The following is a 57,671-nucleotide window of genomic DNA, read 5'->3' as shown; positions in this document are numbered from 1 at the left end:
AAAAATCACACCATCGTCAGCAACGAATCGGCAGAAATCATCCGCATGTTTAACACCGCGTTTGATGCGCTGGGCGCAAAAGCCGGGGATTACTATCCACCAGCCCTGCAAAGCAAAATTGACGATCTGAACAGTTGGATTTATGACAACGTCAATAATGGCGTTTATAAAGCTGGTTTTGCTACCAGCCAGGAAGCGTATGACAGCGCAGTAGAAAAAGTCTTTGAATCACTGGCGCGACTGGAGCAGATTCTCGGTCAGCATCGCTATCTGACTGGCGACCAGCTAACAGAGGCTGACATTCGCCTGTGGACTACGCTGGTACGTTTTGATCCGGTGTATGTCACCCACTTCAAATGCGACAAACATCGGATCAGTGACTATCTGAATCTGTACGGTTTTCTGCGTGATATCTACCAGATGCCAGGCATTGCGGACACCGTCAATTTCGATCACATCCGCAATCACTATTTCCGCAGCCACAAGACCATTAACCCGACCGGTATTATTTCTATCGGTCCGTGGCAGGATCTCAACGAGCCTCACGGGCGTGACAGCCGTTTCGCCTAATTTACACAGGCCCCCTTTTGGGGGCCTAATTATTCACACCATAAATATTTACCAGCATTATATTCGCAGCTATTCTTATTTTGATTGCTTTAAAAACAAGTAATTGAACGCAGAACGAGGCGAAAATGGATTGGTATTTAAACGTATTAAAGAACTACTTTGGTTTTGGTGGTCGTGCACGGCGCAAAGAGTACTGGATGTTTATTTTAGTTAACATCATCTTTACGTTCGTGCTGAGCGTGTTAGACAGGATGTTTGGCTGGCAACGCGCCGGGGGAGAAGGCGTATTAACAACGATTTATGCCATTCTGGTTTTTATACCGTGGTGGGCTGTTCAGTTTCGGCGTTTGCATGACACCGACCGTTCAGCATGGTGGCTGTTAGTATTGCTGATCCCCATCATTGGCTGGTTGATAATCATTCTTTTCAACTGTCAAAACGGCACGCCGGGTAGCAACCGCTTCGGCGCTGACCCTAAACAGCTGTCCTGACGTCGCACACACAGATGCCTGGTGGCGCTGCGCTTATCAGGCCTACAACATACTCCGTCATGTAGGCCGGATAAGGTGCAATTGCACCGCCATCCGGCTTCATCATCTTTTTATTTCCCGGCAAACAGTTTCGGGATTTCCCGCAAACACCAGGACTTCGCTTCGCCCATACTGTCCCGACGCCAGGCCATGATGATATCTATTTCATTTGTCGATTCCGGGCTAACCACACGCAGCCGGCCAGCGGCAATATCCTCTTCGACTAACGGATACGGCATGGTCGCTACACCCAGCCCGGCTAACAGCGCTTGACGCTTATCTTCAATAGTACTGACCGTCAGACGCGGTTGTTTATCCAGAAGCTGAACTGTCAACACCGGGCGCTCACGGGCAGTGTCCGCCACCGCTATTCCCCGGTATTTCACACGGGTGACTTCAGACAACGGTTCCGGCTCCTGGTGGATCGGGTGATCCGGTGCCGCCACATAGACGTTCATCAGCGAGTATAGCTTGCGCGAGTTAATTTCTGATGATGAGCGGAAATGCATATCCGGCGCGATCACGATGTCCGCTCTGCCCTGCTCCAGACGCTCCCACGCCCCGGCCAACACTTCAGTGATGACGGAAAGCTGCGTGTTCGCCTTTCCGGCAAGGCGGTCGATAAGCGGGAAGAATGCCGCCGTTGGCACCAACGCTTCGGTGACAATCGTCAGATGCGTTTCCCAACCTCGGGCCAGCGCTTCAGCATCGGTCGTCAGCTTATCCGCAGCCTCCAGCAACACGCGCCCACGTTCAAGCAGCATACGCCCGACGTTGGTAAATTTTGTGCGGTGACCTGAGCGGTCAAACAGCACAACATCCAGCTCTTCTTCCAGTTTCTGCATGGTGTAGCTGAGGGCGGAAGGTACGCGTCCCAGTTCATCTGCCGCGGCGGCAAAGCTGCCGCGCCTGTCTATTGCGTCCATGACGCGTAACGCTTCAAGCGTTAAAGCCCGTTCTTTGGCCATTTCGTTCTCATTCAGGAAATTTGAACATACCGGGCAGAATATCTGGCTAACAATGCAGCGTCTAGCCATTTAACATAAAAGGAAGTAAAGAGAGGTCAAGAACTATGATTACTACCCGTACAGCCAAACAATGCGGGCAAGCAGACTACGGCTGGCTGCAGGCCCGTTATACCTTCTCCTTTGGACACTATTTTGATCCTAAACTGCTGGGTTATGCCTCGCTGCGTGTTCTGAACCAGGAAGTTCTGGCACCGGGGGCCTCTTTCCAGCCACGTACCTATCCAAAGGTTGATATCGTCAATCTGATCCTCGAAGGGGAAGCCGAGTATCGCGACAGCGAAGGTAACCATATTCAGGCCAAAGCCGGAGAGGTGTTACTGCTCGCTACGCAACCGGGGATCAGCTACAGCGAGCACAATATCAGCAAAGATAAGCCCCTGACCAGAATGCAGCTATGGCTGGACGCCTGCCCACAGCGGGAAAATACCTGCGTGCAAAAAGCGGCGCTGAATGCTGACAAGCATCAACTGCTTGCTTCACCTGACGGTGAACAGGGCAGCCTGCATCTTCGCCAGCAGGTCTGGGTACATCATGTTGAGCTGCAAAAAGGTGAATCACTGAGTTTTCAATTGCATGGGCCTCGCGCGTATTTGCAGTCGATCCATGGCACGTTCCATGCGGTCACTTCAGGTGCCGAAAAAGAAGCGCTTACCTGCGGTGATGGCGCATTTATTCGTGATGAAACTAACATAACGTTAGTTGCCGATACCCCATTGCGCGCTTTGCTGATAGATTTGCCCGTATAGTCATTAGAATCAAGGGAGTACGACTATTGAGCAAGAAGTCATCAAAAAAACGCCAGCCGCGAGTTGAGGCCAAAAAACAGGAAACCGTCGTCTTTGGCTACGAGGACCTGCTAACGGAACTGGAAGCAATCGTTGCTGATGCCGGGCTACGGCTGGAAGAAGAAGAAGCCGCTCTCTGACGGGTAATCGTCGTTCAGACAGCGGCCTGTCGGATGGCGACGCTAATACGTCTTATCCGGCCTACGGTTTTGTAACGATGCACACCCGTAGGCCGGAAAGCTGCGCGCCATCAGGCAGTCAGTCGCCAGATTAATGTGCCTTGCTGGCCATAATCTCAATGATCTGCTTGTCGGTTTCCTGCATTGAACGACACGCCAGCGCACACAAGTTAGAGATAGATTGCTCCACGTTATGCGCCACAATGCCTTCATTCCCCGTCACGGCAGTATCGTCCAGCGCCATGAGTACCGCCTTCCACGCCGCCGACGCGCTGGTAGAGACTTTCATTGCGCAGCTGTTTGATGCGCCATCGCAAATCATCCCACTCACATCGCCAATCATGCTGCTAATAGCCATAGCGATAGTGTTATAGCGACCATCCACAACCCACGCCATACCTGCCGCCGCGCCCATTGCCGCGGTCGTTGCCGCGCACAGTGCAGACAAACGCGGAAGCTGATGATGGATGTAGATCGCACTCAGGTGAGATAACATCAGCGCACGTGCCAGTTTCTCTTCATCGGCACCAAAGTGTTCAGCCACCACCATCACCGGAACGGTGGCAGTAATACCCTGATTGCCGGAACCGGAGTTGCTCATTGCTGGCAACGTCGCCCCACCCATTCGTGCATCCGATGCCGCACTGGTACGAATAAGAATGGCGGTTGAGAGATCGTTAGCCAGCAAACCACGTGCGCACTGTTTCTCAAGTGTGGTGCCGATATGCAAGCCCCAGCTACCGCTTAGTCCTTCCTGAGACAACGCGCCGTTCAGTTTTGCCGCATCAAGAATAAAGCGAATAGCGTCAAACGGCACAGCATTCACAAATGCCACAATCTCTTCCAGCGACGTGTGGGATAGCACTGCCAGCGGGGATTCCTGCTCATCAGCCTGAACCTGCTCAGGCTGAGTAAACACCACGCCTTTGTGGGTCTCGATATGCACAATGTTGGTATGCCCGCCGACAATCGTCACACACGCCCAACCTTCCTGACTGTAAACCTTCGCGCGAGAGAAGAGAATGTCCTCGCAAGGCTCCTGCAGCATCACCGCCACCTTCCCGGCGGTCAGCATCGCTTTGGCATCTGCAATGGCGTGCGCCGACGCATCTTTCAGTACTTCTAACCCTGCCTGGGCATTTCCCCCCAAAGCCCCCAGCGCAGCCGCTACGGGAAGACCGACCATCCCGGTACCCGGCACGGTAACACCCATGCCGTTCTTCATCAGGTTTGGTGAGACCCACGCATCAATGCGTTCCACCGCGCCGTCCAGCTCAGCAGAAGCGGCAGCCGCTGCCAGAGCCAGAGAGATAGGTTCCGTACAACCCAGCGCAGGTTTCACTTCTTCCTGCACAGCGCGAATAAAACTATCCCATAATGGATTCAATGTAGTCTCAAACATAACAACAACCCTTGCTCAGATAACTCAGGAAAATGCCAGGAACGGAGAAACGCACAACAACAGGCCGGTGACGATAATCAGGTACAGGGAGGCGCCTTTGTATTTGTGCAATGCAGGAACTTTGTAGACCAGCCAGGCCGGGATCAAACAACCCACCATGCCGAAGATTGGGCTACAAATAGAGGTGAAGCTCAGTACCGGCGCATTGAGCACAATTGCACTCCAGGCCAGTAAGATAGCGAAGACCATAATGCCGCGTTGAACCAGAGTTTCGTTGATCTTCTCGGCTGGCATTTTGCGACGCAGCACATTCATCACGATCCCCTGAGTGGCTTCACGAAAGCCCAGGTAAACACCGAAGAAGGCGGTCATCACGGCGAAAATGTTCAGGATAACGCTGACGATTTTTACCCAACCGGCACCATCACCACTGATAAACTGTGCGGCAATCGCCAGAGCGGAAATGTTCTGCTCATAGGCTTTAACCGCTTCATCGTGGCCCATCGCCAGCGTGAAGGAAACGGCGTAGAAAAAGACGGTGACAAACAGAATACCGAAGGCGATGTTCATAGCACGCAGGGCCTTATGGCGTGCCACCTCAATCGATTTCTCACGAGAGCGGTACGAAATAACCATCGGGCTTAGCGTCTGAATAAACAGAATTGAAGTCAGGGTAAACGGCAGCGTGATAATTGCGTTTTTGATCAGGAGCGCCATCGGCGGCAGTGAGCCCGCATTATACAAATGCCACATCCCCACCATTGATACACCAAGCGCGGCAACCACCAACAGCTTGGTCAACACCATGCCCGTGGAGATCTTAAACAACATTTTTTCGCCACGTGACGAGATGGCAACCAGGATACAAATCAGCACCAGGCCGTAGAATGGGCTGTCAGACAACAACCCGTCAGTGACGCCAAAAGTGTGCAGATAAGAGGCGCTATCGTTAGTGATAGCCGTGGAGTAAACGAACATCCAGATAACCAGCATCACAAAATATAACGCGCCTAACAGGATGCCCCAGTTTTTACCCAAATAGCCGCTGATTACGCTCGGGTAGTCTTTGCATTCCGGGGATTCCGCCAGCGTGTTGATAAACAGGCGCTGGAACAAATACATCGCAGGATAGCCGATAATCGAGGAGAGCAAGAAAACCCACAGCCCCATCAGCCCCACCTGGACGGGAAGGAAAACAATCCCCGCACCAATCGCCATCCCAATACTCATAATGACCCAGCCCGTGTCCGTGCTGTCGAACTTAATGGCTTCCTGCCATTCACTTTCGGTCATTCCCGCCCGACGCGCAGGCGCTGATGCGTCGAGTATTACGCTACTATTCGTTGCCGTTTCCATAATTTCCCGCTTAATGTGTAGGTAGAGGTTTTTTTATTTTATCGCACTGCTTCAAGGCGATACGCAGTACATGAGATGCAGGCAAGCTATTAGAATGGAGAAATCATACGCGCAGGGTTAGAGAAAAACTTCACAAACAAACCCCTGTAATTGCTGATAGTTAAGAAATATTTTCTCTTTAACCAATACAAGATGTTATTAATTTCTATTTTTGAAGCAGATCACAACAAAAAAGGCGTACTAAAGTACGCCTTTTTTTCCTGTCAGATTGAGTCACTCTTTGCCGGATGGCGGCGCTTGCGCCTTATCCGACCGAAAAAAGCGTGCAACCCCTAATCACGGCCATTAACCTCAGGTACAAACCACTTTAATTGCCAGGCCTCCACGAGAGGTTTCACGGTATTTGTCGTTCATGTCTTTACCCGTCTCGTACATAGTTTCGATCACTTTATCGAGCGAGACGCGTGGCTCGGACGTCCGTCGTAACGCCATTCGCGCGGCGTTGACGGCTTTCACTGCGTTGATCGCATTACGTTCAATGCACGGAATCTGCACCTGTCCGGCCACCGGATCGCAGGTAAGGCCAAGGTTATGCTCCATCGCGATCTCAGCCGCAATGCAGACCTGCGCAGGGCTGCCACCAAGCAATTCCGTCAGCCCGGCCGCGGCCATTGAGCAGGCCACACCAATTTCGCCCTGACAGCCGACTTCGGCGCCAGAGATCGAGGCGTTCATCTTATACAGTGCGCCTATCGCCCCGGCAGCCAGTAAATAACGGGCGATGGAGTTGGCATTCACCGGACGGCGGAACTTGTCGTAATAAGCCAGGACGGCAGGGATAATCCCGCATGCGCCATTGGTCGGTGCGGTAACAACCCGACACCCGGCGGCGTTTTCTTCGCTCACGGCCAGAGCGAACATGTTGATCCAGTCAATAACGTTCATCGGATCGCTGGACAAGTTATCGCTGGAGACCAGCAACCGACGCAGTGCCACGGCGCGACGCGGAACGTTGAGTGGACCAGGCAGAACACCTTCGGTGTTCATGCCGCGTTCAATACCCGCGTGCATGACTTCCCAGATCGCGGCAAAGCCAGCATCAATCTCTTCTTTGCTGCGCATCGCCAGCTCGTTTTGCATCATCAGACCGGAAACGGAAAGTCCGTTTCGCTCGCAGAGTTTCAGCAGTTCGCTGGCGGAATGAAAGTTGTAGGGCACATGTGTTTCAACATCATGTGCCTGACCAAATTGCTCCTCTTCAACGATAAAACCACCGCCGACGGAGTAATAGGTTTTACTTAACAGCATCTCCTGACCATTCCACGCGACGATGCGCATGCCATTCTCATGGCGCGGAAGTGTTTCGCTATGGAAAAGGATGCTTTCAGCAGGTGGGAAATCGACAACATGTGTGCCCTCGGCAACCGGTAAACGTCCGGTACGTGTCACTTCCTGAGTAAAACCAGCAATTGAATCAATATTGACGTTTTGCGGACTGTTACCGGCCAGCCCCATCATGATGGCGATATCGGTCGCGTGACCTTTTCCGGTCAGGGAGAGCGATCCATAGAGGTCGACCACAATGCGCGTGGTCTGGTGCAATTCTCCGCTACTGACCAGTTGGTCGATAAAGCTTTTACCGGCGTTCATTGGCCCCACGGTATGGGAGCTGGAAGGTCCAATGCCAATCTTAAAAATATCGAATGCGCTAATCATATCCACACCCTCGGATTGCCGTTCAGTGAAGACCAGGTTTCACACTCATTAAAGGATCGGGGCGATCTGCACGATCGCCCCGCAGGGGATTACACCGTGTCACCACGTACGGCGATGGCTTCAATCTCCAGCTTCACATCTTTCGGTAAGCGGGCGACCTGAACGCAACTGCGCGTGGGGTAGATAGCCTTATGCTCATCAAAGAACTGCTGGTACACCTGGTTAATCGTGGCGAAGTCATTCAGGTCGGCAACGAAAACGGTGGTTTTCACGATGTCGCTCACTTTCAAACCTGCGGACTCGACTATCGCTTTCACGTTTTCCAGACTCTGACGCGCCTGATCGACCACGTTTTCAGCCACTTCACCGGTCTGTGGGCACACCGGTATTTGGCCCGATGTGAACACCATGCTGCCCAGATCCACACCCTGTACGTAAGGACCAATGGCCCCTGGCGCACATTCCGTTGCAATAACTTTTCTCATAACTCCTCCGGCGTTATAGCGCCTGGGTGAAAGTACGTGAAATAACGTCCTGCTGCTGTTCGCGAGTCAGCGCGTTAAAGCGCACCGCATAACCAGACACGCGGATCGTCAGGTTCGGATAGTTTTCCGGGTGCTCTATGGCATCCATCAACATTTCGCGGTTCATGACGTTAACGTTCAGGTGCTGCCCACCTTCGACATGTGCTTCATGATGGAAGTAACCGTCCAGCAGACCGACCAGGTTGGTTTTACGTACGCTGTCCTCTTTGCCCAGCGCAGCCGGCACAATGGAGAAGGTGTACGAGATACCATCTTTGGCATAGGTAAATGGCAGTTTGGCCACCGAGGTCAACGAGGCAACAGCACCTTTGCGATCGCGGCCGTGCATCGGGTTCGCCCCAGGTGCAAACGGTGTACCTGCGCGACGTCCATCCGGCGTGTTACCGGTTTTCTGGCCATACACCACGTTAGAGGTGATGGTCAGAATGGACTGCGTCGGCACCGCGTTACGATAGGTTGGCAACACTTTAATTTTCTTCATAAAGCGTTCAACCAGGTCGCAGGCGATGCTGTCTACGCGCTCATCGTTGTTACCGTATTGCGGATAGTCGCCTTCAATTTCGAAATCGACAGCCAGACCGTTTTCATCACGAATCGGTTTCACTCGTGCGTACTTAATCGCTGACAGAGAATCCGCCGCTACGGAGAGGCCCGCCATACCGCACGCCATCGTGCGATAAACGTCACGATCGTGCAGCGCCATCAGCGAAGCTTCGTAGCTGTACTTGTCGTGCATGTAGTGGATGATGTTCAGTGCGCTGATGTACTGCACGGCCAGCCAGTCCATAAAGTGGTCCAGGCTCTCCATCACCGTGTCGTAATCCAACACATCATCCATCAGTGGCGTGGTTTTCGGTCCAACCTGGATTTTCAGTTTCTCATCCACACCGCCGTTGATTGCGTACAACAACGTTTTGGCGAGGTTGGCTCGCGCGCCAAAGAACTGCATTTGTTTGCCGATCACCATCGGGCTAACGCAACAGGCAATGGCATAGTCATCGCTATCAAAGTCTGCCCGCATCAGATCGTCGTTTTCGTACTGCAAAGACGATGTGACGATAGACACCTGGGCGGCATATTTTTTGAAGGCAATCGGTAGCTGCTCAGACCACAGCACCGTCAGGTTCGGCTCAGGTGCCGGTCCCATAGTGTGCAGCGTATGCAGGTAGCGGAACGAGTTTTTCGTCACCAGCGTGCGGCCATCCAGCCCCATACCGCCGATAACTTCGGTCGCCCAAATAGGGTCACCGGAGAACAGGGTGTCGAATTCCGGCGTACGCAGGAAGCGCACCATGCGGATCTTCATGATGAAGTGGTCGATCAGCTCCTGCGCCTGCTGCTCGGTTAAGGTGCCTGCTTTGAAGTCACGCTCAATGTAGATATCGAGGAAGGAGGCAGTACGGCCCAGCGACATCGCGCCGCCATTCTGAGATTTCACCGCAGCCAGGTAAGCAAAGTACACCCACTGTACCGCTTCCTGCGCATTACGCGCCGGACGGGAGATATCGCAGCCGTACTTCGCCGCCATTTCCTGCATTTGCAGCAGGGCGCGACGGTGCTCAGACAACTCTTCACGCAGACGAATCGTGGCTTCAAGATTCTGTCCCCACTCCAGGTTCGACTGAAGATCGGCAAATTGCAGTTCACGTTCACGTACCAGGTAGCGGATACCGTACAGCGCCACGCGGCGGTAGTCGCCGATAATGCGGCCACGACCATAGCCATCCGGCAGACCAGTCAGTACACCGGATTTACGGCAACGCAACATATCCGGAGAGTAGGCATCGAACACACCCTGGTTATGGGTTTTACGCAGTTCTGTAAACTGATATTCAAAATCAGCGTCCATCTCACGACCATAAGCATCAAAAGAGCTTTTGATCATGTTGATACCGCCAAACGGATGCAGAGCGCGCTTGAGCGGCTTGTCCGTTTGCAGACCGACAATCTTTTCCAGTTCTTGTTCAATATAACCCGCATCGTGTGCGGTAATTGTCGTTGCAATATTGGTATCGAAATCAACCGGCGCATGCGTTGAGTTTTCAATACGAATACCCGCCATCACCTTTTCCCACAGCGCAGTGGTTGCTGGTGTTGCTTCGGCGAGGAAAGATTCATCCCCTTCATAAGGCGTGTAGTTGTGCTGAATAAAATCACGGACATTAATTTCTTCTTTCCAGTCCGTACCTTTAAAGCCGTTCCAGGCTTCGGCATACAGCATATCGCTGGTATCGATATTTACCTTCATGAAAAATAATCTCTCTACAGAAAATTAATTATGCAAATTCTACTGGTGTATTAATTTTGCCTAAATGAATGGCATCACGAGCAATCATTTTCTCTTCATTCGTGGGAATAACCGCACAGACGACACGAGCGTCCTTATTGGAGATAATTCTTTCGCCGTGAGAATTTGGCAGACTATTCATATCGCTGTCGATATTCACACCTAAAACGGCAAGATGCTCAATCACCAGACGACGAATTAATACTGAATTCTCACCAATTCCACCGGTAAAAATAATCCCATCAAGACGATGCAACGATGCAGCATGTCCGGCAATATGACGTGCAATACGATGCACAAACGTTTTAATCGCCAGTTGTGCGCGTTCGTGTCCTTCGTGCCAGGCTTTTTCCAGCGTACGTAAGTCGGACGACAAACCGGAAATACCCAACAGACCAGATTCCTTATTCACTACGCGTTCAAGGTCGCTTAGCGTCTGGTTAGTTTCACTGGCGATCCACGCCATCGCACCGAAGTCCACATCACCGCTGCGAGTCCCCATCATCAAGCCTTCCAGCGGCGTCATCCCCATCGAGGTATCCACGCTCCGCCCATTACGAACCGCACAGATAGACGCCCCGTTCCCGAGGTGAGCCACAACCAGTCCAGAATCATCATGCGGTAGCTCAAGCAGTTCATGCGCACGTTGAGAAACATAGCGGTGCGACGTGCCATGGAAGCCATAACGACGAACACCCAGCTCCTCAAAATATTTCCACGGTAAACCGTACATATAAGCTTCAGGCGCCATTGTCTGGTGGAAGCTGGTATCAAATACCGCAACCTGCTGCACACCTGGGAAAAGATGCTGTGCAGATTCAATCCCACTCAGGTTCGCATAATTATGTAACGGTGCTAAAGGAGAGACCCGGCGAATATTCTCGATAACTTCATCAGTAATAATTGCCGATTCAGTAAAGATACTTCCGCCGTGGGCAATACGGTGGCCAATTAAGGCCACGCTGTCCATTAAATTACGGTTCTCCAGTTCAACGGCAATAGCCTTTAATGCATCTTCGTAGCTGTGGTGAGCCAGCTTAGCTGGCTCACCTCCATTAATTGCTATGAACGCATTTTCAGAGTTAATACCGTCTGCAATTCCCGCCATTAAAACTTCACAGTTTGCTGCATCCAGCACTGAGAATTTAATGGAAGATGAACCGCAGTTAATAACCAGTACTACCGGAAACTCATTCATTTCACTACTCCGCTCATCCTGAGCTTATGGATTAAAACAGTTTGTAAACGATGTTCAGGATGGTCAGCAAACCAATCACGGTAACAAACACGTTATCCAGACGGCCACGGTATTTCGCCAGTGATGGCGCTTTACGGATGGCATACATCGGCAGCAAGCAGAGCAGTGAGGCGATAATTGGCGCACCCATCGCTTCAATCAGGTCCAGGATGTTCGGGTTGGCGTAAGCCACAACCCAGGTGGAACCCATGATGAAGATCATGCTGATGGTGTTGAGTTTACCCGCGGAAACCTTGGTCTTATCACCTTTATAACCAAACTTCAGCACCAGACCGTTCAGACCTTCCAGCGTGCCCAGATAGTGGCCGAAGAAAGATTTGAAGATAGCGACCAGTGCGATGATAGACGCACCGTATTCCAGAACTGTCGCGAAGGTCGATTTCGTGCCAGACAGTGATGCAAAGTGGTTCGCCAGGTAAGACAGCACCGGAATATTTTGCGCTTTCGCGTCAGCCATGTTTGCCGGAGAGAGTGTGAACAGGCAGCTAAAGGCGAAGAACATCACCACAGCAACCATCAACATGCTGGCGCGAGAGATGATTTTAGAGCACTTCTGCTCGGTAAATTCGCGGCCAAAATCTTTCTCATACTCTTCACGTTTAGAGACGACGAAGGAAGAAACAATCGGCGAGAAGTTGAAAGAGAACACCATGATGGAAATACCCAGCCACACAGTGACCAGAATACCGTCATGACCAGTCAGCGCGATGTTGCTGAGATCAACCTGCTGGATAACCGCAGAGTTCCAGTAAGGAATCAGGGACAGGGAGATAAGCACCAGGCTGGCAATAAACGGCCATACCAGGTAGCTCATCACTTTAACCATCAGGTCCTTACCAAACCAGATGACGAATGCCATCAGCAGCAGCAGGAACAGGGCGACAAAGCCACGGTTCAGCGCAGGCATCTGCAACTGGTTTTCCCAGAAGGTCATAAAGGTGTTGGTAATGGTGACGCCGTAAATCCACAGCAGCGGACAAATCGCAAAGAAGTAGAGGAACGTGATAACCACGCCGCCCGTTTTACCAAAGTGCTCTTCAACCGTTTCTGTGATGTTGCCGGAAGGATTAGAACCGGAAAGACACAGGCGTGCCAGGGCACGGTGGCAATAGAAAGCGATGGGGTATGCTAACACCAGCATCAACAGAATGGGGATCAAGCCGCCAAAACCTGCGCGGATAGGGAAGAACAACACCCCGGCGCCGATGGCTGTACCAAATAAACCCAGTGTCCAGGTGGTGTCTGATTTACGCCAGGACGATTGTTTTGTCTGGCTGGATACAATGCTATCAGTAGTACTCATATCCTATCCTCAACGAAGTATATTAAGCGTCAACTAAACCAGTAATTTGGGATACACGAGAAAGATCGATATTACCGCCAGAAATAATGCTGACTGTTTTTCTGTTCTGGATATAGCTATCTAATTTCCCGCTTAATAATGCTGCGCAGGCCAGCGCACCGGCACCTTCAGTCACAACTTTATTTCGCTGAATTAATGCCACCATGCTGTTGCGAATTTCATCTTCGCTGACCAGGACAATGTCATCTACCAACTCACGAACGATTTCATACGTTAAAGTACCCGGGCGGGAAACGTCACAACCATCCGCCAGGGTGCCGGTCGTTCGGTGCGTGGTTATTTCTCCAGCGTGGAAAGATGCCGCCATGCCGTGAACGTTTTCAGACTGCACGCCAATAATTCTAATTGTTGGGTTGATAGATTTAATTGCTACGGCAATACCCGCAATCAGTCCGCCACCGCCAATGGGTACAATCACGTTATCGACATCGTATAAATCTTCTAAAATTTCCAGGCCAATCGTTCCCTGGCCGGCAATCACTTTTGGATCATCATAAGGAGGAATAAAGATACGGCCTTCAGTTTCGACAATTTCGCTGACCTTAGCGATAGTGTCGTTGAAGTTGTCACCGTGCAGCACAACTTCTGCGGAGTAATCGCAGGTTGCCGCCACTTTAGATTTCGGCGCGCCTTTTGGCATCACCACTTTGCCGTCGATACCGAGCATAGCGCAAGAGAGAGAAACGCCCTGCGCATGGTTACCCGCAGAACACGCCACCACACCTTTACGTCTTTCAGCTTCAGTTAATGAACTGAGCTTATTAAAAGCACCACGGATTTTAAATGAGCCCGTACGTTGCATATTTTCGAATTTGAGGAAAATTTCCCCTTTGCAACGTTCACTAAAATAGTTAGAGCGAGGCATTCCCGTTTTATAAATTTTCCCCGCCAGTCTTTTTTTCGCTTCGAGGATATCTTCAATTGCAACTGGGAGATCGTATGTAATGTGCATTAGAACCTCTTACCTGGGTATTAAAGTAAATAGATAGCCGTGACCAACGTCTGATATAGACCGATGGTGTTAATTTTCATTAAAACAAGTTCAATCTTTAATCAATCTTAATTAATTGCTTTCGCCTACAACAATTATATGACGAATATTCTTTGGCTAATTCAACCAAAATAGATGCTGCTTTTTTTATTCGATAATTTTTAGACCAAACGGCGGCATAACGTGCAACCGGTAAGGCTTCTTCTACCGGGATAGTAATAAACTGGTCTGAACCAAATGGAGCGGTCATATCACAGGGAATTACTGTTAAGAAATCAGCATTGAGAACAAGATTATAAATCGTGACGACGGAGTCTGTTTTAACGATGTTTTCACTGCTGATGCCATTATTTTGTAACGTGGTGAGAAGTTCGCTGTAGTAACCCATATTCGTTTGTGGCAACACCCACTGTTCGTTTTTCAACGCGCTCAGTGTGGTGATGCCGGTGCATGTTCGGGACTTACTGGCCACCAGAATAAACTCTGATTCGAACAGCGGCTCCACATGGAGGTCGTGCAGTTTCATCTCATCACTTAGCGTACCAATGGCGAAATCCAGACGACCATCGCGTACCGCAGGTAAGAAAGAAGAGAGCTGAGCCTCATACATGGAAACCTGCGCTTTCGGGAATACCTCTTTGAATTTTTTAATCATGCCGGACATGATGGTAAAGGCGATCAGTGAAGGGAAGCCAAACGACACATCAACGACCGCATTGCTGGTCATGCTATTCATCTCATCAACCATGTTTTTCATTTCGCGGGTAATGGATTCAGACCATGAGAGCATCACCTGACCTGCCTGGGTCAGCGTCACACCGGTATTTTTACGCACGACTAACTCAATGCCAAAATAAGCCTCAACATCGTTAATGATTTTGCTGACAGCGGGTTGAGTTAAACCTAATTCTTTTGCAGCCGAGCCGATAGAACCACTTCTAATGACTTCCTGAAAGACCACTAAATGCTGTGTTTTAGGGAGAGTAATAGTATTCATATCGACCTGTGCTAATTACTTTGTTGACGGCAGGAAGTGTACCAAATTAAGCAATCGAGGATATGTGCGACCACTCACAAATCCCCTTCCCTTACATTTTGTAGGATTATTATAAAATAATAAAAAACTTTGCAATCAATTAGTTACAAAAAAACGATCTCACTTTAACCTGACATTAATCAAAAAAAGATGGGGGGATAACGGAATTTTATGGCAATAACACACCTGCTTTTTTCGTTATTTCCAAAAAACATGAAAGGCTATATTTCAATCAATTACAGAGTAATTATCAGGCGAAATGACGCTTAAATTTAATAAGCAACTTATCAAATTTAATTATATTTTAATTGTAACCGTGAATAAATAACGCCATGCATCACATTTTTTTGCCTTATTTGTTTGTAAAGAAACATTACATCTATCAATGTTTAAACCAAACAATACATAAAATTATCATTCACAACATTTCATTAACACTGATTTTGTACGATTTATCAGCGAGTAATTTTGTGATGGCGATCGATTACGTTCATTTATTCTCGATAAAAACGTATCGCACAGCGATTTGTGCTACACATCACAAAACAGGAAATATCCACCAGTACCTTTTACCAGATAAAGAAAGTTATGCCCTTCAGTAAAGGGAAGGCCACTTCTCATTGCGAGCTACCGGGTTACATCATTAACGCCATACTCAAATGTGCAGTCACTTCATGAAGAGGGATTTGCACCCAGCAATGGTTTTCTTCATCGCAAAAAGTGACCTCATTGTCGCTACCGTCGATAAGCAAAATAAAACGTGCTCCCTGACGTTGCGCGTTCTTCTGCCGGGTTGATAAGCGTAGCGTGGAGCAATCATTGACAATGCTCAAATGCGGGAAATTACGCCTGAGTCGGCGACCAAGCAGTATTGCCTGATCCCGTGCCCGTTCCTGGCTGGGTATGATGACAACATCGACATGCTTACCGTAATCGCTGCCTTTTTTCGTAGTGGTGAGCAACTGCATAATCGGTTCCAGCATGAAAGCGAAACCACATGCCGAGACAGGATGCCCAATTAACCTACTGGCGCTATTGTCGTAACGCCCGCCCCGACACAGCAATTTATTATGATGCAACGAATCCGCATACCATTCGAAAAGCTGGTCGTTATAGTCATTTACGGGGAAGAGATTCTTATCGTGGGTAAAAGGGATATTCAATGCAGTCAGTGAGTTGCAAAGATGCGTAAAACTCTGGCGGGATTGTAATGACAGGCATGCTTCAAGTTGCGGCGCTTTTTCTGCCAACCGCAGCATCAAATTATCTTTATCACTCAATAAACGCTCAGGATGTTGCTCCAGGCAAGCTAGCTGCCTGGCATTAAGCAGTGATGCCATCGGCTGATAGTATTGCTGCAAATGACGGCGAAATTGAGTGAACTCCTCTACATTTCCTAATGTATTGATTTTGAGTTCGACAAACGGCAACAGTTGTAGCGATTTGAAAAAATCATATTGTAAGGAAATGAGTTCAATCTCAATGCCAATATCTGGATAGCCAAACGCTTCCACGCCCAATTGATGAAATTGGCTGATGTTCTGCTGGTTCTGACGACGGAACATTGCCCCCAGATACCATAATCGTGTGCCAATTTGTAAATTCTGATATTGCGATAAAAGCCGTAGGCATCCCATCGTTCCATCACCACGGAACAACGCCTGATGATTAAGCATTAGCTCATTACTTTCACCGGAAAAAGACCTCGTAGCGTTTTCTTCCAACCTTTCAAGAAGTGGCATACGGATCTCCTTGTAGCAATACTGCTGCAATAAGTACTCCGCTTTTTTTTCCAGCCACTCCCAGTCCGCGGCGGGGTTCTGGTAATGCTTACGTGGGCGCCCACTTTTCCGTGGCCGCAGATTTCGCTGGTATTTTTCTTCCAGTGACTGAGAGTAAGGCGTCGTTGCCAGTAGGCAGTTTTGCACCAGAGATGACTCAATACGCGTAATGACTGCTGGAGCAATCATCCCCAGGCAAAAGCGCTGATAGGCACCTGAACGCTGCGCTGCATTTTCTCCGAGGCGCAGGTACTCCTCATGGGGAGTAATCCGCACTTCGGGGGAATCCGCAAAACTATGATGAGGTGTTTCATCCACGCAATGGCATTCAACGTATTTTTTTGTCAGTAAGAAATAGGCGTTGGGTTCGACGGGGCAGCAATTGTATCGACTATCCCAAAGCGTACCATGGCGCTGGTGACGGTGGTTGAAGTAGTGGGTGTAACCTTTGGCAATATATTGCATAAAACGCCCGAGGCATTCTTTATCAGGAGCGGACAAAAACAAAAATATTTTTTTTGATGAAAGAGAATACGCATGCAATTTTATTGCATAAATACTCATTGCAGTATCGACGCATTGATAAAAATACTGGTAATCTTCTTCACCTTTAAAAATAGTTTCATCATTATGCCCGCACAATTGCACGAGGTGAGGAATTCCATCGATAAATAATCGGTTTTTTCGTGGCATAGGAATAATGTGTAAATAATATTTAAGTTGGCTAAATAGTGTTTTTTATTAGTGCATAAGCCACGGCTGTTAATATATAAGGATTTCTAAAGAATCTTACAGGAGCTATCAAAAGACAACAAGAAGCCCTTTTGATAGCCCATTTCGCTTATTTCTGGTTAAGCTCATCAAGTCGTAATGCAATATCTTGAATCGCTAGTAAATTTTGCTGGTTATTTTGTAAATCCCAAAGACGAATTTGTTGATCAGCATTAATGGTCAGAATAAAACGACAACCACTCTTAAGAGCATTTTGATGCTGTCGTTTAAGTTTGGTACCGCTACAATCAGTGAGGACACGTAAACCAGGCAAGTCTCGACGGAGCGCACAAGCCAGCACTTGCACCTGTATGCCCCCGTCCTCTAGCTCGCTGGTAATCACAACATCAGGATGGAATTGCCACTGAGGATTCAGGCCGTCATAAACAGTCTGCAGCAGAAGCAACAATCGTTCGATACCTATAGCAAACCCACAGGCGGGCAATTTTTTACCATTAAACAACTCAGCCAGACCATCATAACGACCACCACCGCAGACTGTCCCCTGAGAACCTAAATCATCGGTAATCCATTCAAATACAGTGCGTGAATAGTAATCCAACCCGCGCACCAGTCGTGGGTTAATGTGATAGGTTATACCGGCATTGTCGAGCAGAGTCCGCAGCGTATTAAAATGCCGCTGTGAATCATCTTCCAGAAAATCCAGTAAACGAGGTGCGTTCTCTATCATTTCTTGCATTTCAGGGTTTTTACTATCGAGGATACGCAGAGGGTTCACGTCCAGGCGCTTGATGCTATCTTCGTCCAACAAGTCTCTATGTTGAGTAAACCAACTCACCAGTTCCCTGCGATGTGCCCGCCGTTCTTCTGGCGTCCCTAGTGAGTTTATTTCCAGCCGCACGTTCTGTGATATGCCTAAATCTTCAAATAGATCGCGCACCATAAAGATCAGTTCAGCATCGACATCAGCACCGGACATTCCGAAGGCTTCGACGCCAAACTGCGTGAACTGGCGTAACCGCCCTTTTTGCGGACGCTCGTAACGAAACATCGGTCCCTGATACCACAAACGCTGCGACTTGTTGTAACACATGTTATTTTCCAAAACCGCGCGCATACATCCGCTGGTCCCTTCCGGGCGCAAGGTAATATGCTCACCGCTTTTATCGGTAAAGTCGTACATTTCTTTTGAGACGATATCAGTCGCTTCACCCACAGCACGTTCAAAAAGCGCAACGGGCTCCAGGAGCGGCAGGCGCATTTCCTGGTATCCATAACGAAACGCCATTTGATGAAACTTGCGCTCCAGCCACTGCCACATTGGTGTTTCGTCAGGCAGCACATCGCGCATACCTCGTATGGCCTGAATTTTGCTCATGACAACTCCTTACTTAATAAAGAAAAAGATTGTTCAGTCAAATTGTGCTGCGGGGCACCCTTGTTCAGGCGATGACGCCGGGCAACATAAAGAAGGTAAAGAGGGATGGTGATCATCTGTAAAATAATTCCCCATACCACGGTAGAGGCACTCTCTGTCATTAGCGCCAGTGCAATAAAGCTCAGCGCAACCAGACTGAGGCAGCAATAAGTCCAGAAACTGGCATCTCCTCCCCGGCGATTAACAACCATCATGACCGGCAGTGATACTGCAGCAAATGCATAGGGGAGTAAGCTGGCAGAGATGGCCAATGTAATCACGCTCTGGAACTGGTTCTGCAGATTTGGCGACAATGTGAATAGCAGGAGTGCAGTCATCAGCGCTGCAGTAAAAACCAACCCAAGCCAGGGAACACCATGGCGGTTAGTACGGGCAAAAAAAGCAGGGAGCAAATTATCTTCTGCCGCAGCCCTGGGCACTTCCGTTTGCAGGATTTGCCAACCAGGCATCGCACCGAGGCAAGCGATAACGACCATGGCTGAAATAATCGCCCCAGCCGTGCTGCCCCACATTGCTTTCGCGCTATCGGCAAAAGGAGAAGAGGAGTTCATCAGTACATCATGGGGGAGTAGACCCATCATGACATTGGTTGAACTGGCATAACATAACCCAGCGAGCCCCAACCCTAACAAGGTAGCCAGCGGTATTGTGCGACGAGGGTTTTTTACCTGGCTAAACGAGACAGATGCAGATTCAATCCCCAGAAAACCCCATAATGAGAGGGTTGCCGCGTTAATGATTGCCTGATGATCGCTGACGCCACTAAGATTCCAGGCTGCCTGATAACGAGCAACGTCAAAATGTCCCCAGCCCATGACACCAATGCTTAAGATCACCAGCACCATGCAACTGCCCGTAAACATTTGCATATAACCAACCCGCTTCGCCCCACGTAATCCCCAAAGAACAGAACACCAAAGCAGCACAATGCATGCCGTCGTGCCATAAAGTGGGTTGTGTAATACCGGGAAGAAGAAAGAGAGATATCCCACGCCGGCTAACAGCAGCGCGCAGTTGCCAATCCACGTTGACAACCAATAGAACAATGTCATTTGTAGGCCGATAAAGGGGCCAAAGCTGGCAGTAATACTGGCTATGATGCCGCCATTGCGCGGAAATAACTCACTCATTTTACAAAAAATGAGTGCCAGGGCAGCAATCGCTAAAAACGCGAGCCCCCATCCCCAGACAGAGATTGAACCAATTCTCGCGAGCGTGGCAGGCAGCATAAACACACCGCTACCCATCATATTTGATGCTGTCATCATGGTCAGCGCAAGCAGGCCCATTTGGTTTGTTTTCGCGCAACATTTATCCATGCCAGTCCTCATTTAATAGATCATGGTGAGATGAGCGGGACTTCTCCCGCGCATGTCCTGGGCCAAAGTTTGTCGTTACAACCCATCGGTAAAGCGGTAATCTCGTTGAAGGCTCTGTAAGTTCAGAGTCTGATAGACGCAACCGATAATGATTGGTCTCGGCATCGGTTGCGCCCCCCTGAGGGCAGTGATGATTATCACTGCCCTTTCTTCATGCGGCCTGCTGGTTCAGGTCGGCGATCACATCGTCAATCAGCTCATCAATCTTGCTGGAGTCAAGGTGGTGTGCAGTGGTAATCAGGTGTGCGATTTCACCGGATGTGGCCAGACAGTGCTTCTTCCAGACAGCTTCTGACGGGCAAGGGAAAACCACGGTAATAGAGTTTTTATTGCGCCAGGCATCAATACCAGCAGCCTGTAAGCGATCGACTGCGTACTGCGCCATATTCAGGCTATGTTCAATGCGGCGTTGCCAGTCACTCCAGGAATGGCTGCGAATAGCTTCCCACATCATTAGCGGTGTATGGCCGTTACGAGAACCAGAAATGGTTTTATCGTGTGCAGAGATGTAATCAATTTCGACAGAAATCCGGTCAACATTTTTCCTTTTCGCTACCACAATGCCGCAGGGAATAGGCGAACCAATCATTTTGTGGCCGGAAACACCAATAGAATCAATACCATCAGCGAAGTTAAAAGGTTGCGGATCGTTCACAAACGGCAAAATCATACCGCTCAACGCAGCATCAGCGTGTAAATAATAATCGTCACGTTTGATACCCAGCTGATCAATCCGTTGTTGGATCTCAGCAATATTATCAATAGCGCCACGAACGGTTGTGCCGATATTTGCAAAAATAATCGGATGTTCTTCGTTATCGCGTTGAATTTTACGAATCAAATCATCGTAGTCCATCTCACCATTCGGCTGTGATTCCACCAGACTTGATTTAATGCGCAACAACTTAACAATTTTTGCAACGGAATAATGAGTATCTTTCGAGTAATAAAGCGTACCTTCTGGAAACAGTTCACGCCCCAGATAGCAGCCAAACATATTACCTTCAGTTCCCCCATTGGTAACGTACCCCCAGCTTTCTTCAAATGGGATTTTGAAAATTCTGGCAAAATACTCCATTACTTCTTTTTCAAAATCAAACGAGTTCAGCAAATAATTACAATACTCCCCCCAGTCACCACAATTATTTATGGAGAAACGCATAAACCGTTCCAGTATCGTGTAATCGAAGTCGGCTGACTCCGGATAACCTATATTAAAATACTGATTTTTTACGCAATATGACCAAAAAGCATCGAGCTTATTCTGATCGACAATAGATAATGTCATTTTAAACTCCCGTGAATAAAACCAATACAGTTGGATACGTTTAGATACGCTTATCTAAATAAAGAATATCCTGACCTTTCTTACTACGTCCGGCGGCAACAAAAGAGAATAATGGAATGGTTACCATCATCATCAAGATTCCCCAGAATATGGAGTCGCTGCCAGAACCAAGCAAAGCAAAAATGCAGTAAATCATGCCAATAACAACCAACGTGCAGTAAAACATAAACGATCTTCCACGATTGGCTTTCTTTGAAACAAGGATAATTGGAAGCGAAATCAGGGCATACATATATGGCAGAAGTGAAGCAAACACCGACATTAAGATTACGGCCTGGAATTGTTTCGCCAGATTCGGAGATGCCGTCAACAGCAAGACAATACTCATTAATACACCGGTAAAAATGAGGCTTTTCATCGGGACATCTTGCTTGTTGGTTTCTTCAAAGAATTTCGGGAAAAGTCCTTGTTGAGCACCTGCGCGCGGGCCTTCTGACTGAAGTATCAGCCAACCGGAAATTGAACCAAAGCAGGCGATGATGCTCAATGCAGAAGCAATGTTCCCTGCCGTATTACCGAACATATAACGTGCGGCATCAGCAAAAGGTGCTGCTGAATCTACCAGAACGTTATGTGGTACCAACCCCATAATAACGGTGCAGCTGCCGACATAACATACGGAAGCGATTAATAACCCCATAACGGTAGCCCGAGGAACCGTACGTTCAGGATCTTCGACCTGACCGGTAGAAACGACTGCAGATTCAATGCCAAGGAAGCCCCATAGCGCAATCGACGCAGCAGAAATTATTGCTGAGGAATCACTATGACCCGTTCCATTATAAACTTCAGTATAGAGCGACGGGTTAAACCAGAACCACCCAATAAATCCTACGCCTAAAATTACAATTAACCCGCAGGTTGCGGTAAAGGATTGTGCCCGCCCCGCAACTTTGGCACCAAAACTAGCAAGGAAAACAAATGCCCACAGAATAATAATTGCGGCAATACAACCGTAAGTTGGATTTTTAAGTTCTGGGAAAAAGAAACTGAGATAGCCGACACCTGCGACCAATAATGCAACGTTTCCTACCCATGCGCTGATCCAATAGCACATTGTTGTCTGAAACCCAATGAATGGGCCAAAGGCATCACTGGCATAAGCAACGATACCGCCGGTACGAGGTGTAATTAGACTGGTTTTAGCGAAAACTAACGCAAGTGCAATAACACCGATGATGGTAAATACCCATCCCCATATTGAGATGGAGCCTATTCCTGCGAGATTAGTTGGCAACATAAATACGCCAGACCCCATCATATTTGATGCGGTCACTAACGTTAGGGCAATGACTCCCATTTTATGAGCAGAGCCTGAGCTTACTGTTCCCATAATGGTTTCCTATTAATTTAAAATTTTGCAATAAGTGGAAATTCGTACTGAATTCGTGGGCCATTGTTATGAATAGAAATGTCCATTATTGTGACAACAATCAAAAATAATAATGAATCAATTTTTTTTGAGCGGTGCTTTTGCTCACTATTTAACCATTTCATTAGTAATTGACTCTGTCCCCTTTTATTCGACCTAAATAAAGTAAAGCCGGCACTAAAATAATCAGGGGAAAAAATCCCGGCGAACATTCATTAATGATGTACTTTTTTTTCGATTGTGTTGTTTTAATGTTAATAATCATGAGTAATTTAAAAGAGCCCTGTTTATGACGCCAAAAACGGGCATTCTGATAGGGATAAAGTAGAAGAGTGTGATTCAAAAGAGGGAACGTAATTTATGTTACAACGGATAAAACGATTACGTTCTGTGGGTTACACCTCATAAAGCAAAAACCCCGCCGAAGCGGGGTTTTATAAAGAGTGAAGCTGACCGATAAGCCGGGTTCTGTCGTGGACAGTCATTCATCTAGGCCAGCAATCGCTCACTGGCTCAAGCAGCCTACCCGGGTTCAGTACGGGCCGTACCTTGTGAACCCCTATTTGGCCTTGCTCCGGGTGGAGTTTACCGTGCCACGGACTGTTACCAGCCGCGCGGTGCGCTCTTACCGCACCCTTTCACCCTTACCTGATCCCACTTGCGTGGGCCATCGGCGGTTTGCTCTCTGTTGCACTGGTCGTGGGTTTCCCCCCCAGGCGTTACCTGGCACCCTGCCCTATGGAGCCCGGACTTTCCTCCCCTCCGCCCGTCTCCCCCGAAGAGGACGACGACGAAGCGGCGACTGTCTGGTCAGCTTCGGCGCGCAGTATAGAGGGTTCGTGCGCCTTTGTCACCCCGCACTACGCATTCCGATTGCCAGCGTGGCAGCAATATTCCTTGAAGCGCGGTAAATATTATCCGATGCCCCGCGAAAAGCGTCCTCCAGCGTGCCGATACGGGTTAATACGCTAAACACGGCATCAATGCCATATTGATGTACCACGTCCACATCGCGTGTCAGGCTACCGGCAATACCAATTACTGGTTTATGGTACTTCTTCGCCACATTTGCCACACCAATCGGCACTTTGCCATGCACACTCTGGCTGTCGATGCGTCCCTCACCGGTGACCACCAGCGTACAATCGTGAATATGTTCTTCCAGATTGAGCGCCTGAGTCACAATCTCGATACCGCTGCGCAGCTCCGCGCCTAAAAAAGCCATTAATGCGGCCCCCATACCACCAGCCGCTCCTGCGCCTGGCACGTCTTTCACATCCACCCTGAGCGATTTTTTAATGATATCGGCATAGTGGGAGAGATTACGGTCCAGCTCAACAATGTGTTCCTCAGTCGCCCCTTTCTGGGGCCCAAAGATGCGGGATGCGCCAGTATCGCCCGTCAGAGGATTCGTCACATCGCAGGCGACACGGATTGAACAGGTTTTTAAGCGCGGATCCAGCCCCGAAACATCGATGGTACTGAGACAAGTCAGACTGCCGCCGCCGTAACCGATTTCAGTACCGTTGGCATCACAGAGTTTTGCCCCCAGAGCCTGCACCATACCCGCACCACCGTCATTGGTCGCACTGCCGCCAATGCCGATAATGATGCTATGCGCACCGCTATCCAGCGCCTGCAATATCAGCTCCCCGGTGCCACGCGACGTGGTGACTAACGGGTTGCGCTTTTCTGGAGGAACCAACGCCAGACCACTGGCTGCAGCCATTTCAATAAACGCGGTTTTACCATCACCGGACATGCCCCAGCAGGCATTCACTTTTTCATCCAGCGGTCCCGTCACCAGGGCTGAACGTTCAGTCCCCTGCGTCGCGGCTATCATCGCTTTCACGGTCCCTTCACCACCATCGGCAACCGGAACAGAAACATATTGCGCATCAGGAAAAACTTCCCGAAATCCTTTTTCTATTGCCTGAGCTACCTCGGTGGCAGAAAGGCTTTCTTTATAAGAGTCTGGGGCAATTACGATTTTCATAGTTATGTAGCCTGACTGTGCCGCGCAAGGCAAGAAATACAGGGCGCGCATCCGCGCCCTTCTTGTTAGCGAGTGACTTCCACTTTCGCCAGTTTTTCGTAGTAGCACGCAAGAGCACTGTGATCAGCGGTTCCCAGTCCATCTGCGCGCAGCGCTTGCATCATCTCCATAACCGCAGCAGTCAGCGGTAGCTGTGCACCTACGCCATGAGAAGTGTCCAGTGCGTTCGCCAGATCCTTAATATGCAGATCAATACGGAAACCCGGCTTAAAGTTACGGTCCATCACCATCGGCGCTTTCGCATCCAGTACGGTGCTTCCCGCCAGCCCACCCCGGATCGCCTGATATACCAGATCCGGGTTCACTCCGGCTTTGGTCGCCAGCGTCAGTGCTTCAGACATCGCGGCAATGTTCAGCGCCACAATGACCTGGTTCGCCAGCTTGGTGACGTTACCCGCGCCGATTTCGCCGGTATGCACCACAGAGCCCGCCATCGCCTTCAGCAGATCGTAGTACTTGTCGAAAATCGCTTTATCACCGCCAACCATTACCGACAGCGTGCCATCAATCGCTTTTGGCTCGCCGCCGCTTACCGGCGCATCCAGCATATCCACACCTTTCGCCTTCAGCGCGTCGCTGATTTCACGGCTGGCTAACGGCGCGATGGAGCTCATGTCGATCAGCACAGTCCCTGGCTTCGCCCCTTCAATAATGCCGCCTTCCCCCAGCGCCACTTCTTTCACGTGCGGAGAGTTCGGCAGCATAGTGATGATCACGTCACACTGCTCGGCAATGGCTTTCGCCGTAGTCGCCGTTTCTGCGCCTGCGGCTATCACTTCCGCAATCGCTTCCGGATTACGGTCAGCAACCACCAGCGAGTAACCTGCCTTGAGGAGGTTTTTACTCATTGGTTTACCCATAATACCGAGGCCAATAAAACCAACTTTCATTGTCATATATCTATCTCTCTCTACTGTCGATGGTGGTTATTTCTTAAAAGAATCAGCCAGTTTCTGCGTGGCTGAACGGAACACGCCAAGGTCGCTGCCAACGGCAACAAACGTCGCGCCCCACTCCAGATAGCGACGGGCATCTGCCTCGACCGGAGCCAGAATACCGCTTGGCTTACCATGTGCTTTCGCGCGGGCAAAGATGTGTTGAATCGCCTTTTGCACCTCAGGGTGAGAAGCATTCCCCAGGTGACCTAACGCTGCGGCCAAATCGCTTGGGCCGACGAAGATACCGTCAACACCTTCGGTTGCAGCAATCGCATCCACGTTATCAACGCCCTGCTGGCTTTCGATTTGCACGATGATGGTGATGTTTTTGTTGGACTGCGCGAAGTAGTCCGGCACGGTGCCAAACATATTGGCACGGTGGGAAACGGACACGCCGCGAATACCTTCCGGCGGATAACGTGTAGACGCCACGGCGTTCACCGCCTCTTTTTCGGTTTCAACAAACGGGATCAGGAAGTTATAAAACCCGATATCCAGCAGACGCTTGATGATCACCGGCTCATTGGTCGGCACACGCACGACCGGTGCACTGATGCTACCTTTCAGTGCCATCAACTGTGGGATAAACGTCGAGATATCGTTCGGTGCATGCTCACCATCCAGCACCAGCCAGTCAAAACCTGCCAAACCTAATACCTCGGTACTGATTGGATTGGCCAGTGCAGACCAGCAGCCAATCTGCACCTGATGTGCCGCGAGGGCCGCTTTAAATTTGTTCGGGAATATCGTGTTATTCATCGCCTATACCTTTATTTATTTCTGCAATTCCATACGTTTAATGTCACCGACAATAAACAGGTAGCAAACCATCGCCATCAGCGCCGAGCATCCTACAAACATCAGCGCAGCATTAAATGAGTGCAGTTCGCTCACCAGATAACCAATCACCAGCGGGGTTACGATGGAAGCGACGTTGCCAAATACGTTAAAGACACCACCACACAGACCGACTATTTCTTTCGGTGCAGTATCTGAAATCACCGGCCAGCCCAGCGCGCCGAAGCCTTTTCCGAAGAACGCCAGTGCCATCAACGCCACCACCAGAGTGGTGTTATCGGTGTAGTTACACAGAATGATGGTCGACGCGAGCAGCATCCCAAGCACAATTGGCAGCTTACGCGCCAGAGTAATACTGGAGCCGCGTTTAATCAGATAATCGGAGAACACCCCGCCCAACACGCCACCGACAAATCCACACAGCGCAGGAATAGAAGCCACCAGACCTACCTTCAGGATCGACATGCCTTTTTCTTGCACTAGGTAGATCGGGAACCAGGTCAGAAAGAACCAGGTGATGGTATTGATAAAATACTGTCCGAAGAACACACCCAGCATCATGCGATTAGTCAGCAACTGCTTGATATAATGCAGCTTAGGGCCACCAGATGCCGCATCGCCCGGCTTCTTGTGATCCATATCCACAACCGCGCCGTTGTCAGAGATAAACTTCAGTTCTTCTTGCGACATACGCGGATGCTCGGTCGGGTTATGGATCAGTTTCACCCACAGCCCGGTCAGTACAAAGCCGATTACCCCCATCACGGTAAAGACATGTTCCCAGCCCCAGGCAAAAGTTAACCACCCCAACAGTGGGGAAAATAATGCCAGGGAGAAGTACTGCGCGGAGTTAAAAATTGCCGATGCCGTGCCGCGCTCTTTTGTGGGGAACCAGGCGGCCACAATACGTGCGTTAGCCGGGAAAGACGGCGCTTCAGAGAAGCCCAGCATGAAACGCATGATGAACATTGAAATACCCGCCCAGGCCAGCGGGAACATATCTACAAAACCCTGCAGAAAGGTAAACAGCGACCAGAAAAACAGGCTGTATGTGTAGACTTTCTTCGAGCCAAACTTGTCGAGCAGCCATCCGCCGGGAATTTGCATTAGCAAATAAGCCCAGCCAAAAGCCGAAAAAATGTAACCCATTGATATGGCGCTAAGCTGTAGCTCTTTCGCTACTTCTGTGCCGGCAATAGACAACGTCGCACGGTCAGCATAGTTAACGGCTGTAACAATAAAGATTACCAGCAATATTAAATAACGAGTGTGCGTGCCTTTCTTTTTCTCTACAACCGTATCCAGTATCATACTATTTACCTCGGGTTACCTCTGGCACATATCTTTTATTAGTTGGCAGGCATTTTTAATAATTAATTACCGCCAATAAAAATACGCAATAATTTATCAGGCGCTATGAAACCGTGATTTAGTATAATCAGCGTGACAAGGTTAATCATTGTGCAAACGCTCATTAAAGAAAGGTCGTTAGAATATTTTCTTAGGCATATGCACATAAGCATGGGCGCTAATGCACACATTTACGCATTGCCACCTCTGGCGGCGTGGTGTACCTGAATTTAAGTGATCACGGTCACATTCTCAGATTTAATCTCCTGACATTCTTATTTCACAATACCAAGTCTTTATTGCTTTTAATTAGCTTCAATATAACAACACCCGTACAATTATTATCACCACCTGGCTGGAGAATACTGGACAATGGCCGACATCGAAATTAGACAAGAATCGCCAACGGCGTTTTATATTAAAGTACATGACACAGATAATGTGGCGATTATTGTCAATGACAATGGTCTGAAAGCCGGGACACGTTTTCCGGATGGACTGGCGCTGATAGAGCATATCCCCCAGGGCCATAAAGTGGCACTAACAGATATTCCTGCTCATGGCGAAATCGTCCGCTATGGTGAAGTAATAGGTTTCGCCGTTCGCGATATCCCACGCGGCAGCTGGATCGATGAATCTATGGTTGAACTGCCAAAAGCCCCGCCGCTGGAAACATTACCGCTGGCAACCAAAGTCCCGGAACCACTGCCACCGCTGGAAGGTTATACCTTCGAAGGGTACCGCAATGCTGACGGCAGCGTCGGCACCAAGAACCTGCTTGGTATCTCCACCAGTGTGCACTGTGTGGCAGGCGTGGTGGATTATGTAGTGAAAATCATAGAACGTGACCTGCTGCCAAAATACCCAAACGTCGACGGCGTGGTGGGACTCAATCATCTGTATGGCTGTGGCGTGGCGATCAACGCGCCAGCAGCCATCGTGCCGATTCGTACAATCCACAATATTGCACTGAACCCGAACTTCGGCGGTGAAGTAATGGTCATCGGCCTTGGCTGTGAAAAACTCCAGCCTGAGCGCCTGCTGGAAGGTACTCACGATGTAAAAAGTATTCCGGTAGACAGCGCCAGCATCGTCAGCCTGCAGGATGAAAAACACGTTGGTTTTAAATCCATGGTAGAAGATATTTTGCAGGTAGCCGAGCGCCATCTGGCAAAGCTCAATCAGCGCCAGCGCGAAACCTGTCCGGCTTCTGAGCTGGTGGTCGGCATGCAATGCGGCGGCAGCGATGCATTTTCTGGCGTAACGGCCAACCCGGCGGTGGGTTATGCCTCCGACCTGTTAGTACGCTGCGGCGCGACCGTGATGTTCTCTGAAGTGACCGAAGTGCGCGATGCCATCCACCTTCTGACCCCTCGCGCAATTAACGAAGAGGTGGGCAAGCGCCTGCTCGAAGAGATGGCCTGGTACGACAACTATCTCGATATGGGGAAAACTGACCGCAGCGCTAACCCCTCTCCCGGTAACAAAAAAGGCGGCCTGGCAAACGTCGTAGAAAAAGCGCTGGGCTCCATTGCTAAATCAGGAAAAAGCGCCATTGTCGAGGTGCTGTCGCCGGGCCAGCGCCCAACCAAACGCGGTCTGATATACGCGGCTACCCCCGCCAGCGATTTTGTCTGTGGAACTCAGCAGGTTGCTTCCGGGATCACCGTGCAGGTATTTACCACCGGTCGCGGCACGCCGTACGGTCTGATGGCCGTTCCGGTGATAAAAATGGCAACACGCACTGAACTGGCTAATCGTTGGTTTGATCTGATGGACATCAACGCAGGCACCATCGCGACCGGAGAAGAAACCATCGAAGAGGTAGGTTTGAAGCTATTCGAGTTTATTCTCGACGTGGCCAGCGGGCGTAAGAAAACCTTCTCGGATCAATGGGGATTACATAACCAGCTGGCGGTATTTAACCCGGCACCAGTGACCTGATTATCGAAACGAAAGCCAACGAAAAAACGGGGATTTATCCCCGTTTTTTATGTCTATGTAACAACAAATAAAGTGATAACGTTCGCATTTTAAGAGGTTTTTTTAAACATCTGTTTTTTTCGATTCAAACCCACAAAATGAAACTAACAACATGAAATTAAACGAAATAATGTCGCCATTGTTTTATGTTATATTTTCGTTTTGATAAAAGAGAAACCTACCGAAAGACGACCCTGTTTTAATGCGATAATCCCCTATTTTTTACCGCTTTGACTTTCTCCGATGTAAAACAGATTATTCATAGGCTCCTGTAATTTACCTCATAAGCATTCTGACCTGAATAAAGAGGGAAGTTATGTATACCCTGAATAAAAATAATGTCGCATTGGCCTGTCTTATTTCCTGTTTACTGGCAACTCCTGTCGTCGCGAGTGCTGAAGGCCAATCGGACGCAAAGCCTGTTAAATTACGTTACACGTTATGGGACCGTAATCAACTCCCTGGCGAACAACAGCTCGTTAATGAATTCGAAAAAAACAACCCTGGCATCAAAGTCGAAATTGAATTAACACCTTATGACCAATATTTTATCAAGCTAAGTTCAGCAGTCGGTGGAAATGTAGCACCGGATGTATTCTGGATGAATATGCCTAATTTCCAGCAATATGTTAAAAATGGCATGCTGGAACCACTGAGCAATTATCTGAAAGAGAAATCAGCGCCGAAACTGGATGATTTTGTTAAAAGCTCAGTCGATGCCTATCAATACCAGTCGCAGCAATATGCCATCCCAAGGGATATTGATGCAATTGCCGTCTGGTACAACAAAAAAATGTTCGATCAGGCTGGCGTGAGCTATCCCGATAAAAACTGGACATGGGACGATTTAAAACAAAAATCAGTGCAGTTGCGTAAAGGGTTGGATAAACAGTCTTATCCACTGGCAATGGAATTCAGCAGCGGGCAGGACAGTTACTTTAATCTGCTATTACAGGCTGGCGATAAGATTGTCCTGCCTGAGGGCAAAACGGATGTTGCCAATGACAAAGCCATCGCCGTCTATCGAGATGTTCAAGGCATGCTGAACGCGGGACTAATCCAACCGCCAGGCGAGATGGAAGCCTCGGATGTCTTCCAGTCCAACCGAGTGGCCATGGTCTATGCAGGCTCATGGTGGGCATTACCCTTCTCTCAAAATGAGCTGATTAAGGATCACATCGGCGTGGTACCAATGCCTAAAATGGCAGAGCAGGCAGGTGTATCCCATAGCCTGGCATTTGCCATGTCAGCAAAAAGTCAGCATAAAGATGCGGCGTGGAAGTTCATTGAGTTCATGAGTTCTGAGCATGCGCAGCAGACGCTGGCTACGGGAAAAGTCGTGATCCCCGCTAACCAAAAAGTAGCCAAAGAGTGGGCTGAAGGCTTTAAGGGTATTGATGTATCAGCCTATATCGATTCATTGGCTTTCTCACATAAATATCCAACCGCAGGCTCCAATACCGCCAAGTGGAATAGCATCCTGAATGATGGCTTGAAAAAAGTCTGGACGGGTACTGACCCAGAAAAAGTCATGCCTGGTGTTGCAAAACGCGTTGAACGAGAGATGCAGAAATAATCCTGAGGGAGCCATGCTCCCTCTCGCTTTCGCCCACGCAATATATTTTGGTTGCACAGTGAGCATCCCGGAGTCTGTATGAGCTATTCAGATGAAGCTGCATCCCCACAATTACCAGCCAGGGAAGTGCACAAAAAACCCCTGACCAAGCTGGAAAAAGAAGAACGCTTCTGGGGATGGATAATGATTATGCCGTTACTGGCGGGGTTAATTGTTTTTTACTTTACTCCATTCTTCCAGAACGTTTTTTATAGTTTCACCGATCTGGGCGAGTTTCAGATCTGGACGACGATCAGCTTAGATAACTATATTAATTTATTCAGCGATGATGAGTTTCGTTCAGCAATATATAACACCCTGGCCTATGTTTTTATTTGCGTACCGATAATCACCGTTTTGTCATTACTGCTCGCAATTGGCCTGAATCAGGCGATTCGCGGTCAGTGGTTGTTTCGCACACTGTTATTTCTACCCGCTGTCACTATGCCTGCGGCCATTGCTATGGTCTGGCAGTGGTTGATGAATCGAAACTTCGGCTTAATTAATCAGATCCTGGCTTTTTTCGATCTTCCGGCCATCGGTTGGTTATCCGATCCCGATGTCGTCCGCCTGAGCGCCTCGTTGGTTATCATCTGGTCGGCTATTGCGCTGAAGATGATCATTCTGCTCGCTGGATTGCAGGGGATCCCCAAACAAATTTATGAAGCGATGTCGCTGGATGGCATCAGCAAATTGCGTGGATTCTGGTCTATTACCTTACCGCTAATGATCCCAACGCTGTTTTTCGTACTGGTGATCTCTTTTATCGAAACGCTGCAAATTTTCGATGTGGTTTATCTGCTGTTTGGCAGTTCATCCATGGTGGACGATCAGACGATGACCATCGCCTATCTCTTCTATAAATACGCCTTTATCTACCATGAAAAAGGGTATGCCTCAGCAATCGCCGTGGTGATTTTCGTTATCACGATGGTCCTGACGCTGCTGCAAATATGGATTGGTAAACGACTTAAAGCACAGTGAGGCACCACGATGTTCATGACAAAACGTGAAAAATGGCTAATTTACGGCCTGATGATCCTCGCGACGCTGGTAACGGTGGTTCCGTTTATCTGGATGATCATCACCTCTTTTAAAACCCAGGCAGAAAGCATCGCCTTTCCGCCGATCCTGCTACCCGCCAGCCCAGGGTTTCAGGCTTACGGTAAAATCTTGCATGAAATGCCTTTTGGCAGCTTTTACTTTAACTCGATCGTCTCCACGCTGGTCATCGTCATTTTGCAGACGCTGATTGCGGCAATGGCAGCGTACGGTTTCTCCCGACTGCGTTTCAAAGGACGAGATGTCCTGTTTATGCTGTGTATTTCAATTCTGATGGTGCCCGGTCAGATCTTTTTAATCCCACAGTTTTTAACCGTTGAAAAAATCGGTTTGCTGAACTCAATTCCTGGACTGGTGCTACCGGGCTTATTCAGCATATATAGCGCCTTTTTATTACGTCAGTTTTTTCTGTCAGTACCTAAAGAACTGGAAGAGGCAGCCATTATGGATGGGTATAACCATTTGACTATTTTCTTCAAAATTATGCTGCCATTAATTAAACCGGGACTGATTGCCTGCGTCATTATTAACGGACTGTGGAGCTGGAATAATTTAATGTGGCCGCTGATCGTCAACACCTCCATGGATAAAATGACATTACCAGTAGGATTAGCCTCACTTTCTGGCCGCTCAGGCGTGGAATATCCGATGTTAATGGCGGGCGCATTGCTGGCGATTATCCCGATGTTGTTACTTTATATCTTCTTCCAGCGCTATTTTATTCGCGGCATCGCTGGTGCCGGAATTAAAGGATAAGGGGCAGTGTTATGTCAGGTATTCAATTACAGGCAGTAAGCAAAGTCTATCCCAATGGCTTTCAGGCGATCCATGGCGTTGATCTTGAAATCCACGACGGCGAATTCATGGTGTTTGTCGGGCCATCAGGCTGCGCCAAATCAACGCTGTTACGCATGATTGCAGGTCTGGAAGATATCACTCATGGCCATATCGCAATCGGAGAGAAGTGCGTCAACGACCTGCTACCAAAGGAGCGAGGCGTTGCCATGGTCTTCCAGAATTATGCCCTCTATCCCCACATGACGATTTATAAAAATATGGCATTCAGTCTGTTAGGGAAAATGAGCAAAGAAGAGATTGATATCCGCGTCCGGGAAGCTGCACACAAGCTGGAAATCGAAACATTGCTCGACAAAAAGCCCGGTCAGCTTTCAGGCGGTCAATGCCAGCGCGTAGCCGTTGGCAGGGCCATCGTGCGTAAGCCAGACGTTTTTTTGTTTGATGAGCCGCTGTCCAACCTGGATGCAAAACTGCGTGTTTCAATGCGCGTGCGGCTGACAGAACTGCATCGACAACTACGTCACGAAGGCGTGAGCGCAACCATGGTGTACGTCACGCACGATCAGATTGAAGCAATGACGATGGGAGACAGGATTTGCGTTCTAAATGGCGGTCGTATTATGCAGGTGGATACCCCAGGGAATATTTACCATCACCCCAGGAATAAATTTGTTGCTGGTTTTATTGGTAATCCGGCAATGAATATTATGCTGCTTGATATTGCCCCCAGCACTCGTGGCCTGCGCCTGGCTGATAATTTAATCCTGCCATTAAATACGCGCTTGAGTAACCTACTGGAGCAATATCCGCACTCCAGCGTCTGGTTTGGCATCCGCTCAGAGGCCATTCAGCTAGCCTCGCGGCATGATGCCTCTGCGTTCGATGCGCACATTACCAACGTAGAAAGGATGGGCAACGAAGACCTTCTGCATTTTGATATTGGTGAGCAACATATGATCTTACGTATTAACTCCTCACCCGACTGGACCCCACTTCCCGGTGAATCTATCAAAGTGAAATTTAATCTGGAAGCCGCCTTTTTGTTTGATAAAAAACATGAAGAAAATTTGGCCTGACCGTTATTCAGGCTAAGTAAAAAATGAGAGGTTTATATGTGTGCGAATAAAGTGACCGTATTAGTGGTAGGGGCTGGTGCGCGCGGAGAAATATATTCTCGCTATGCGCTTGAACATCCAGACAGAATGCAGGTGGTAGGCGTTGCCGAGCCCAGAGAGGCATACCGTCAGCAGTTTGTCGCACAGCATAAGATTGACCCAAATAACGTATTTTGCGACTGGCAAGAAGCTGCGGCCCAACCCAAAATGGCCGATGTGGTACTTATTTGCACGCAGGATAATATGCACAAAGATCCTGCCGTGGCGTTTGCCAATCTCGGCTATCACATTCTGCTGGAAAAACCGCTCGCCCCTACGCCAGAAGATTGCCGGATCATTATTGATGCGGTCAAACGCAACAACGTATTACTGGCCGTCGCGCACGTCCTGCGTTACACCCGCTATACGCAAAAACTGAAATCACTGCTTGATGATGGCGTAATTGGCGATATTGTCAGCATGCAGCATCTCGAACCCGTAGGTTACTGGCATCAGGCGCACTCGTTTGTACGTGGTAACTGGCGCAATGAAGCAGAATCGTCATTTATGTTGTTACAGAAATCCTGTCATGATTTGGACTGGATCCGCTACATCATGAGCGACAACTGCCAGGACGTAGGATCATTTGGTAGCCTGAGTCACTTTGTGAAAGAGAATCAGCCTGCTGGTGCCGCCGACCGCTGCCTTGATTGTCAGGTTGAATCAACCTGTCCCTGGTCTGCCTGCAAAATTTATCTGGGTGAAAACCACAAGTGCACTCCACACTTCCGTCGGGTGCTGACTGCAGATCCTAGCGAAGAGAATGTTCGCCAGGCGCTGCGCGATGGGCCTTATGGTCGTTGCGTTTATCGTTGTGATAATGATGTGGTGGATCATCAGGTTGTTAACTTACGTTTTGCCCACCAACAGACAGTGACCTTTACCATGACCGCGTTTACCAAAATGGAAGATCGAAAAACGCGCCTGTTTGGCACCAGAGGTTATCTGGAAGGTGATGGCGAGCAAATCCGGGTGTTTGATTTCCTGACAGACAAAGAAACAGTGCATCAGATCGAGGAGATCGCCGCTGGCACACAAACCCAGATGGGGGGGCATGGTGGTGGCGATTACTACCTGATGGATCGCTTTATCCACGCAGTGATGGCCAACGATCAAAATATGATCCTTTCTGGCCCGGATGAATCACTGGAAAGTCACTTAATGGTCTTTGCCGCAGAGCGCGCTCGCAAGGAAAACTGTCTGGTTACGCTGTGAAGCCGGAGGAGATGAGGCATGTTTTACGGTGTTGATATTGGTGGAACCAAAACTGAAATTGTCGCTTTTGATAAGGAAATGCAGGTTTGCTGGCGTAAGCGCGTCGCCACGCCAGTGCAGGATTATGAACTCTTTCTTTCGACCTTTACTTCACTTATTGATACCGCCGACTGGGCGACTGGAACGCAAGGAAAAATTGGCATCGGCATGCCCGGTCTTATGGACAGACATACCGGAAAATTACTGTCATCTAACGTGCCTTGCCTCACAGGACGCCAGGTGATGAACGATCTGGCCCACCGCCTCAATCGTTCGGTTGAACTGGACAATGACTGCTGCTGTTTTGCACTCTCGGAAGCCCATACCCAGCAGGCTCGCCAGTTCTCCCGAATTTTTGGTGCCATTATTGGCACCGGCATGGGTGGAGGGTTAGTCATTGACGGTCAGTTGTATCGGGGTCGCAACCGAATGGCCAGTGAGTTCGGCCATTTACCGCTTCCGGCAACGTTTATGCGTCGTTATCACTTGCCGGAGCTGAAGTGCGGCTGTGGCTTACAAGGGTGTCTGGAACGCTATCAATCCGGCCCTGGTTTACTGTGGCTCCACAAACACTTCAGTGGAGAACAACTCAAAATGGAGACCCTGCTGGAGCATTATCGTCATGGCAATGCCAGCGCCGTTACTACCATAGAAGCATGGATTGATATGTTGGGTTGTACGCTGGCGCAATTGCAGTTGATTCTGGATGTCGATGCTTTTGTTCTCGGCGGTGGAGTTTCCAACATCGAGGAAATTTATACGTTGCTGCCGCAGGCCATGTCACGTTATTTGTTCCCGGGATTAGAGCCTGCCCGCGTATTTCCGGCCATCCATGGTGCATCCAGCGGGGTTCGCGGTGCCGCATTGCTGCTGGTTGAACAGGGTACGCTGACCCACTAAAATACTGCTGGCGAGGTAACCTCGCCAGCAGTTTCAGTTATTCATCCGCAATCACCACATCCACCCCAAGCTGGATTAACGTCCGGTGATAATTATCTGGGATACCGCTGTCGGTAATCACCCGGTCAATCCCGCTGATTTCGCTAATCATACAGAAACTTTTGCGGCCAAACTTGCTGGAGTCAGCGACTACCGTGACCTCCTGCGCAACCTCACACATTACCTGATTCAGATGTGCTTCTCCCGGATGTGGCGTGGTAATCCCCGCTTCCAGGCAGAATCCATCAACGCCCAAAAAAAGCTTATCAAACCGGTATTGTCTAAGCTGGTGTTCTGCTGAAGGGCCATACAATGAATAGACGCTTTGCCTGACGTTCCCTCCCAGGATCATGACGTCTACGCGCTCAAAATTCGCCAGCTCCCACGCAATGTTGAGCGCATTGGTCATCACCACCAGATCGCGGCGATTCTTTAACATTGGAGGAATGAGCGTGGTGGTCGAACCGGAATCGAGGATTAACGTGTCACCATCTTTCACAAAGCTGGCTGCTTTTTCGGCAATACGCGTTTTCACATCGCGATTCAGCCGGTCCTTATCCTGCAAAGGCCGGTCAAGGGCGAAGTGCTGATTGAGAACCGCCCCGCCGTAGGAGCGCATGACGCATCCTTTCTGCTCCAGATAACGTAAGTCGTTGCGGATCGTGACCGATGACACACCAAAATGGACGCTCAGTGGCTCGACACGAACGCTACCCTGATCGCACAGCAGATCAATTATTTGCTCGCGACGTCTTAAGTTATCCAGCATTTCTATTGCTCCATCAAATATTCATGTTGTTTTGTTTTAGCGCTTTAGCACTTTCGTTTTCTTTTGAATATATTACATCAGAAGCAATAAGGTGAATTTGTGCGCACAGACTCAGCGTTTAATTTAACCAAAACTGACTATTTTCTTTCGCTTTAGCAAACCGAAACGAAGAAAACCGAAAAAATGAAAAGACTCAAAACGGGTAAGATGCGAGAAAGAGACGGGAAGCATGCAAAAAAACGAAAGCGAGCAACTAAAAAAGCTCGCTTATGGTTTGTTTTTGTTTAATTGAATGGGATCACATTTTTGAATTTTAGAGCGGGACTACTCAACAATGATCACTTCAACACCGCTGCGGCGTAGTTCCTGCAAGCTCTCCTCTGGGATACCTTCATCAACAATGATGGTATGGATCCTCTGGGTATCAATGATCTTATGCAGGCTGGAGCGGTTAAACTTCGTCGAGTCGGTAACAACAATAATACGTTCAGCCACTTCACACATCCGACGGTTGAGACGCGCCTCATCTTCGTTGTGCGTGCTAACACCACGCTCTAAATCAATAGCATCAACGCCAAGAAACAGCATGTCGAAGTGATAATTTTGTAGCGACTGCTCAGCCTGATCGCCATAAAACGATTGTGACTGACGACGCAAATGACCGCCGGTCATCAGCAGCTCAACCCCTTCGGCTTCCAGTAGCGCATTGGCGACATTCATACCGTTGGTCATAGCAATGACATTAGTATGCTGGCGCATCAGGCGGGCAATTTCATAGGTCGTGGTACCGGAGTCAAGGATCACGCGGTGTCCCGGTTGAATCAGCTCTGCGGCGGCTCTGGCAATACTGCGTTTTACTGCCGTATTAAGTGAACTCTTATCTTCAACAGAAGGCTCCACAACAGGCGCATTGCTTTCGCAAATCAGCGCTCCGCCATAGGCACGTACCGCAATCCCCTGCTTTTCCAGAAAAGCGAGGTCGTTGCGAATAGTGACCGTGGAGACGCCAAAAAATAAGGAGAGATCGTTAACCTGAACGCTTCCCTGCTGCCGTAACCGCTGGATGATCTGCTCACGTCTTTCGCTGGTGCCAATAACGCGCTTGTCTGCAGAGGACTCGGTGTTACTCATAAGAAATCCTTTAGTTGAACCTTTCGTTTTATTTCGTTTTATCTATTAACGCCTTTCTTTTACGCGAATGCAAGCCCCGCAAGCAGGGAAGAGCCGGACGAACTTACGCTGAAACCTTTCATTGTGTTTCTTTTGTGAAACAGATCGGAAAACCATTATCTTTCGTTTTATTTTTATAACACCATGATGCAGTATTAAATGAAACAAAACGAAAGATTGATGTCGCAGTAATCTGACCTGGAGAGGAAAGTGAAACATCTAACTAAAATGGTCGAGCAGCATAAACGGGGGAAGGCAAACGGGATTTATGCCGTTTGTTCCGCGCATCCAATCGTACTGGAAGCCGCAATACGCTACGCCCATGCAAACCATACACCGCTGTTGATCGAAGCAACCTCTAATCAGGTTGATCAGTTTGGCGGCTATACAGGTATGACGCCAGCCGATTTTCGCAGTTTTGTCTGCCGATTAGCCGACTCGCTTGATTTTTCTCAGGATATGCTGATTCTCGGCGGAGACCATCTCGGGCCAAACCGTTGGCAAAATCTGCCTGCGGAACAGGCAATGGCCAATGCTGACGATCTGATCAAGAGCTATGTCGCCGCAGGATTTAAAAAAATCCACCTCGATTGCAGCATGTCTTGTGCCAACGACCCGGTTCCACTGACGGATGAAATCGTCGCTGAGCGCGCCGCACGCCTGGCCAAAGTCGCCGAAGAAACCTGTATGGCACATTTTGGCGAGTCTGACCTGGTCTATGTGATTGGCACAGAAGTTCCGGTTCCTGGTGGCGCACACGAAGCGTTAACCGAACTGGCGGTAACAACGCCAGATGCCGCACGTGCAACGCTGCAGGCCCACTATCACGCCTTTGAAAAGCGCGGGCTGGAAGGTATATGGGCACGTATTATCGCCCTGGTCGTGCAACCTGGCGTTGAATTCGACCACACGCACATCATTGATTATCAACCGCAGAAAGCCGTGGCACTCAGTAAAATGGTGGAAGACTACGACACACTGGTTTTTGAAGCGCATTCTACGGATTACCAAACGCCACAGTCCTTGCGCCAACTGGTAATAGACCACTTCGCTATTCTGAAAGTAGGACCCGCGCTTACCTTCGCCCTGCGCGAAGCGCTGTTTTCGTTAGCTGCCATTGAAGAAGAATTGCTGCCTGCAAAAGCCAGCTCGGGCCTGCGACATGTGCTGGAAAGCGTAATGCTTGATAGACCAGAGTACTGGCAGAGCCATTATCACGGTGATGGCAACGCACGCCGTCTGGCCCGTGGATACAGCTACTCTGATCGGGTTCGTTACTACTGGCCGGACAGCCAGATTGATGAAGCATTTGAACGTCTGGTACGTAACCTGGCGGACGACCCCATTCCACTACCGCTGATTAGCCAGTATTTACCCTTGCAGTACGTAAAAGTGCGCGAGGGAGATCTCTGCGCCACGCCGCGAGAACTCATCATTAACCATATTCAGGACATACTGCAGCAATATCACTGCGCCTGCCTGGGTGCTCCAGATCGTAACGCATAACAAAAAAGAGAAAAATACCATGCCAAACATTGTATTAAGTCGCATTGATGAACGTCTGATCCACGGTCAGGTTGGTGTGCAATGGGTCGGGTTTGCGGGGGCAAACCTGGTGCTGGTCGCTAATGATGAGGTGGCTGAAGATCCAGTGCAGCAAAACCTGATGGAAATGGTACTGGCAGAAGGGATCGCCGTACGCTTCTGGTCACTACAAAAAGTGATCGACAATATTCACCGTGCCGCTGATCGCCAGAAAATTCTGCTGGTCTGCAAATCGCCTGCGGATTTTTTCCGTCTGGTCGAAGGCGGTGTTCCTGTTAACCGTATCAACGTTGGCAATATGCACTACGCCAACGGCAAGCAACAAATCGCCAAAACGGTTTCTGTAGACGCTGCTGATATTACGGCGTTCAACGGGCTCAAAGCCGCTGGAGTGGAATGCTTCGTTCAGGGCGTTCCAACAGAACCCACCCAGGACCTCTATAAACTTCTCTGAGGGATTCACAATGGAAATCAGTCTGTTGCAGGCTTTTGCGTTGGGTATTCTCGCCTTTATTGCAGGCCTGGATATGTTCAACGGGTTAACGCACATGCACCGCCCGGTTGTTCTCGGGCCGCTGGTCGGCCTGATTCTGGGCGATCTGCATACCGGTATTTTAACAGGTGGTACTCTGGAACTGGTGTGGATGGGTCTTGCCCCACTAGCGGGAGCTCAACCGCCAAACGTGATTATCGGCACTATCGTGGGAACCACGTTTGCCATAACGACCGGAGTGAAACCTGAAGTTGCCGTAGGTGTGGCGGTACCGTTCGCCGTAGCAGTACAGATGGGGATTACTTTCCTGTTCTCTGTGATGTCCGGGGTGATGGCTCGCTGCGATCGCATGGCAGCGAATGCCGATACCGCCGGGATTGAGCGGGTCAACTATCTGGCGTTGCTCGCGTTGGGGACCTTCTACTTTTTATGCGCGTTCCTGCCGATTTACTTTGGCGCGGAACATGCCAAAACCGCGATAGATGTTCTGCCAACGCGTCTGATTGACGGACTGGGTGTGGCAGGCGGCATCATGCCAGCTATCGGCTTCGCCGTACTGCTGAAAATCATGATGAAAAACGTCTATATCCCCTACTTCATCCTGGGTTTTGTAGCCGCAGCCTGGCTCAAACTCCCTGTGCTGGCGATCGCCGCCGCAGCACTGGCAATGGCGCTGATCGATTTTCTGCGTAAATCACCTGAACCTACAGCTCCCGCAGCACAAAAAGAGGAATTCGAAGATGGCATCTAATCAAACGGCTCTGCCGAACGTTTCCGAAACCGAAGAAACGCTGCTGTCCGGCACCAATGAAAACGTCTACGAAGACCAGAATATCGGTGCCGAGCTGACGAAAAAAGATATCAACCGTGTTGCCTGGCGTTCAATGCTGTTGCAGGCCTCTTTTAACTACGAACGTATGCAGGCATCAGGATGGCTGTACGGCCTGTTACCTGCTCTGAAAAAGATCCATACCAATAAGCGCGATTTGGCGCGTTCGATGAAAGGCCATATGGGCTTCTTCAACACACACCCGTTCCTGGTCACGTTTGTTATCGGGATTATCCTGGCGATGGAACGTTCCAAGCAGGATGTGAACAGTATTCAAAGCACCAAGATTGCCGTGGGTGCGCCGCTTGGCGGCATCGGCGATGCCATGTTCTGGTTAACGTTACTGCCTATTTGCGGCGGTATCGGGGCCAGTCTGGCGCTGCAAGGCTCTATTCTTGGCGCAGTTGTCTTTATTGTTATGTTCAACGTGGTTCATCTTGGTCTGCGCTTTGGGCTGGCACACTATGCTTATCGAATGGGCGTTGCTGCCATTCCGCTGATTAAAGCTAACACCAAAAAGGTTGGACATGCGGCATCCATCGTTGGGATGACGGTGATCGGTGCGCTGGTAGCGACCTATGTTCGCCTGAGCACTACGCTGGAAATCACTGCTGGCGATGCGGTAGTGAAACTGCAAACAGATGTGATAGACAAGCTGATGCCTGCTTTTTTACCGCTGGTCTACACATTAACCATGTTCTGGCTGGTCCGCCGTGGCTGGAGTCCTCTGCGCCTTATCGCCATTACCGTGGTGCTCGGCGTCGTAGGTAAGTTCTGTCATTTCCTGTAAATATAAGGGGTTGTAGATGTTAGGTATTATTTTGACGGGTCATGGCGGGTTTGCCAGCGGAATGGAAAAAGCGATGAAACAGATTCTGGGTGAGCAGACTCAGTTCATTGCCATCGACTTTCCGGAAACCTCAACCACTGCCTTGCTCACCTCACAACTTGAACAGGCGGTGGATGAACTGGATGCGCAGCAAGACATCGTGTTTCTGACTGATTTGTTGGGCGGGACACCATTTCGCGTCGCTTCCACACTAGCCATGCAAAGGCAAGGTACTGAAGTGATCACCGGTACCAATCTACAACTGCTACTGGAGATGGTGCTGGAGCGCGACGACCTGAGCAGCGAAGCGTTTCGTTTGCAGGCGCTGGAGTGCGGGCACCGGGGTTTAACCAGCCTGGTGGACGAGCTGGGACGCTGCCGTGAGGAAAAGCCCGTTGAGGAAGGGATATGACACTGCTACTGCGCGCCAGACGTCTACTGACCGAACAGGGCTGGCTGGACGATCATCAATTGCATATTGAAGACGGTATCATTGCGGCAATAGAGCCAATTCCTTCCGGCGTTATGGTCCGCGATGCTGAACTGCTCTGTCCGGCATACATTGATACCCACGTACACGGGGGCGCGGGTGCCGATGTGATGGATGAAGCACCGGATACGCTCGACAAACTGGCGATGCACAAAGCGCGTGAAGGGGTAGCCAACTGGCTACCCACTACCGTCACCGCTCCACTACCGGATATTCACAAGGCGCTTGAGCGTATCGCCCATCGCTACCACTCCGGAGGGCCCGGCGCACAGGTGCTGGGCAGTTATCTTGAAGGCCCGTACTTTACGCCGCAGAACAAAGGGGCGCACCCGCCTGAGCTTTTCAGGGAACTGGAACTCAGTGAACTGGATGAACTGATTGCGATTTCCCAGCAAACATTGCGCGTCGTTGCGCTGGCACCAGAAAAAACCGGTGCATTGCAGGCCATCGAACATCTGAAGCAGCGCAACGTACGGGTGATGCTGGGCCACAGCACAGCTACCTGGGAACAAACCCGCACGGCCTTTGACGCCGGCGCTGACGGACTGGTTCACTGCTATAACGGTATGACCGGCTTACATCATCGGGAGCCAGGAATGGTTGGCGCAGGGTTAACCGACCCTTGCGCCTGGCTGGAACTTATCGCTGACGGACACCATGTCCACCCGGCGGCCATGAAGCTCTGCTGCTGTTGCGCCAAAGACAGACTGGTGCTGATCACCGATGCCATGCAGGCTGCAGGAATGCCAGACGGACGCTATACGCTCTGCGGTGAGGAGGTGGAAATGCACAGTGGTATTGTGCGTACCGCCTCCGGTGGCCTGGCTGGTAGCACGCTCTCGGTTGACGCAGCCGTACGTAATATGGTCGAGCTCACCGGGATAACGGCAGAAGAGGCAATTCATATGGCCTCTCTCCACCCCGCTCGTCTGTTGGGTATCGATCGCCAACTGGGATCGTTAGCAGTGGGAAAACGTGCAGACGCGATCGCGCTCAATAGCGGGCTACATTTACAACAGATCTGGATTCAGGGTCAGGCTCTCCCCCTTTGACCTTTCATTTTGTCTCGTGTTGGCCTGCGGTCTTCGATCGCAAGGCCTTTCTTTTCCTTTCGCTTGAGTAAATACCTAACCATCCTACAACAAGCCTACTTCTTATAGATCAATAAGATAGTCACACCTTTCGTTCTCACGATCACAAATTTCGTTTTATTTCACTTTGGGACATTGCTCTTTCGATTTCTTTCCTATAGATTTTAATCAATCGACAAGATGAACAAGTGAAACGAAACGAAAGATAGCGACATTCTCGCCAGCGTCTTATGTGGAATTTACAAGACTAAGGACTTAAGTTATGCCAGAAACCTATACCCCTGTTACCGCGGTAACGGGCACCTGGACCGAAGAAGAGATCCGTCAACAACCTGCCAGTTGGATCCGTTCCCTTACGAATATCGACAACATTCGATCTGCCATTGACAGCTTTCTCGCACCATTACTGCGCAAAAACGATCTGCGGATCATACTGACCGGGGCTGGAACATCAGCATTCATTGGCGACATCATCGCCCCTTGGCTGGCAAGCTATACCGGTAAAAACATCAGCGCTGTGCCGACCACCGATCTGGTCACCAATCCGATGGATTACCTGAATCCCGCACATCCGCTGCTGCTCATTTCTTTCGCTCGCTCAGGTAACAGCCCTGAAAGCGTTGCAGCAGTGGAACTGGCTAATCAGTTTGTGCCTGAGTGTTATCACCTGCCGATCACCTGCAACGAAGCAGGTAGCCTCTATCAAAACGCAGTTGCAAGCGACAATGCCTTTGCTCTGTTAATGCCCGCAGAGACACATGACCGTGGCTTCGCCATGACCAGCAGCATTACCACCATGATGGCCAGCTGCCTGGCAGTATTTGCCCCGGAGAAAATCAACAGCCAGACCTTCCGTGACGTGGCCGAACGGTGCCAGGCGATTCTGACTTCGCTGGGCGATTTCAGCGACGGTGTATTTGGCAATGAACCCTGGAAACGGATCGTTTACCTCGGTAGCGGTGGATTACAGGGAGCAGCGCGGGAATCAGCACTGAAAGTCCTGGAGCTGACTGCAGGCAAACTGGCCGCATTCTATGACTCCCCGACAGGCTTTCGTCACGGTCCAAAGTCGCTGGTTGATAACGAAACGCTGGTAGTGGTCTTTGTTTCCAGCCATCCGTATACACGTCAATACGATCTCGATCTGCTGGCAGAGTTACGCCGCGATCGGCAGGCATTGCGGGTTGTCGCGATTGCCGCACAAACTCATGAGGTGATTGAAGCAGGCCCACATATTCTGCTGCCACCAGCACGCTCTTTCATCGATATGGAATTGGCGTTCTGCTTCCTAATCTACGCCCAGGTTTTTGCTTTGACGCAATCCATCAATATCGGCAATACACCGGATACGCCTTCAGCCAGCGGCACTGTGAACCGCGTTGTACAGGGCGTTGTTATTCATCCCTGGAACGCCTAAAAGGATCGTTTTATGAGCATTATTTCCACGAAATACCTCCTGCTGGATGCCCAAAAAAAGGGCTATGCCGTACCCGCCTTTAACATTCATAACGCCGAGACGATCCAGGCGATCCTTGAAGTGTGCTATGAAATGCAATCGCCGGTGATCCTGGCTGGAACGCCGGGTACCTTTAAGCATATCGCACTGGAAGAGATCTACGCGCTGTGCAGCGCTTATTCCACCAGCTACGGTATACCGCTGGCGCTGCACCTCGATCACCATGAGTCGCTGGACGACATTCGTCGTAAAGTGAATGCAGGAGTGCGCAGCGCAATGATTGACGGCAGCCACTTTCCGTTTGAAGAAAACGTGAAGCTGGTGAAATCCGTTGTGAATTTTTGCCATGCCAAAGATTGCAGCGTGGAAGCTGAGCTGGGTCGCCTCGGTGGCGTAGAAGATGATATGAGTGTGGATGCAGAAAGCGCCTTCCTCACCGATCCACAAGAAGCTAAACGGTTTGTTGAGCTTACTGGCGTAGATAGCCTTGCTGTTGCCATCGGCACAGCACACGGTTTGTACACCAAGACACCCAAAATCGATTTCCAGCGGCTGGGTGAAATTCGTGAGGTAGTCGACGTTCCGCTGGTGCTGCATGGCGCAAGTGATGTCCCTGACGAATACGTCCGCCGCACGATCGAGCTTGGCGTTTGCAAAGTTAACGTCGCGACCGAACTGAAAATCGCTTTTGCCGATGCGGTCAAAGCGTGGTTTGCGGAGAATCCGCAGGGCAACGATCCTCGCTATTACATGCGGGTCGGTATGGATGCGATGAAAGAAGTGGTGCGTAGCAAAATCACTGTATGCGGGTCAGCAAACCGCTTATTAGTCAGTGAAACTGCCGCTCAGTCTTAAGCACTGTGTTAGCTAATGGCCATACCCTTGTCGGTTTGGCCATCAACAATCTGGCTTACTCTCCCTGCTGGTCCAGCGCATACTTATACAGCGCATTCTTCTTCACGCCGTGGATTTCTGCGGCCAGCGCGGCGGCCTTTTTCAGCGGCAATTCTGCCTGCAATAAGGCTAGCGTACGCAGCGCATCAGCCGGAAGGTCGTCTTCTTGCGCTTTATGCCCTTCGACAATCAGCACCATTTCACCTTTACGGCGATTTTCGTCTTCTTTGACCCACGCCAGCAACTCACCCACCGGCGCACCATGAATGGTTTCCCAGGTTTTGGTCAGTTCACGCGCCAGCACGACATAACGGGATTCGCCCCAGACCGCTACCATATCTTCCAGGCTGTCCAGCAAGCGGTGAGTGGATTCATAAAAAATAAGCGTACGTGGTTCAGCCTCAATGGCTTTCATCGCATCACGACGCCCTTTAGATTTGGCTGGCAGGAACCCCTCATAGCAGAAACGATCTGATGGCAGACCTGCAGCACTCAACGCGGCAATCGCCGCACAAGGGCCAGGCAGAGGTACCACGCGGATCCCCGCTTCGCGACAGGTGCGCACCAGATGGTAGCCGGGATCGTTAATCAACGGTGTTCCGGCATCGGAAACCAGCGCAATGTTTTGCCCTTCTTTGAGCTTTGCCACCAGCGTTTCGGCCTTTTGCTGCTCGTTGTGGTCATGCAGGGCGAACAATCGCGCGTTAATCGCGAAGTGTTGTAACAATAGCCCTGTATGACGAGTATCTTCAGCGGCAATCAAATCAACGGCTTGTAAAACTTCGAGCGCTCGTTGGGTAATATCAGCCAAATTTCCGATAGGAGTAGGTACAATAAAGAGTTGGCCTTGAGAATTATCCGCCGATTCGTGTTGTTTCATTGTGTCGTCCGTATTGCCGATTTAATATTGAGCATTGCGTAAAAAATATCACTGGATACAGTATGGTACCCTCAACATTTTCTCGTTTGAAAGCTGCACGCGCGCTGCCTGTCATTCTGGCAGCATTGATTTTCGCAGGCTGTGGCACCCAGGCGCCAGACCAGAGTGCTGCCCATATGCAGGGCACAGCACAGGCTGATTCCGGCTTTTATCTGCAGCAAATGCAGCAAAGCTCAGATGATAGCAAGACCAACTGGCAATTACTCGCCATTCGTGCACTGCTGAAAGAAGGCAAGAGCCAGCAGGCGGTCGAGTTGTTCAACCAGTTGCCGCAGCAACTGAACGATACCCAGCGTCCTGAACAGTCACTACTGGCCGTCGAAATCAAACTTGCGCAGAAAGATATCGCTGGCGCACAGGCGCTACTGGGTCAGTTAAAACCAGCCGATTTCTCGCAAAACCAGCAAGCACGTTACTGGCAGGCGCAAATTGATGCCAGCCAGGGACGGCCTTCCCTCTCTCTGCTACGTGCGTTAATTGCCCAGGAACCTCTGCTCGCCGCAAAAGACAAGCAGAAGAATATCGATGCCACCTGGCAGGCCCTGTCGTCAATGACGCCAGAACAAGCGCAGACGCTGGTCATCAACGCTGATGAAAACGTTCTACAAGGCTGGCTGGATCTCCAGCGCGTCTGGTTCGATAACCGTAACGATCCAAACATGATGAAAGCGGGTATTGCCGACTGGCAAAAACGTTACCCACAAAATCCTGGGGCGAAACTGTTGCCTACGCAGCTCGTCAACGTTCAGAGCTTTAAGCCCGCCTCCACCAGCAAGATAGCACTGCTATTGCCTCTGAATGGCCAGGCCGCTGTTTTTGGGCGAACCATTCAGCAGGGCTTTGAAGCGGCAAAAAATATGGGTACTCAACCGGTCGCTGCACCTGTTGCCGCCGTACCTGCAGCTAACACTGATGCAGGTGTAACAACGGCACAACCACAGACGACTGACGGCGTCGCCAGTCCCGCTCAGGCTTCTGTCAGCGATCTGACCAACGATACGCCAGTACAGCCAGCGGCCGCAGTGCCTCAGACTGCGCCAGTTCAACCGGCAACGACAGCCAGCGCGCCGGCGAATCCGTCCGCAGAGCTGAAAATTTACGACACGTCATCACAGCCGCTGAATCAGATCCTGGCTCAGGTGCAGCAGGATGGCGCCAGCATTGTTGTCGGCCCGCTGTTGAAGAACAATGTCGAAGAGCTGATGAAAAGCAATACACCGCTCAACGTACTGGCGCTAAACCAGCCAGAGTCGGTGAAGAATCTGGCGAATGTGTGCTACTTCGCACTATCACCAGAAGATGAAGCGCGCGATGCCGCACGTCATATTCACGCCCAGGGCAAACAGGCTCCGCTGCTGCTGATCCCACGCAGCAGTCTGGGCGATCGTGTCGCCAATGCCTTTGCTCAGGAATGGCAAAAACTGGGTGGCGGCACGGTGCTGCAGCAGAAGTTCGGGTCGACCGCTGAGCTTAAAATGGGCGTCAACGGTGGTTCGGGGATTTCTCTGACGGGTAGCCCGGTGGCGTCCTCTGTGCCTGCGCAACCTGGCGTGACGATTGGCGGTCTGACGATACCGGCAGCGCCTACCGATGCCCAAATCACTGGCGGCAGCGGTCGTGTTGATGCTGTGTATATTCTGGCGACGCCGGAAGAAATTGCGTTTATTAAACCGATGATCGCCATGCGTAACGGCAGCCAGAGCGGTGCGACGCTGTACGCCAGCTCCCGCAGCGCGCAGGGTACCGCTGGTCCTGATTTCCGTCTGGAGATGGAAGGCCTGCAGTACAGCGAAATTCCAATGCTGGCTGGCGGCAACGAGCCGCTCATGCAGCAAGCGCTTAGTGCAGTACGCAATGACTACTCGCTTGCGCGCATGTATGCAATGGGTGTTGATGCCTGGTCACTCGCGAATCATTTCTCGCAAATGCGTCAGGTGCAGGGCTTCGAAATTAACGGCAACACCGGCGCATTGACAGCAACTCAGGATTGCGTGATTAACAGGAAGTTATCATGGCTCAAATACCAGCAAGGACAGGTCGTCCCCGCCAGTTAACGAGCAAACAGACCGGTGATTCGTGGGAAACAACTGCGCGTCACTGGCTGGAAAGCAAAGGACTGCGTTTTCTCGCCGCCAACGTACGTGAACGTGGCGGCGAAATCGACCTGATAATGCATGAAGGCAGGACCACCGTCTTTGTCGAGGTCCGCTACCGGCGGTCCGCCCAATTTGGCGGCGCGGCGGCGAGTGTGACCCGCAGCAAACAACACAAATTATTACAGACCGCCCGCTTGTGGCTTGCGCGCCACAATGGGAGTTTTGATACTGTGGATTGCCGGTTCGATGTGTTAGCCTTCACCGGAAATGATGTTGAGTGGTTTAAGAACGCGTTCAACGACCGCTCATATAGTTGAATCAGAACCTGCCCATCAGGCAAATAAAATAACCTGACGTGCCTGGTACTTAAGGATTAGCGTGTTAGACAGAATCAAAGTCTGCTTTACAGAAAGCATTCAAACTCAGATAGCTGCGGCTGAAGCACTCCCGGATGCGATCTCCCGTGCAGCCATGACGCTGGTTCAGTCCCTGCTCAATGGCAACAAAATTCTCTGTTGTGGTAATGGGACATCCGCTGCCAACGCACAGCATTTTGCTGCCAGCATGATCAACCGTTTTGAAACAGAGCGACCCAGTTTACCTGCGATTGCACTAAATACTGATAATGTGGTCTTAACTGCGATTGCCAACGATCGCCTGCACGACGAAGTTTATGCAAAACAAGTCCGTGCGCTGGGACATGCAGGTGATGTTCTGTTGGCAATTTCTACGCGTGGTAATAGCCGCGATATCGTAAAAGCCGTTGAAGCAGCCGTTACGCGCGACATGACGATCGTTGCGTTGACCGGTTATGACGGAGGGGAACTGGCCGGATTGTTGGGGCCACAGGACGTTGAAATCCGCATCCCTTCACACCACAGCGCCCGCGTTCAGGAAATGCATATGCTGACGGTCAATTGCCTTTGCGATCTCATTGATAACACGCTTTTCCCTCACCAGGATGATTAAGGAGTACACATGAAGGCATTTTCGCCGCTCGCCGTCGTTCTCTCAGCGTTGCTGTTGCAAGGCTGTGTAGCTGCCGCCGTTGTCGGAACAGCAGCTGTCGGGACGAAAGCAGCAACGGATCCTCGCAGTGTCGGCACCCAGGTAGATGATGGGACCCTGGAATTACGCGTCAATACGGCGTTGTCGAAAGATGCCCAGATCAAGAAAGAAGCGCGCATCAACGTGAGTGCATATCAGGGTAAAGTCCTGCTGGTCGGCCAGTCGCCGAATAGCGAACTCTCTGCACGAGCAAAACAAATTGCAATGGGTGTGGAGGGCACAACGGAAGTCTTTAATGAGATCCGTCAGGGCCAACCTATCGGCCTGGGCGATGCATCCAACGATACCTGGATCACCACCAAAGTGCGCTCCCAGTTGCTGACCAGCGATCAGGTTAAATCGTCAAACGTTAAAGTCACCACCGAGAATGGAGAAGTCTTCCTGCTGGGTCTGGTGACTGAACGCGAAGCGAAGGCGGCAGCGGATATCGCCAGCCGGGTAAGCGGCGTGAAACGCGTCACTACCGCCTTTACGTTCATCAAGTAGCTTATTAATAGCCCGGTTGATTAGCCGGGCTATTTCGCCCTCTCCCGAAGCGCTGAGGACGTGAGGATTGAAACGCCTTCATGATCCGGCGACATCGCTTCCGCCAGCATTGCCCGCGCGACATCACGCGCCTCAATGGACTTCCAGTTTCCCGGTAGTAGCTTGAATAACGGCGCAAAAAGCCTTTCGTTTGTTCGCTGTTGTTCCCTGTCACCCAGCAACATCGAAGGCCGGACAATCGTTAACCGGGGCCATTTCTGAGCGATCAGCGCCTGCTCCATTTCCCCTTTCACCCGATTATAAAAAAACGGCGAATGTGCATTGGCGCCCATCGAACTCACCACCAGCATATGCTGGGCACCAAGCCGGCGGCCCGTCAGAGCGGTGTCCACCACCAGCGTATAATCCGCATGAATAAACGCCTCTTTGCTACCCGCTTCACGTCGGGTCGTGCCCAGGCAGCAAAAAACAATATCGACCGGGTCAGTAACTTGCGCCAGCGCATCGCTTAACTGTGGATCGTGAGGATTATAGACCCCGACCGTATCTGCCAATGGTCGTCGTGTCGGTGCGGTGATAGCATGGATTCGGGGTTCATTCAGCAACATCCGCAGCAAATTTCCGCCCACCAGCCCAGTGGCACCTGTTATTAACACCTGGCTCATTACTTTTCCGTCCCCCCGCATCCTCAATCGATCTTCTAACTATAGATCACGCAGCCAGAGCATTTTCTTGCCAAAACCCAGCGTATTGTCAGTGAACTTGATTTCATCCAGCCGAATCTCCCACACGGGCGCTGACAGCATCCTGGCGACAGGGAAACGATGGTTATACGCTTTACGCGCAGCGTCGCTCTCTTCTCCCTCCAGGCGGCGGATTTCCCCTTTGAACTGAACGCCGCGAATCAGCGCGACCGTTTTAGGCTGACCGTTTACCGTTCCGGCAACGGACGCACGCGGGCCAGACATCTGTGCATGGCGGGTCTTCTCTTCGGTGAGCACATAGAACGCAACCTTTTGCGCATCAAACAGATAAAACGCATTGGCGCACCACAATTCACCGTCATGGTGTACACACCAGGTCACGACGTGCTGCTTTGCCAGCCAACGCGTCACCGCAGTCAGTGTTTCCATTTCTGTTCTCTTTTATACTGTAGGACTGAAAATTATCATGTCGATGGTAACAATGACACCCTGGTATCTGTATCTGATCCGTACCGCAGACAATGCCCTGTACACCGGAATAACCACCGATGTACAACGCCGCTATCAGCAGCATCAGAGCGGAAAAGGTGCGAAAGCGCTACGCGGGAAGGGAGAGCTCACTCTGGCATTTGCGGCACAAGTCGGCGATCGCTCGCTGGCCCTGCGCATAGAGTATCGGGTCAAGCAGCTTACAAAACGCCAGAAAGAGCGCCTTGTGGAAGGTGAAGGGTTTGAGACTCTACTGAGGAGCCTGCAAACCCCCGACACTTAAAAGCGGTTGAAATGGTCGTGATATTCCACCAGGCCAGATACGCCCTCCAGCGCATCTTCCGCCAGGCGATGCACCTGGAAGGCACTTTCTGTACCCGGCCAGCGGCAACGCAGGTCGTGATGAGCCGCCAGTTCGAAGCCCAGGCGACTGTACAATGCCGGATCGCCCAGGGTGACCACCGCGGCGTAGCCAAACTCGTTAAGAGAATCCAGCCCTTCATAAACCAGCTGACGCGCCAGGCCTTGCCCACGGTAATTTTCATCTACCGCTAACGGTGCCATACCGACCCACTGCAGATCTTCACCCTGCACATCAACAGGGCTGAATGCGACGTAGCCCACTACCTGACCTTCATCATCGGTAGCAACCAGACCCAGCGTTAAGAAACCGTCTTCGCGCAGGTCGTGCACTAACTTCGCTTCCGCATCGCTTTCAAATGAACGACGCAGCAGCGCATCAATACCTGGGGCATCAATGGGAATTTCAACTCGAATCAGCATGCTTCACCTACCGAGGTCTGTTTGGTTTCTGGCGACGTTTTCATACCCGCCTCAACAAAATCCGCCAACTGCAGCAGCATGACACGTAATGCTTTCGGCATCTGCTCCAGTTCGATGGCGTCCATCAGATTTTTAACATACAGCCCTAATTCTGTATCACCTTCGATCACCAGGCGACGCTGGAAGAAAAGCGTATCTGGATCCTGCTTACGTGCCGCGATCATCAGAAGATCGCTGGCATCGGCGCTAAAACTCACATCAGCATCTGCGCTCTCACTGACGATAAGCTTGCCGTTCTCTACTGAGGTATACCATCTGAGGCCAATATCGCGCACATGAATGCTCAGCCAGCGACCGTCGAGAAACTCCAGCTCCCCATCGGCCAGCGCCTGACTAAACTGCCAGCTCAGGACCTGCTCCAGAACCTGGCGCTTCAGCGCAAAGGGCGTCAGTTTAACCGGTACACTCATCAGAGAAGGACCTAAATGTACTAAGCGTGAACGCAGTTTATCCAACACGAGCTTTACTCCCTGTTTCAATAGTCCTGCTATTTTGCCATATCAAATAAACGACATAGCGGCATAAATCAACAATTCAATACGAAATTGTTACCTCTTTATTGGTGATACCAATACAACTTTAACTGCCTCAAATCAAAAATTGTCTCAGCAAGGTTAACTAAAATCCCTCTTCGTTAACATTTTTGCGCCCAGGCGGCGTAACTTTCAGGATAAATTATGGAGCTGCTCTGCCCTGCCGGAAATCTCCCGGCGCTTAAGGCGGCCATCGAGAACGGCGCTGATGCTGTGTACATCGGGCTAAAAGATGATACCAACGCCCGTCATTTCGCCGGCCTTAATTTTACCGAGAAAAAATTGCAGGAAGCGGTGAGTTTCGTCCATCAGCATCGCCGTAAACTGCACATCGCCATTAACACTTTTGCCCACCCGGATGGTTACGCTCGCTGGCAGCGTGCTGTGGATATGGCGGCACAACTGGGTGCGGATGCGCTGATCCTCGCCGATCTCGCCATGCTTGAGTATGCCGCAGAGCGCTATCCGCATATTGAGCGCCATGTCTCTGTTCAGGCATCGGCAACCAATGAAGAGGCGGTAAATTTTTATCACCGCAATTTTGACGTCGCGCGCGTGGTACTGCCGCGCGTGCTGTCCATTCATCAGGTGAAACAACTCGCGCGTGTGACGCCGGTTCCGTTAGAAGTGTTTGCCTTCGGCAGCCTGTGCATTATGGCGGAAGGCCGCTGCTATCTTTCGTCTTACCTGACAGGTGAATCTCCCAACACCGTCGGTGCCTGCTCTCCCGCCCGCTTTGTGCGCTGGCAGCAGACCGCGCAGGGTCTGGAATCTCGCCTGAACGAGGTGCTGATCGATCGCTATCAGGATGGCGAAAACGCTGGGTATCCAACGCTGTGTAAAGGGCGTTATCTGGTAGATGGCGAGCGCTACCACGCGCTGGAAGAACCCACCAGCCTGAATACGCTCGAACTGCTGCCAGAACTGCTGGCCGCCAATATTGCCTCGGTGAAAATCGAAGGTCGCCAGCGTAGCCCGGCCTATGTCAGCCAGGTAGCGAAAGTCTGGCGTCAGGCGATCGACCGCTGCAAAGCCTCCCCGCAGAACTTCGTTCCACAGCCTGAATGGATGGAAACGTTGGGCTCCATGTCCGAAGGCACGCAGACCACGCTTGGTGCGTATCACCGTAAATGGCAGTGAGAAAAGCAATGAAATATTCATTAGGGCCGGTGCTCTACTACTGGTCGAAAGAGACGCTGGAAGACTTTTATCAGCAGGCCGCGACCAGCCAGGCCGACGTTATCTATCTGGGCGAAGCGGTGTGCAGCAAGCGCCGTGCGACCAAAGTAGGTGACTGGCTCGATATGGCGAAATCTCTCGCCGGCAGCGGCAAACAGGTGGTGCTCTCTACGCTGGCGCTGGTGCAGGCCTCCTCAGAACTGGGAGAACTGAAGCGCTATGTGGAAAACGGTGACTTCCTGCTGGAAGCCAGCGACCTCGGCGTGGTGAACATGTGCGCCGAGCGTAAGCTGCCATTCGTCGCCGGGCACGCGCTCAACTGCTACAACGCCGTGACGCTGCGTATTCTGCTCAAGCAAGGCATGGTGCGCTGGTGTATGCCGGTTGAGTTGTCGCGCGACTGGTTGGTGAACCTGCTCAACCAGTGTGACGAACTGGGTATTCGCAATCAGTTTGAAACCGAAGTTCTGAGCTACGGGCATCTGCCGCTGGCCTACTCTGCCCGCTGCTTTACCGCACGCTCCGAAGATAAGCCTAAAGACGAGTGCGAAACCTGCTGCATCAAATACCCTAACGGGCGTGATGTTCTGTCGCAGGAAAATCAGCAGGTCTTTGTCCTCAACGGTATTCAGACCATGAGCGGCTACGTCTACAACCTCGGTAACGAGCTAACGTCCATGCAGGGGCTGGTTGATATTGTGCGCCTTTCCCCACTGGGAACCGAGACTTTCGCCATGCTGGATGCCTTCCGTGCCAACGAGAATGGCAGTGCCCCGTTACCACTTGCCTCCCACAGTGACTGCAACGGCTACTGGAAGCGTCTGGCCGGGCTGGAGCTGCAGATGTGATTAATAGCTCACTTTGTTAACAACACTCGCTAATCTTTAATGCAATATTAAAAGATTAACCGGTAACAAAGTGAGCCGTTATGACTGACAAAACCATTCCGTTCTCGGTGCTGGATCTCGCGCCGATCCCTCAGGGTTCCTCCGCGCGAGAAGCCTTCTCCCATTCGCTCGAACTCGCACAGCTCGCTGAAAAACGCGGCTACCACCGCTACTGGCTGGCAGAACATCACAACATGGCCGGTATCGCCAGCGCCGCAACGTCAGTACTGATTGGCTATCTGGCAGCCCATACCACCACCCTGCATCTGGGATCCGGTGGCGTCATGCTCCCAAACCATTCGCCGCTGGTGATTGCGGAGCAGTTCGGCACGCTGAATACGCTGTATCCGGGGCGGATTGACCTCGGGCTGGGTCGTGCGCCAGGCAGCGATCAACCCACCATGCGCGCACTGCGTCGCCATATGAGTGGGGATATTGATAACTTCCCGCGTGATGTAGCAGAACTGGTGGACTGGTTTGACGCCCGCGACCCTAATCCGCAGGTACGCCCGGTTCCTGGCTACGGCGAGCAAATCCCGGTTTGGCTATTAGGCTCCAGCCTGTACAGCGCACAGCTGGCAGCACAGCTTGGCCTGCCATTTGCCTTCGCCTCGCATTTCGCACCAGATATGCTGCATCAGGCGCTGCACTTGTACCGGACACAGTTCAGGCCTTCAGCACGTCTGGAAAAACCGTATGCGATGGTGTGTATCAATATCATTGCCGCTGACAGTAACCGCGATGCAGAGTTTCTTTTCACCTCGATGCAGCAGGCATTTGTGAAACTGCGCCGGGGCGAAACCGGCCAGTTACCGCCGCCGGTAGAGAATATGCATCAGCTGTGGTCTGCTTCTGAACAGTACGGCGTTCAGCAGGCGCTGAGTATGTCGCTGGTCGGTGATAAAGCGAAAATACGTCACGGCCTCGACGCTATTTTGCGCGAAACCCAGGCCGATGAAATTATGGTTAACGGCCAGATTTTCGATCATCAGGCACGCCTGCATTCGTTTGAGCTTGCGATGCAGGTGAAAGAAGAGTTAGTGGGGTAAGTTGTCGCCCACTCCCGATAGGGAGAGGGCAAAAAAGAGATTACTGGTAGACCGGCAACAGATTCACGCTCGACAGAATATGGATAACTGCGTTGCCAATACCGAATACCAGAATCAGCGCAATCATCGGCTTGCCACCCCAGACGCGGAATTTCGGGCTACCGAAACGCTCACGAGATTTACGTGCCAGCAACGCCGGGACAATTGCGGCCCAGATGGTTGCTGCGAGTCCTGCATAACCAATGGCGTACAGGAAGCCGTTCGGCCACAGCAGGCCCCCCACAATAGGCGGTACAAACGTCAGTAATGCCGTTTTAAAACGTCCCATACCAGAGTCGTCAAAGCCAAACAGATCCGCGAGGTAATCAAACAGCCCCAGCGTCACACCGAGGAACGAACTCGCCACTGCAAAGTTGGAGAACACCACCAGCAGCAAATCCAAACTGCGGCTGTTCAGTACACCGCTCAACGCCTGGACCAGCACATCAATATTACCTCCCTGCTGTGCAATACCGATAAACTCCGGGCGTGGGATATTGCCCATCGTCCCCAACAACCATACGGTATACAGTCCCAGAGCCAGCAACGTACCGTAGACCAGGCACTTAACGATGGTCTTCGGATCTTTACCGTAGTACTTCATCAGGCTCGGGACGTTACCGTGGTAGCCAAACGATGCCAGACAAAACGGCAGCGTCATCAACAGATACGGGGTGTACGATGCGTTGCTTTCCGCTACGTTAAATAATGTGGTCGGCGTGACGTGCCCTAACAGGCTACCGAAAGTC

At 50.6% G+C, this 57,671-nt stretch carries 54 protein-coding genes and 1 other RNA gene (2 of these 55 cut by a window edge); 27 read left to right on the top strand and 28 right to left on the bottom strand.

Translation table 11 applies throughout. From position 1 onward, the window contains the following. Together yqjG and OGX95_RS10970 are read left to right on the top strand one after the other, a co-directional pair. On the top strand, positions 1 to 570 hold the 3' portion of the coding sequence (yqjG, locus tag OGX95_RS10975) for a glutathionyl-hydroquinone reductase YqjG (protein ID WP_286629432.1). The gene continues 417 nt to the left of window position 1, outside the view; 570 of the gene's 987 nt are visible here — the last part of the coding sequence; the start codon falls outside the window, past its left edge; its stop codon occupies positions 568 to 570. A gap of 125 nt (positions 571 to 695) precedes the next feature. After that, the gene (locus tag OGX95_RS10970; RefSeq protein ID WP_286629431.1) at positions 696 to 1,061 is read left to right on the top strand and encodes a DUF805 domain-containing protein; all 366 of its coding nucleotides are present in this window, start codon (positions 696 to 698) and stop codon (positions 1,059 to 1,061) included. 110 nt (positions 1,062 to 1,171) lie between these two features. Here OGX95_RS10970 and yhaJ read toward each other — a convergent pair whose 3' ends face one another. Continuing rightward, a complete protein-coding gene (yhaJ, locus tag OGX95_RS10965) occupies positions 1,172 to 2,068 on the bottom strand; it encodes a DNA-binding transcriptional regulator YhaJ (protein WP_271442079.1) in 897 nt (298 codons plus the stop codon). A 104-nt stretch (positions 2,069 to 2,172) separates the two neighbouring features. Here yhaJ and OGX95_RS10960 point away from each other — a divergent pair, with 104 nt between their 5' ends. Beyond that, positions 2,173 to 2,874, top strand: a complete 702-nt coding sequence (locus OGX95_RS10960; RefSeq protein WP_286629430.1) for a pirin family protein — start codon at positions 2,173 to 2,175, stop codon at positions 2,872 to 2,874. Between the two features lie 26 nt (positions 2,875 to 2,900). Beyond that, on the top strand, positions 2,901 to 3,053 hold the full coding sequence (locus tag OGX95_RS10955; RefSeq protein WP_286629429.1) for a protein YhaL: 153 nt from the start codon (positions 2,901 to 2,903) through the stop codon (positions 3,051 to 3,053). A 130-nt stretch (positions 3,054 to 3,183) separates the two neighbouring features. Here the strand turns inward: OGX95_RS10955 and OGX95_RS10950 are convergent, their stop codons facing one another. From OGX95_RS10950 to garP, 19 genes are all read right to left on the bottom strand, one after another. Then, on the bottom strand, positions 3,184 to 4,494 hold the full coding sequence (locus OGX95_RS10950) for an L-cysteine desulfidase family protein (RefSeq protein WP_286629428.1): 1,311 nt from the start codon (positions 4,492 to 4,494) through the stop codon (positions 3,184 to 3,186). 24 nt (positions 4,495 to 4,518) lie between these two features. After that, a complete protein-coding gene (locus OGX95_RS10945; protein WP_286629427.1) occupies positions 4,519 to 5,850 on the bottom strand; it encodes an SLC5/6 family protein in 1,332 nt (443 codons plus the stop codon). A 351-nt stretch (positions 5,851 to 6,201) separates the two neighbouring features. After that, positions 6,202 to 7,566 (bottom strand): L-serine ammonia-lyase, encoded by a 1,365-nt coding sequence (gene tdcG, locus OGX95_RS10940; RefSeq protein ID WP_286629426.1) that lies wholly within the window; start codon positions 7,564 to 7,566, stop codon positions 6,202 to 6,204. Between the two features lie 89 nt (positions 7,567 to 7,655). Next, entirely contained in the window at positions 7,656 to 8,051 is a 396-nt protein-coding gene (locus tag OGX95_RS10935; RefSeq protein ID WP_286629425.1) for an enamine/imine deaminase, read from the bottom strand. Positions 8,052 to 8,064: 13 nt separating this feature from the next. Further along, entirely contained in the window at positions 8,065 to 10,359 is a 2,295-nt protein-coding gene (pflB, locus tag OGX95_RS10930) for a formate C-acetyltransferase (RefSeq protein ID WP_286629424.1), read from the bottom strand. Between the two features lie 28 nt (positions 10,360 to 10,387). Further along, positions 10,388 to 11,596 (bottom strand): propionate kinase, encoded by a 1,209-nt coding sequence (gene tdcD, locus OGX95_RS10925; protein ID WP_286629423.1) that lies wholly within the window; start codon positions 11,594 to 11,596, stop codon positions 10,388 to 10,390. A 31-nt stretch (positions 11,597 to 11,627) separates the two neighbouring features. Continuing rightward, a complete protein-coding gene (gene tdcC, locus OGX95_RS10920; protein WP_271442072.1) occupies positions 11,628 to 12,959 on the bottom strand; it encodes a threonine/serine transporter TdcC in 1,332 nt (443 codons plus the stop codon). Positions 12,960 to 12,981: 22 nt separating this feature from the next. After that, positions 12,982 to 13,971 carry a bifunctional threonine ammonia-lyase/L-serine ammonia-lyase TdcB gene (gene tdcB, locus OGX95_RS10915; RefSeq protein WP_137382486.1) on the bottom strand — a complete coding sequence of 330 codons (990 nt, stop codon included), beginning with the start codon at positions 13,969 to 13,971 and terminating at the stop codon, positions 12,982 to 12,984. A gap of 97 nt (positions 13,972 to 14,068) precedes the next feature. Beyond that, entirely contained in the window at positions 14,069 to 15,007 is a 939-nt protein-coding gene (tdcA, locus tag OGX95_RS10910; protein ID WP_286629422.1) for a transcriptional regulator TdcA, read from the bottom strand. A 674-nt stretch (positions 15,008 to 15,681) separates the two neighbouring features. Next, positions 15,682 to 17,520: an ATP phosphoribosyltransferase regulatory subunit gene (locus OGX95_RS10905; RefSeq protein WP_286629421.1), complete on the bottom strand. Its 1,839-nt coding sequence runs from the start codon at positions 17,518 to 17,520 to the stop codon at positions 15,682 to 15,684. Between the two features lie 148 nt (positions 17,521 to 17,668). Further along, positions 17,669 to 18,937, bottom strand: coding sequence for a histidine--tRNA ligase (hisS, locus tag OGX95_RS10900; RefSeq protein ID WP_286629420.1), 1,269 nt, complete (start codon positions 18,935 to 18,937; stop codon positions 17,669 to 17,671). Beyond that, positions 18,934 to 20,316, bottom strand: a complete 1,383-nt coding sequence (locus tag OGX95_RS10895; protein ID WP_286629419.1) for an amino acid permease — start codon at positions 20,314 to 20,316, stop codon at positions 18,934 to 18,936. Before OGX95_RS10895 ends, hisS begins: the two co-directional genes overlap by 4 nt. A gap of 211 nt (positions 20,317 to 20,527) precedes the next feature. Continuing rightward, the gene (locus OGX95_RS10890) at positions 20,528 to 21,664 is read right to left on the bottom strand and encodes a histidine decarboxylase (RefSeq protein WP_286629418.1); all 1,137 of its coding nucleotides are present in this window, start codon (positions 21,662 to 21,664) and stop codon (positions 20,528 to 20,530) included. A 40-nt stretch (positions 21,665 to 21,704) separates the two neighbouring features. Beyond that, positions 21,705 to 23,057: a histidine-histamine antiporter gene (gene hdcC / locus OGX95_RS10885; RefSeq protein WP_005131726.1), complete on the bottom strand. Its 1,353-nt coding sequence runs from the start codon at positions 23,055 to 23,057 to the stop codon at positions 21,705 to 21,707. A gap of 480 nt (positions 23,058 to 23,537) precedes the next feature. After that, positions 23,538 to 23,914: RNase P RNA component class A (rnpB, locus tag OGX95_RS10880), an RNA gene on the bottom strand. A 32-nt stretch (positions 23,915 to 23,946) separates the two neighbouring features. Continuing rightward, a complete protein-coding gene (gene garK, locus OGX95_RS10875; RefSeq protein ID WP_286629417.1) occupies positions 23,947 to 25,092 on the bottom strand; it encodes a glycerate 2-kinase in 1,146 nt (381 codons plus the stop codon). Positions 25,093 to 25,157: 65 nt separating this feature from the next. After that, positions 25,158 to 26,048 carry a 2-hydroxy-3-oxopropionate reductase gene (garR, locus tag OGX95_RS10870; RefSeq protein ID WP_286629416.1) on the bottom strand — a complete coding sequence of 297 codons (891 nt, stop codon included), beginning with the start codon at positions 26,046 to 26,048 and terminating at the stop codon, positions 25,158 to 25,160. A gap of 30 nt (positions 26,049 to 26,078) precedes the next feature. Next, positions 26,079 to 26,849 (bottom strand): 2-dehydro-3-deoxyglucarate aldolase, encoded by a 771-nt coding sequence (garL, locus tag OGX95_RS10865; protein WP_286629415.1) that lies wholly within the window; start codon positions 26,847 to 26,849, stop codon positions 26,079 to 26,081. Positions 26,850 to 26,864: 15 nt separating this feature from the next. After that, a complete protein-coding gene (garP, locus tag OGX95_RS10860) occupies positions 26,865 to 28,199 on the bottom strand; it encodes a galactarate/glucarate/glycerate transporter GarP (protein ID WP_286629414.1) in 1,335 nt (444 codons plus the stop codon). Positions 28,200 to 28,610: 411 nt separating this feature from the next. Between garP and garD the strand changes: the two genes are divergently transcribed. The 7 genes from garD (at position 28,611) to OGX95_RS10825 (ending at position 37,004) form a co-directional block, all read left to right on the top strand. Beyond that, positions 28,611 to 30,182 carry a galactarate dehydratase gene (gene garD / locus OGX95_RS10855; protein ID WP_286629413.1) on the top strand — a complete coding sequence of 524 codons (1,572 nt, stop codon included), beginning with the start codon at positions 28,611 to 28,613 and terminating at the stop codon, positions 30,180 to 30,182. A gap of 355 nt (positions 30,183 to 30,537) precedes the next feature. Further along, positions 30,538 to 31,797 (top strand): ABC transporter substrate-binding protein, encoded by a 1,260-nt coding sequence (locus OGX95_RS10850; RefSeq protein ID WP_042311206.1) that lies wholly within the window; start codon positions 30,538 to 30,540, stop codon positions 31,795 to 31,797. Between the two features lie 78 nt (positions 31,798 to 31,875). Then, a complete protein-coding gene (locus OGX95_RS10845; RefSeq protein ID WP_286629412.1) occupies positions 31,876 to 32,820 on the top strand; it encodes a carbohydrate ABC transporter permease in 945 nt (314 codons plus the stop codon). A gap of 9 nt (positions 32,821 to 32,829) precedes the next feature. Continuing rightward, entirely contained in the window at positions 32,830 to 33,654 is an 825-nt protein-coding gene (locus OGX95_RS10840) for a carbohydrate ABC transporter permease (protein ID WP_286629411.1), read from the top strand. An 11-nt stretch (positions 33,655 to 33,665) separates the two neighbouring features. Further along, a complete protein-coding gene (locus tag OGX95_RS10835) occupies positions 33,666 to 34,772 on the top strand; it encodes an ABC transporter ATP-binding protein (protein WP_286629410.1) in 1,107 nt (368 codons plus the stop codon). A gap of 36 nt (positions 34,773 to 34,808) precedes the next feature. Next, positions 34,809 to 36,065 carry a Gfo/Idh/MocA family protein gene (locus OGX95_RS10830; RefSeq protein ID WP_048236827.1) on the top strand — a complete coding sequence of 419 codons (1,257 nt, stop codon included), beginning with the start codon at positions 34,809 to 34,811 and terminating at the stop codon, positions 36,063 to 36,065. A gap of 18 nt (positions 36,066 to 36,083) precedes the next feature. After that, positions 36,084 to 37,004 carry an ROK family protein gene (locus OGX95_RS10825; protein WP_008785896.1) on the top strand — a complete coding sequence of 307 codons (921 nt, stop codon included), beginning with the start codon at positions 36,084 to 36,086 and terminating at the stop codon, positions 37,002 to 37,004. 37 nt (positions 37,005 to 37,041) lie between these two features. On the opposite strand, the gene agaR is transcribed toward OGX95_RS10825, so the two are convergent. Together agaR and OGX95_RS10815 are read right to left on the bottom strand one after the other, a co-directional pair. Then, a complete protein-coding gene (gene agaR, locus OGX95_RS10820; protein WP_286629409.1) occupies positions 37,042 to 37,812 on the bottom strand; it encodes a transcriptional repressor AgaR in 771 nt (256 codons plus the stop codon). Between the two features lie 324 nt (positions 37,813 to 38,136). Next, on the bottom strand, positions 38,137 to 38,943 hold the full coding sequence (locus OGX95_RS10815; RefSeq protein ID WP_003024922.1) for a DeoR family transcriptional regulator: 807 nt from the start codon (positions 38,941 to 38,943) through the stop codon (positions 38,137 to 38,139). 249 nt (positions 38,944 to 39,192) lie between these two features. Here OGX95_RS10815 and kbaZ point away from each other — a divergent pair, with 249 nt between their 5' ends. The 8 genes from kbaZ (at position 39,193) to kbaY (ending at position 46,570) form a co-directional block, all read left to right on the top strand. After that, entirely contained in the window at positions 39,193 to 40,488 is a 1,296-nt protein-coding gene (kbaZ, locus tag OGX95_RS10810) for a tagatose-bisphosphate aldolase subunit KbaZ (RefSeq protein ID WP_286629408.1), read from the top strand. 19 nt (positions 40,489 to 40,507) lie between these two features. Next, entirely contained in the window at positions 40,508 to 40,981 is a 474-nt protein-coding gene (gene agaV / locus OGX95_RS10805) for a PTS N-acetylgalactosamine transporter subunit IIB (RefSeq protein ID WP_286629407.1), read from the top strand. A 10-nt stretch (positions 40,982 to 40,991) separates the two neighbouring features. Continuing rightward, positions 40,992 to 41,771: a PTS N-acetylgalactosamine transporter subunit IIC gene (gene agaW, locus OGX95_RS10800; RefSeq protein WP_003839998.1), complete on the top strand. Its 780-nt coding sequence runs from the start codon at positions 40,992 to 40,994 to the stop codon at positions 41,769 to 41,771. Next, positions 41,761 to 42,639 (top strand): PTS N-acetylgalactosamine transporter subunit IID, encoded by an 879-nt coding sequence (agaE, locus tag OGX95_RS10795; protein WP_003024929.1) that lies wholly within the window; start codon positions 41,761 to 41,763, stop codon positions 42,637 to 42,639. The genes agaW and agaE overlap by 11 nt, the downstream gene beginning before the upstream one ends. A 16-nt stretch (positions 42,640 to 42,655) precedes the next feature. Then, positions 42,656 to 43,090, top strand: coding sequence for a PTS galactosamine/N-acetylgalactosamine transporter subunit IIA (gene agaF / locus OGX95_RS10790; protein ID WP_286629406.1), 435 nt, complete (start codon positions 42,656 to 42,658; stop codon positions 43,088 to 43,090). Continuing rightward, the gene (gene nagA / locus OGX95_RS10785) at positions 43,087 to 44,220 is read left to right on the top strand and encodes an N-acetylglucosamine-6-phosphate deacetylase (protein ID WP_286629405.1); all 1,134 of its coding nucleotides are present in this window, start codon (positions 43,087 to 43,089) and stop codon (positions 44,218 to 44,220) included. The genes agaF and nagA overlap by 4 nt, the downstream gene beginning before the upstream one ends. 301 nt (positions 44,221 to 44,521) lie before the next feature. Next, entirely contained in the window at positions 44,522 to 45,676 is a 1,155-nt protein-coding gene (locus OGX95_RS10780; protein WP_286629404.1) for an AgaS family sugar isomerase, read from the top strand. A 12-nt stretch (positions 45,677 to 45,688) separates the two neighbouring features. Further along, positions 45,689 to 46,570, top strand: a complete 882-nt coding sequence (gene kbaY, locus OGX95_RS10775; RefSeq protein ID WP_286629403.1) for a tagatose-bisphosphate aldolase subunit KbaY — start codon at positions 45,689 to 45,691, stop codon at positions 46,568 to 46,570. Positions 46,571 to 46,625: 55 nt separating this feature from the next. On the opposite strand, the gene rsmI is transcribed toward kbaY, so the two are convergent. Continuing rightward, positions 46,626 to 47,489: a 16S rRNA (cytidine(1402)-2'-O)-methyltransferase gene (gene rsmI / locus OGX95_RS10770; protein ID WP_271454107.1), complete on the bottom strand. Its 864-nt coding sequence runs from the start codon at positions 47,487 to 47,489 to the stop codon at positions 46,626 to 46,628. A gap of 62 nt (positions 47,490 to 47,551) precedes the next feature. Here rsmI and OGX95_RS10765 point away from each other — a divergent pair, with 62 nt between their 5' ends. From OGX95_RS10765 to dolP, 4 genes are all read left to right on the top strand, one after another. Next, complete coding sequence (locus OGX95_RS10765; protein ID WP_286629402.1) at positions 47,552 to 49,603, top strand: penicillin-binding protein activator; 2,052 nt, start codon at positions 47,552 to 47,554, stop codon at positions 49,601 to 49,603. Continuing rightward, complete coding sequence (locus OGX95_RS10760) at positions 49,561 to 49,962, top strand: YraN family protein (RefSeq protein ID WP_286629401.1); 402 nt, start codon at positions 49,561 to 49,563, stop codon at positions 49,960 to 49,962. The genes OGX95_RS10765 and OGX95_RS10760 overlap by 43 nt, the downstream gene beginning before the upstream one ends. Positions 49,963 to 50,023: 61 nt before the next feature. Next, positions 50,024 to 50,614 (top strand): DnaA initiator-associating protein DiaA, encoded by a 591-nt coding sequence (gene diaA, locus OGX95_RS10755; protein WP_003024948.1) that lies wholly within the window; start codon positions 50,024 to 50,026, stop codon positions 50,612 to 50,614. Between the two features lie 9 nt (positions 50,615 to 50,623). Beyond that, a complete protein-coding gene (gene dolP, locus OGX95_RS10750; protein ID WP_048213381.1) occupies positions 50,624 to 51,199 on the top strand; it encodes a division/outer membrane stress-associated lipid-binding lipoprotein in 576 nt (191 codons plus the stop codon). Positions 51,200 to 51,228: 29 nt separating this feature from the next. Here dolP and OGX95_RS10745 read toward each other — a convergent pair whose 3' ends face one another. Together OGX95_RS10745 and OGX95_RS10740 are read right to left on the bottom strand one after the other, a co-directional pair. Then, on the bottom strand, positions 51,229 to 51,864 hold the full coding sequence (locus OGX95_RS10745; RefSeq protein WP_286629400.1) for an NAD(P)H-binding protein: 636 nt from the start codon (positions 51,862 to 51,864) through the stop codon (positions 51,229 to 51,231). A gap of 39 nt (positions 51,865 to 51,903) precedes the next feature. Then, on the bottom strand, positions 51,904 to 52,332 hold the full coding sequence (locus tag OGX95_RS10740) for a YhbP family protein (protein WP_286629399.1): 429 nt from the start codon (positions 52,330 to 52,332) through the stop codon (positions 51,904 to 51,906). 37 nt (positions 52,333 to 52,369) lie between these two features. Between OGX95_RS10740 and OGX95_RS10735 the strand changes: the two genes are divergently transcribed. Next, complete coding sequence (locus tag OGX95_RS10735) at positions 52,370 to 52,675, top strand: GIY-YIG nuclease family protein (RefSeq protein WP_286629398.1); 306 nt, start codon at positions 52,370 to 52,372, stop codon at positions 52,673 to 52,675. On the opposite strand, the gene OGX95_RS10730 is transcribed toward OGX95_RS10735, so the two are convergent. Together OGX95_RS10730 and ubiT are read right to left on the bottom strand one after the other, a co-directional pair. Then, positions 52,672 to 53,175, bottom strand: coding sequence for a GNAT family N-acetyltransferase (locus tag OGX95_RS10730; protein WP_137382408.1), 504 nt, complete (start codon positions 53,173 to 53,175; stop codon positions 52,672 to 52,674). The two genes, OGX95_RS10735 and OGX95_RS10730, sit on opposite strands and share 4 nt — an antisense overlap. Continuing rightward, positions 53,169 to 53,693, bottom strand: coding sequence for a ubiquinone anaerobic biosynthesis accessory factor UbiT (ubiT, locus tag OGX95_RS10725; protein WP_137382409.1), 525 nt, complete (start codon positions 53,691 to 53,693; stop codon positions 53,169 to 53,171). The genes OGX95_RS10730 and ubiT overlap by 7 nt, the downstream gene beginning before the upstream one ends. A gap of 219 nt (positions 53,694 to 53,912) precedes the next feature. Here ubiT and ubiU point away from each other — a divergent pair, with 219 nt between their 5' ends. The 3 genes from ubiU to OGX95_RS10710 all read left to right on the top strand — a co-directional run bounded on the left by ubiU (position 53,913) and on the right by OGX95_RS10710 (position 56,883). Next, on the top strand, positions 53,913 to 54,908 hold the full coding sequence (ubiU, locus tag OGX95_RS10720; RefSeq protein ID WP_286629397.1) for a ubiquinone anaerobic biosynthesis protein UbiU: 996 nt from the start codon (positions 53,913 to 53,915) through the stop codon (positions 54,906 to 54,908). Between the two features lie 8 nt (positions 54,909 to 54,916). Continuing rightward, a complete protein-coding gene (locus tag OGX95_RS10715; RefSeq protein ID WP_286629396.1) occupies positions 54,917 to 55,795 on the top strand; it encodes a U32 family peptidase in 879 nt (292 codons plus the stop codon). Between the two features lie 80 nt (positions 55,796 to 55,875). Continuing rightward, a complete protein-coding gene (locus OGX95_RS10710) occupies positions 55,876 to 56,883 on the top strand; it encodes a luciferase-like monooxygenase (RefSeq protein WP_286629395.1) in 1,008 nt (335 codons plus the stop codon). A 40-nt stretch (positions 56,884 to 56,923) separates the two neighbouring features. Here OGX95_RS10710 and mtr read toward each other — a convergent pair whose 3' ends face one another. After that, positions 56,924 to 57,671, bottom strand: partial view of a tryptophan permease gene (gene mtr / locus OGX95_RS10705; protein ID WP_286629394.1) — the 3' portion only. It continues 497 nt past the right edge of the window; only the last 748 of its 1,245 coding nucleotides appear in the window; the start codon falls outside the window, past its right edge — the gene reads right to left on this strand; its stop codon occupies positions 56,924 to 56,926.

Source organism: Citrobacter sp. Cu233 (assembly GCF_030332225.1).
Taxonomy (GTDB): domain Bacteria; phylum Pseudomonadota; class Gammaproteobacteria; order Enterobacterales; family Enterobacteriaceae; genus Citrobacter.
The sequence above is the reverse complement of the archived record's forward strand: the minus strand, read 5'-3'. Positions and strand labels throughout refer to the sequence as shown.

Bases quoted from the DNA above. Each gene is read 5' to 3' on its own strand.
- tdcD (WP_286629423.1), bottom strand. From the start codon at position 11,596: ATGAATGAGTTTCCGGTAGTACTGGTTATTAACTGCGGTTCATCTTCC.
- OGX95_RS10840 (WP_286629411.1), top strand. From the start codon at position 32,830: ATGTTCATGACAAAACGTGAAAAATGGCTAATTTACGGCCTGATGATC.
- pflB (WP_286629424.1), bottom strand. From the start codon at position 10,359: ATGAAGGTAAATATCGATACCAGCGATATGCTGTATGCCGAAGCCTGG.
- agaR (WP_286629409.1), bottom strand. From the start codon at position 37,812: ATGCTGGATAACTTAAGACGTCGCGAGCAAATAATTGATCTGCTGTGC.
- hisS (WP_286629420.1), bottom strand. From the start codon at position 18,937: ATGAGCAAAATTCAGGCCATACGAGGTATGCGCGATGTGCTGCCTGAC.
- OGX95_RS10845 (WP_286629412.1), top strand. From the start codon at position 31,876: ATGAGCTATTCAGATGAAGCTGCATCCCCACAATTACCAGCCAGGGAA.
- yhaJ (WP_271442079.1), bottom strand. From the start codon at position 2,068: ATGGCCAAAGAACGGGCTTTAACGCTTGAAGCGTTACGCGTCATGGAC.
- garR (WP_286629416.1), bottom strand. From the start codon at position 26,048: ATGACAATGAAAGTTGGTTTTATTGGCCTCGGTATTATGGGTAAACCA.
- tdcC (WP_271442072.1), bottom strand. From the start codon at position 12,959: ATGAGTACTACTGATAGCATTGTATCCAGCCAGACAAAACAATCGTCC.
- nagA (WP_286629405.1), top strand. From the start codon at position 43,087: ATGACACTGCTACTGCGCGCCAGACGTCTACTGACCGAACAGGGCTGG.
- tdcA (WP_286629422.1), bottom strand. From the start codon at position 15,007: ATGAATACTATTACTCTCCCTAAAACACAGCATTTAGTGGTCTTTCAG.
- tdcB (WP_137382486.1), bottom strand. From the start codon at position 13,971: ATGCACATTACATACGATCTCCCAGTTGCAATTGAAGATATCCTCGAA.
- OGX95_RS10960 (WP_286629430.1), top strand. From the start codon at position 2,173: ATGATTACTACCCGTACAGCCAAACAATGCGGGCAAGCAGACTACGGC.
- OGX95_RS10835 (WP_286629410.1), top strand. From the start codon at position 33,666: ATGTCAGGTATTCAATTACAGGCAGTAAGCAAAGTCTATCCCAATGGC.
- garK (WP_286629417.1), bottom strand. From the start codon at position 25,092: ATGAAAATCGTAATTGCCCCAGACTCTTATAAAGAAAGCCTTTCTGCC.
- garL (WP_286629415.1), bottom strand. From the start codon at position 26,849: ATGAATAACACGATATTCCCGAACAAATTTAAAGCGGCCCTCGCGGCA.
- kbaY (WP_286629403.1), top strand. From the start codon at position 45,689: ATGAGCATTATTTCCACGAAATACCTCCTGCTGGATGCCCAAAAAAAG.
- agaF (WP_286629406.1), top strand. From the start codon at position 42,656: ATGTTAGGTATTATTTTGACGGGTCATGGCGGGTTTGCCAGCGGAATG.
- OGX95_RS10895 (WP_286629419.1), bottom strand. From the start codon at position 20,316: ATGGATAAATGTTGCGCGAAAACAAACCAAATGGGCCTGCTTGCGCTG.
- OGX95_RS10825 (WP_008785896.1), top strand. From the start codon at position 36,084: ATGTTTTACGGTGTTGATATTGGTGGAACCAAAACTGAAATTGTCGCT.
- OGX95_RS10780 (WP_286629404.1), top strand. From the start codon at position 44,522: ATGCCAGAAACCTATACCCCTGTTACCGCGGTAACGGGCACCTGGACC.
- OGX95_RS10815 (WP_003024922.1), bottom strand. From the start codon at position 38,943: ATGAGTAACACCGAGTCCTCTGCAGACAAGCGCGTTATTGGCACCAGC.
- garD (WP_286629413.1), top strand. From the start codon at position 28,611: ATGGCCGACATCGAAATTAGACAAGAATCGCCAACGGCGTTTTATATT.
- OGX95_RS10740 (WP_286629399.1), bottom strand. From the start codon at position 52,332: ATGGAAACACTGACTGCGGTGACGCGTTGGCTGGCAAAGCAGCACGTC.
- garP (WP_286629414.1), bottom strand. From the start codon at position 28,199: ATGATACTGGATACGGTTGTAGAGAAAAAGAAAGGCACGCACACTCGT.
- OGX95_RS10765 (WP_286629402.1), top strand. From the start codon at position 47,552: ATGGTACCCTCAACATTTTCTCGTTTGAAAGCTGCACGCGCGCTGCCT.
- OGX95_RS10935 (WP_286629425.1), bottom strand. From the start codon at position 8,051: ATGAGAAAAGTTATTGCAACGGAATGTGCGCCAGGGGCCATTGGTCCT.
- OGX95_RS10950 (WP_286629428.1), bottom strand. From the start codon at position 4,494: ATGTTTGAGACTACATTGAATCCATTATGGGATAGTTTTATTCGCGCT.
- OGX95_RS10730 (WP_137382408.1), bottom strand. From the start codon at position 53,175: ATGCTGATTCGAGTTGAAATTCCCATTGATGCCCCAGGTATTGATGCG.
- agaE (WP_003024929.1), top strand. From the start codon at position 41,761: ATGGCATCTAATCAAACGGCTCTGCCGAACGTTTCCGAAACCGAAGAA.
- OGX95_RS10715 (WP_286629396.1), top strand. From the start codon at position 54,917: ATGAAATATTCATTAGGGCCGGTGCTCTACTACTGGTCGAAAGAGACG.
- OGX95_RS10760 (WP_286629401.1), top strand. From the start codon at position 49,561: ATGGCTCAAATACCAGCAAGGACAGGTCGTCCCCGCCAGTTAACGAGC.
- hdcC (WP_005131726.1), bottom strand. From the start codon at position 23,057: ATGGGAACAGTAAGCTCAGGCTCTGCTCATAAAATGGGAGTCATTGCC.
- OGX95_RS10745 (WP_286629400.1), bottom strand. From the start codon at position 51,864: ATGAGCCAGGTGTTAATAACAGGTGCCACTGGGCTGGTGGGCGGAAAT.
- agaV (WP_286629407.1), top strand. From the start codon at position 40,508: ATGCCAAACATTGTATTAAGTCGCATTGATGAACGTCTGATCCACGGT.
- OGX95_RS10830 (WP_048236827.1), top strand. From the start codon at position 34,809: ATGTGTGCGAATAAAGTGACCGTATTAGTGGTAGGGGCTGGTGCGCGC.
- tdcG (WP_286629426.1), bottom strand. From the start codon at position 7,566: ATGATTAGCGCATTCGATATTTTTAAGATTGGCATTGGACCTTCCAGC.
- OGX95_RS10970 (WP_286629431.1), top strand. From the start codon at position 696: ATGGATTGGTATTTAAACGTATTAAAGAACTACTTTGGTTTTGGTGGT.
- OGX95_RS10905 (WP_286629421.1), bottom strand. From the start codon at position 17,520: ATGCCACGAAAAAACCGATTATTTATCGATGGAATTCCTCACCTCGTG.
- OGX95_RS10890 (WP_286629418.1), bottom strand. From the start codon at position 21,664: ATGACATTATCTATTGTCGATCAGAATAAGCTCGATGCTTTTTGGTCA.
- OGX95_RS10850 (WP_042311206.1), top strand. From the start codon at position 30,538: ATGTATACCCTGAATAAAAATAATGTCGCATTGGCCTGTCTTATTTCC.
- OGX95_RS10735 (WP_286629398.1), top strand. From the start codon at position 52,370: ATGTCGATGGTAACAATGACACCCTGGTATCTGTATCTGATCCGTACC.
- OGX95_RS10945 (WP_286629427.1), bottom strand. From the start codon at position 5,850: ATGGAAACGGCAACGAATAGTAGCGTAATACTCGACGCATCAGCGCCT.
- rsmI (WP_271454107.1), bottom strand. From the start codon at position 47,489: ATGAAACAACACGAATCGGCGGATAATTCTCAAGGCCAACTCTTTATT.
- dolP (WP_048213381.1), top strand. From the start codon at position 50,624: ATGAAGGCATTTTCGCCGCTCGCCGTCGTTCTCTCAGCGTTGCTGTTG.
- ubiU (WP_286629397.1), top strand. From the start codon at position 53,913: ATGGAGCTGCTCTGCCCTGCCGGAAATCTCCCGGCGCTTAAGGCGGCC.
- agaW (WP_003839998.1), top strand. From the start codon at position 40,992: ATGGAAATCAGTCTGTTGCAGGCTTTTGCGTTGGGTATTCTCGCCTTT.
- OGX95_RS10710 (WP_286629395.1), top strand. From the start codon at position 55,876: ATGACTGACAAAACCATTCCGTTCTCGGTGCTGGATCTCGCGCCGATC.